General features: G+C 31.8%; 51 protein-coding genes and 1 rRNA gene (2 of these 52 only partly in view). 27 read left to right on the forward strand and 25 right to left on the reverse strand.

Annotated features, from left to right (window positions below):
- Positions 1–490 (reverse strand): 16S ribosomal RNA (locus ACKTTR_RS12815) (it extends 1,034 nt beyond the left edge of the window).
- Positions 491–1,444: 954 nt separating this feature from the next.
- Here ACKTTR_RS12815 and thrS point away from each other — a divergent pair.
- The 6 genes from thrS (at position 1,445) to ACKTTR_RS12845 (ending at position 6,525) form a co-directional block, all read left to right on the forward strand.
- Entirely contained in the window at positions 1,445–3,391 is a 1,947-nt protein-coding gene (gene thrS / locus ACKTTR_RS12820) for a threonine--tRNA ligase (RefSeq protein WP_408028216.1), read from the forward strand.
- 75 nt (positions 3,392–3,466) lie between these two features.
- On the forward strand, positions 3,467–3,985 hold the full coding sequence (infC, locus tag ACKTTR_RS12825; RefSeq protein ID WP_262706669.1) for a translation initiation factor IF-3: 519 nt from the start codon (positions 3,467–3,469) through the stop codon (positions 3,983–3,985).
- 44 nt (positions 3,986–4,029) lie between these two features.
- Positions 4,030–4,227, forward strand: coding sequence for a 50S ribosomal protein L35 (gene rpmI, locus ACKTTR_RS12830; protein ID WP_047790515.1), 198 nt, complete (start codon positions 4,030–4,032; stop codon positions 4,225–4,227).
- Positions 4,228–4,320: 93 nt separating this feature from the next.
- The gene (rplT, locus tag ACKTTR_RS12835; RefSeq protein ID WP_099215432.1) at positions 4,321–4,665 is read left to right on the forward strand and encodes a 50S ribosomal protein L20; all 345 of its coding nucleotides are present in this window, start codon (positions 4,321–4,323) and stop codon (positions 4,663–4,665) included.
- A gap of 95 nt (positions 4,666–4,760) precedes the next feature.
- Positions 4,761–5,345, forward strand: a complete 585-nt coding sequence (locus ACKTTR_RS12840) for a tRNA (guanine-N1)-methyltransferase (protein ID WP_408028217.1) — start codon at positions 4,761–4,763, stop codon at positions 5,343–5,345.
- A gap of 145 nt (positions 5,346–5,490) precedes the next feature.
- Positions 5,491–6,525, forward strand: a complete 1,035-nt coding sequence (locus tag ACKTTR_RS12845; RefSeq protein ID WP_408028218.1) for an XAC2610-related protein — start codon at positions 5,491–5,493, stop codon at positions 6,523–6,525.
- Between the two features lie 178 nt (positions 6,526–6,703).
- Here ACKTTR_RS12845 and ACKTTR_RS12850 read toward each other — a convergent pair whose 3' ends face one another.
- Positions 6,704–8,380: a formate--tetrahydrofolate ligase gene (locus ACKTTR_RS12850; protein WP_408028219.1), complete on the reverse strand. Its 1,677-nt coding sequence runs from the start codon at positions 8,378–8,380 to the stop codon at positions 6,704–6,706.
- Positions 8,381–8,588: 208 nt separating this feature from the next.
- Here ACKTTR_RS12850 and secDF point away from each other — a divergent pair, with 208 nt between their 5' ends.
- From secDF to ACKTTR_RS12870, 4 genes are all read left to right on the forward strand, one after another.
- Positions 8,589–11,567 carry a protein translocase subunit SecDF gene (secDF, locus tag ACKTTR_RS12855; RefSeq protein ID WP_408028220.1) on the forward strand — a complete coding sequence of 993 codons (2,979 nt, stop codon included), beginning with the start codon at positions 8,589–8,591 and terminating at the stop codon, positions 11,565–11,567.
- An 87-nt stretch (positions 11,568–11,654) separates the two neighbouring features.
- A complete protein-coding gene (locus ACKTTR_RS12860; RefSeq protein WP_408028221.1) occupies positions 11,655–12,773 on the forward strand; it encodes an adenylate kinase in 1,119 nt (372 codons plus the stop codon).
- A 72-nt stretch (positions 12,774–12,845) separates the two neighbouring features.
- A complete protein-coding gene (obgE, locus tag ACKTTR_RS12865) occupies positions 12,846–13,835 on the forward strand; it encodes a GTPase ObgE (RefSeq protein WP_408028222.1) in 990 nt (329 codons plus the stop codon).
- A 165-nt stretch (positions 13,836–14,000) separates the two neighbouring features.
- Entirely contained in the window at positions 14,001–14,288 is a 288-nt protein-coding gene (locus ACKTTR_RS12870) for a ubiquitin-like protein (RefSeq protein ID WP_408028223.1), read from the forward strand.
- A 178-nt stretch (positions 14,289–14,466) separates the two neighbouring features.
- Here the strand turns inward: ACKTTR_RS12870 and ACKTTR_RS12875 are convergent, their stop codons facing one another.
- The 4 genes from ACKTTR_RS12875 to surE are packed head-to-tail and all read right to left on the reverse strand — an operon-like array spanning position 14,467 to position 17,196.
- Positions 14,467–15,021: a C40 family peptidase gene (locus ACKTTR_RS12875; protein ID WP_408028224.1), complete on the reverse strand. Its 555-nt coding sequence runs from the start codon at positions 15,019–15,021 to the stop codon at positions 14,467–14,469.
- Positions 15,022–15,028: 7 nt separating this feature from the next.
- Positions 15,029–16,141, reverse strand: coding sequence for a lipid-A-disaccharide synthase (gene lpxB / locus ACKTTR_RS12880; protein WP_408028225.1), 1,113 nt, complete (start codon positions 16,139–16,141; stop codon positions 15,029–15,031).
- A gap of 9 nt (positions 16,142–16,150) precedes the next feature.
- Positions 16,151–16,438, reverse strand: coding sequence for a hypothetical protein (locus ACKTTR_RS12885; RefSeq protein ID WP_408028226.1), 288 nt, complete (start codon positions 16,436–16,438; stop codon positions 16,151–16,153).
- Positions 16,426–17,196: a 5'/3'-nucleotidase SurE gene (gene surE, locus ACKTTR_RS12890; RefSeq protein ID WP_408028227.1), complete on the reverse strand. Its 771-nt coding sequence runs from the start codon at positions 17,194–17,196 to the stop codon at positions 16,426–16,428. The genes ACKTTR_RS12885 and surE overlap by 13 nt, the downstream gene beginning before the upstream one ends.
- A gap of 115 nt (positions 17,197–17,311) precedes the next feature.
- Here surE and ACKTTR_RS12895 point away from each other — a divergent pair, with 115 nt between their 5' ends.
- The 3 genes from ACKTTR_RS12895 (at position 17,312) to ACKTTR_RS12905 (ending at position 20,679) form a co-directional block, all read left to right on the forward strand.
- Positions 17,312–17,824, forward strand: a complete 513-nt coding sequence (locus ACKTTR_RS12895; protein ID WP_408028228.1) for a hypothetical protein — start codon at positions 17,312–17,314, stop codon at positions 17,822–17,824.
- A 78-nt stretch (positions 17,825–17,902) separates the two neighbouring features.
- The gene (locus tag ACKTTR_RS12900; protein WP_408028229.1) at positions 17,903–20,023 is read left to right on the forward strand and encodes a carboxy terminal-processing peptidase; all 2,121 of its coding nucleotides are present in this window, start codon (positions 17,903–17,905) and stop codon (positions 20,021–20,023) included.
- A gap of 320 nt (positions 20,024–20,343) precedes the next feature.
- Entirely contained in the window at positions 20,344–20,679 is a 336-nt protein-coding gene (locus ACKTTR_RS12905; RefSeq protein WP_408028230.1) for an HD domain-containing protein, read from the forward strand.
- Here ACKTTR_RS12905 and ACKTTR_RS12910 read toward each other — a convergent pair.
- A complete protein-coding gene (locus ACKTTR_RS12910; protein WP_408028231.1) occupies positions 20,674–21,468 on the reverse strand; it encodes a DUF2797 domain-containing protein in 795 nt (264 codons plus the stop codon). The two genes, ACKTTR_RS12905 and ACKTTR_RS12910, sit on opposite strands and share 6 nt — an antisense overlap.
- A 66-nt stretch (positions 21,469–21,534) precedes the next feature.
- Between ACKTTR_RS12910 and ACKTTR_RS12915 the strand changes: the two genes are divergently transcribed.
- Positions 21,535–23,043, forward strand: coding sequence for a GH3 auxin-responsive promoter family protein (locus ACKTTR_RS12915; protein ID WP_408028232.1), 1,509 nt, complete (start codon positions 21,535–21,537; stop codon positions 23,041–23,043).
- Between the two features lie 4 nt (positions 23,044–23,047).
- Here the strand turns inward: ACKTTR_RS12915 and ACKTTR_RS12920 are convergent, their stop codons facing one another.
- The 4 genes from ACKTTR_RS12920 to ACKTTR_RS12935 are packed head-to-tail and all read right to left on the reverse strand — an operon-like array spanning position 23,048 to position 26,750.
- Positions 23,048–23,518, reverse strand: a complete 471-nt coding sequence (locus ACKTTR_RS12920; RefSeq protein WP_408028233.1) for a hypothetical protein — start codon at positions 23,516–23,518, stop codon at positions 23,048–23,050.
- Between the two features lie 36 nt (positions 23,519–23,554).
- On the reverse strand, positions 23,555–24,808 hold the full coding sequence (locus ACKTTR_RS12925) for a tetratricopeptide repeat protein (RefSeq protein WP_408028234.1): 1,254 nt from the start codon (positions 24,806–24,808) through the stop codon (positions 23,555–23,557).
- A 50-nt stretch (positions 24,809–24,858) separates the two neighbouring features.
- Positions 24,859–26,385, reverse strand: coding sequence for an energy transducer TonB (locus tag ACKTTR_RS12930; RefSeq protein WP_408028235.1), 1,527 nt, complete (start codon positions 26,383–26,385; stop codon positions 24,859–24,861).
- Positions 26,382–26,750: a BlaI/MecI/CopY family transcriptional regulator gene (locus tag ACKTTR_RS12935; RefSeq protein WP_408028236.1), complete on the reverse strand. Its 369-nt coding sequence runs from the start codon at positions 26,748–26,750 to the stop codon at positions 26,382–26,384. The genes ACKTTR_RS12930 and ACKTTR_RS12935 overlap by 4 nt, the downstream gene beginning before the upstream one ends.
- 119 nt (positions 26,751–26,869) lie before the next feature.
- Between ACKTTR_RS12935 and ACKTTR_RS12940 the strand changes: the two genes are divergently transcribed.
- From ACKTTR_RS12940 to ACKTTR_RS12960, 5 genes are all read left to right on the forward strand, one after another.
- The gene (locus ACKTTR_RS12940; RefSeq protein ID WP_408028237.1) at positions 26,870–27,370 is read left to right on the forward strand and encodes a DUF456 domain-containing protein; all 501 of its coding nucleotides are present in this window, start codon (positions 26,870–26,872) and stop codon (positions 27,368–27,370) included.
- Positions 27,371–27,825: 455 nt separating this feature from the next.
- Complete coding sequence (lysS, locus tag ACKTTR_RS12945) at positions 27,826–29,523, forward strand: lysine--tRNA ligase (protein ID WP_408028238.1); 1,698 nt, start codon at positions 27,826–27,828, stop codon at positions 29,521–29,523.
- A 134-nt stretch (positions 29,524–29,657) separates the two neighbouring features.
- Positions 29,658–29,993 carry a lipocalin/fatty-acid binding family protein gene (locus ACKTTR_RS12950; RefSeq protein ID WP_408028239.1) on the forward strand — a complete coding sequence of 112 codons (336 nt, stop codon included), beginning with the start codon at positions 29,658–29,660 and terminating at the stop codon, positions 29,991–29,993.
- Positions 29,994–30,125: 132 nt separating this feature from the next.
- Positions 30,126–30,257 carry a hypothetical protein gene (locus ACKTTR_RS12955; protein ID WP_408028240.1) on the forward strand — a complete coding sequence of 44 codons (132 nt, stop codon included), beginning with the start codon at positions 30,126–30,128 and terminating at the stop codon, positions 30,255–30,257.
- Between the two features lie 539 nt (positions 30,258–30,796).
- The gene (locus ACKTTR_RS12960; RefSeq protein ID WP_408028241.1) at positions 30,797–32,824 is read left to right on the forward strand and encodes a ComEC/Rec2 family competence protein; all 2,028 of its coding nucleotides are present in this window, start codon (positions 30,797–30,799) and stop codon (positions 32,822–32,824) included.
- Positions 32,825–32,827: 3 nt separating this feature from the next.
- Here the strand turns inward: ACKTTR_RS12960 and ACKTTR_RS12965 are convergent, their stop codons facing one another.
- The 4 genes from ACKTTR_RS12965 to ACKTTR_RS12980 form a co-directional block, all read right to left on the reverse strand.
- Entirely contained in the window at positions 32,828–33,346 is a 519-nt protein-coding gene (locus ACKTTR_RS12965) for a thioredoxin family protein (RefSeq protein ID WP_408028242.1), read from the reverse strand.
- Between the two features lie 98 nt (positions 33,347–33,444).
- Positions 33,445–35,199 (reverse strand): peptide MFS transporter, encoded by a 1,755-nt coding sequence (locus ACKTTR_RS12970; protein ID WP_408028243.1) that lies wholly within the window; start codon positions 35,197–35,199, stop codon positions 33,445–33,447.
- Positions 35,200–35,267: 68 nt separating this feature from the next.
- Positions 35,268–36,659 (reverse strand): peptide MFS transporter, encoded by a 1,392-nt coding sequence (locus tag ACKTTR_RS12975; RefSeq protein WP_408028244.1) that lies wholly within the window; start codon positions 36,657–36,659, stop codon positions 35,268–35,270.
- A gap of 3 nt (positions 36,660–36,662) precedes the next feature.
- Positions 36,663–38,810: a S9 family peptidase gene (locus ACKTTR_RS12980; RefSeq protein WP_408028245.1), complete on the reverse strand. Its 2,148-nt coding sequence runs from the start codon at positions 38,808–38,810 to the stop codon at positions 36,663–36,665.
- A gap of 142 nt (positions 38,811–38,952) precedes the next feature.
- Here ACKTTR_RS12980 and ACKTTR_RS12985 point away from each other — a divergent pair, with 142 nt between their 5' ends.
- The 3 genes from ACKTTR_RS12985 to ACKTTR_RS12995 are packed head-to-tail and all read left to right on the forward strand — an operon-like array spanning position 38,953 to position 42,820.
- Positions 38,953–40,686 carry a hydroxymethylglutaryl-CoA reductase, degradative gene (locus ACKTTR_RS12985; RefSeq protein ID WP_408028246.1) on the forward strand — a complete coding sequence of 578 codons (1,734 nt, stop codon included), beginning with the start codon at positions 38,953–38,955 and terminating at the stop codon, positions 40,684–40,686.
- A complete protein-coding gene (locus tag ACKTTR_RS12990) occupies positions 40,686–41,612 on the forward strand; it encodes a GYDIA family GHMP kinase (RefSeq protein ID WP_408028247.1) in 927 nt (308 codons plus the stop codon). Before ACKTTR_RS12985 ends, ACKTTR_RS12990 begins: the two co-directional genes overlap by 1 nt.
- Entirely contained in the window at positions 41,612–42,820 is a 1,209-nt protein-coding gene (locus ACKTTR_RS12995) for a BaiN/RdsA family NAD(P)/FAD-dependent oxidoreductase (protein ID WP_408028248.1), read from the forward strand. The genes ACKTTR_RS12990 and ACKTTR_RS12995 overlap by 1 nt, the downstream gene beginning before the upstream one ends.
- Positions 42,821–42,875: 55 nt before the next feature.
- On the opposite strand, the gene ACKTTR_RS13000 is transcribed toward ACKTTR_RS12995, so the two are convergent.
- Positions 42,876–43,178 (reverse strand): hypothetical protein, encoded by a 303-nt coding sequence (locus ACKTTR_RS13000; RefSeq protein WP_115901716.1) that lies wholly within the window; start codon positions 43,176–43,178, stop codon positions 42,876–42,878.
- Positions 43,179–43,199: 21 nt separating this feature from the next.
- Entirely contained in the window at positions 43,200–43,430 is a 231-nt protein-coding gene (locus ACKTTR_RS13005) for a hypothetical protein (protein ID WP_274639682.1), read from the reverse strand.
- 78 nt (positions 43,431–43,508) lie between these two features.
- Between ACKTTR_RS13005 and ACKTTR_RS13010 the strand changes: the two genes are divergently transcribed.
- The 5 genes from ACKTTR_RS13010 to ACKTTR_RS13030 are packed head-to-tail and all read left to right on the forward strand — an operon-like array spanning position 43,509 to position 47,889.
- Positions 43,509–44,594, forward strand: a complete 1,086-nt coding sequence (locus ACKTTR_RS13010; protein WP_408028249.1) for a diphosphomevalonate/mevalonate 3,5-bisphosphate decarboxylase family protein — start codon at positions 43,509–43,511, stop codon at positions 44,592–44,594.
- A 13-nt stretch (positions 44,595–44,607) separates the two neighbouring features.
- A complete protein-coding gene (locus tag ACKTTR_RS13015) occupies positions 44,608–45,102 on the forward strand; it encodes a toxin-antitoxin system YwqK family antitoxin (RefSeq protein ID WP_408028250.1) in 495 nt (164 codons plus the stop codon).
- Between the two features lie 51 nt (positions 45,103–45,153).
- A complete protein-coding gene (locus tag ACKTTR_RS13020) occupies positions 45,154–46,080 on the forward strand; it encodes a mevalonate kinase family protein (protein WP_408028251.1) in 927 nt (308 codons plus the stop codon).
- 9 nt (positions 46,081–46,089) lie between these two features.
- The gene (locus tag ACKTTR_RS13025) at positions 46,090–47,007 is read left to right on the forward strand and encodes a geranylgeranylglycerol-phosphate geranylgeranyltransferase (protein ID WP_408028252.1); all 918 of its coding nucleotides are present in this window, start codon (positions 46,090–46,092) and stop codon (positions 47,005–47,007) included.
- A gap of 45 nt (positions 47,008–47,052) precedes the next feature.
- Positions 47,053–47,889, forward strand: a complete 837-nt coding sequence (locus ACKTTR_RS13030) for a pseudouridine synthase (RefSeq protein ID WP_408028253.1) — start codon at positions 47,053–47,055, stop codon at positions 47,887–47,889.
- 35 nt (positions 47,890–47,924) lie between these two features.
- Here ACKTTR_RS13030 and ACKTTR_RS13035 read toward each other — a convergent pair whose 3' ends face one another.
- The 8 genes from ACKTTR_RS13035 to ACKTTR_RS13070 all read right to left on the reverse strand — a co-directional run.
- The gene (locus ACKTTR_RS13035) at positions 47,925–48,290 is read right to left on the reverse strand and encodes a heavy-metal-associated domain-containing protein (protein ID WP_408028254.1); all 366 of its coding nucleotides are present in this window, start codon (positions 48,288–48,290) and stop codon (positions 47,925–47,927) included.
- 30 nt (positions 48,291–48,320) lie between these two features.
- Positions 48,321–50,558 (reverse strand): TonB-dependent receptor, encoded by a 2,238-nt coding sequence (locus tag ACKTTR_RS13040; RefSeq protein WP_408028255.1) that lies wholly within the window; start codon positions 50,556–50,558, stop codon positions 48,321–48,323.
- 59 nt (positions 50,559–50,617) lie between these two features.
- Positions 50,618–51,028, reverse strand: coding sequence for an HYC_CC_PP family protein (locus tag ACKTTR_RS13045; RefSeq protein WP_408028256.1), 411 nt, complete (start codon positions 51,026–51,028; stop codon positions 50,618–50,620).
- A 97-nt stretch (positions 51,029–51,125) separates the two neighbouring features.
- Entirely contained in the window at positions 51,126–51,815 is a 690-nt protein-coding gene (locus tag ACKTTR_RS13050; RefSeq protein ID WP_408028257.1) for a hypothetical protein, read from the reverse strand.
- A gap of 28 nt (positions 51,816–51,843) precedes the next feature.
- Positions 51,844–52,599: a hypothetical protein gene (locus tag ACKTTR_RS13055; protein ID WP_408028258.1), complete on the reverse strand. Its 756-nt coding sequence runs from the start codon at positions 52,597–52,599 to the stop codon at positions 51,844–51,846.
- Complete coding sequence (locus tag ACKTTR_RS13060) at positions 52,593–55,904, reverse strand: toxin VasX (RefSeq protein WP_408028259.1); 3,312 nt, start codon at positions 55,902–55,904, stop codon at positions 52,593–52,595. The genes ACKTTR_RS13055 and ACKTTR_RS13060 overlap by 7 nt, the downstream gene beginning before the upstream one ends.
- A 10-nt stretch (positions 55,905–55,914) precedes the next feature.
- Complete coding sequence (locus tag ACKTTR_RS13065; protein ID WP_408028260.1) at positions 55,915–56,631, reverse strand: PAAR domain-containing protein; 717 nt, start codon at positions 56,629–56,631, stop codon at positions 55,915–55,917.
- Positions 56,632–56,652: 21 nt separating this feature from the next.
- Positions 56,653–57,671: the 3' portion of a type VI secretion system Vgr family protein gene (locus ACKTTR_RS13070; RefSeq protein WP_408028261.1), read on the reverse strand. 826 nt of this gene lie beyond the right edge of the window; the window shows 1,019 of its 1,845 coding nt (coding positions 827–1,845); its start codon lies off the right edge, out of view — the gene reads right to left on this strand; its stop codon occupies positions 56,653–56,655.

Below are 57,671 nucleotides of genomic sequence, written 5' to 3' on the forward strand. Positions count from 1 at the left end.
TACAGTACCGTCAGTTAGTTACACGTAACTAAGTTTCTTCCTGTATAAAAGCAGTTTACAACCCATAGGGCAGTCTTCCTGCACGCGGCATGGCTGGTTCAGAGTTGCCTCCATTGACCAATATTCCTCACTGCTGCCTCCCGTAGGAGTCTGGTCCGTGTCTCAGTACCAGTGTGGGGGATAATCCTCTCAGACCCCCTACCTATCGTTGCCATGGTAAGCCGTTACCTTACCATCTAGCTAATAGGACGCATAGTCATCTTGTACCGATAAATCTTTAATTAAAAAATGATGCCATTTCTCAACATTATGGAGTATTAATCTTCATTTCTAAAGGCTATCCTCCTGTACAAGGCAGATTCTATACGCGTTACGCACCCGTTCGCCGGTCGTCAGCAAAAAAGCAAGCTTTTCCCTGTTACCCCTCGACTTGCATGTGTTAAGCCTGCCGCTAGCGTTCATCCTGAGCCAGGATCAAACTCTTCATTGTATAATCTTTAATATTATAAATGTTAAGTTCCAAAAGAATTTTTAACTTCGTAGAAGTTATGGTTATTCTACTCTTTGTTTTACGCTGTCAATTTCAATATTTTCAATGAACTTGGTGAATCTCTAACAATAAGCGTTAACTCATCTTTTCAATCCAACCTTTTGTAGAAATACTAGACTCGAACTAGTGACCTTACCGTCTTCCAAAATTTCTGTGATCGTGTCGCTTTCTCAAAGCGGATGCAAAACTACAAACTCTTTTTAATCTGACAAAACTTTTTTTAAAGTTTTTTTTCGTTTGTTTCGCTACACTATTTTAATGAACTGTTTCCCTAAAAATCGGACTGCAAAGATACTCACTTTATTTCTTATTAAACAAGAAAAATTTAAACTATTTTTTAACCTTTTCTTTAAATATCTTAAACCCTATTTTAATGAACTCTTACTAACTTCTTAGCTTACCGCTTCTCCGTTTGCGGGTGCAAATATAGATACCTTTTTCTTTACAACAATGACTTTTTTTGCCTTTTTTCTAAACCTTTTTTTAACTCTTTGTCTTATACCTCTTTATACCGTAAAGTTTTTTCTAACCAATCAAAACAATACCTACCCTTTTACTCTAAACACACCTTTTAACTACTTCCCTTAACACTGAAGGGGTTTGTACATACTATATATATGGTAGCAAATCGCGTTAGGAATTAACTCAATCGTTATTACTTTATTTATTTGTTTGTTTCGTTCAATGCACAGCATTTAAAGCAAAAGATACAGCGGAAAGCCCGACTCTTTACAATGTTATTACCTAGCAATAACTAAATTGTAAAGCGAAACGCTCAACTAATAAAACCATATTCGAAATACATTATATATATATTGTAGGTAATTGCCTTTTACAATATCTTTGCGATTCAAAATTTCCACTTGTAAGGAAATTATACAAAACATATATATAATGATTAAGATTACATTACCCGACGGGAGCGTCAAAGAATTTGAAATGAATAGCACTCCAATGGATGTTGCTAAAAGTATTAGTGAAGGTTTAGCTAGAAATGTTATTTCTGCTAGTTTTAATGGAACAACTGTTGAAACTTCTACTCCTTTAACCTCAGACGGCTCGTTGGTTTTATATACATTTAATGATGTAGCTGGTAAAAAGGCTTTTTGGCATTCATCTGCTCACGTATTAGCACAAGCTATTCAAGATTTTTATCCTAATGCAAAATTAACTATTGGACCTGCTATTGAAAATGGTTTTTATTATGACGTTGATTTTGGAGATGAAACTATTTCTGAAAAAGATTTTGATAAAATAGAAAAGAAATTCTTAGAACGTGCTCGCGAAAAAGCAGAGTTTAAAATGCGTTCTATTTCCAAAGCTGATGCTTTAGCATATTACCAAGCACAAGACAACCAATATAAGGTAGAACTTATTGAAGGTTTAGAAGATGGTGACATCACTTTTTGTGACCATAGTGATTTTACCGATTTATGTCGTGGAGGTCATATTCCAAATACTGGAATTATCAAAGCTGTAAAAATCATGAATGTTGCTGGTGCTTATTGGCGTGGTGATGAAAAGAATAACCAGTTAACTCGTGTGTATGGAATTTCTTTTCCTAAACAAAAAGAGTTAAAAGAATATTTAGAATTACTTGAAGAAGCTAAAAAACGTGATCATAGAAAGCTTGGTAAAGAGTTAGAGCTTTTTACTTTTTCTCAAAAAGTGGGACAAGGTTTACCTTTATGGTTACCAAAAGGTGCTGCTTTACGTGGTCGTTTAGAAGATTTCTTAAAAGCTGCTCAAAAGAAAGCAGGATACGAAATGGTAATGACTCCACATATTGGGCAGAAAGAACTATATGTAACTTCTGGGCACTATGCAAAATATGGTGAAGATAGTTTTCAACCTATTACTACCCCAAAAGAAGACGAGGAGTTTTTATTGAAACCTATGAACTGTCCGCATCATTGTGAAGTATATAATCACAAACCATATTCATATAAAGATTTACCTAAACGTTTTGCTGAATTTGGTACCGTATATAGATATGAACAGAGTGGTGAATTACATGGTTTAACTCGTGTTCGTGGTTTTACTCAAGATGATGCACACATTTTCTGTACACCTGAACAATTAGATGAAGAGTTTAAAAATGTAATTGACTTAGTACTATATGTATTTGGGTCTTTAGGTTTTGAAGATTTTACTGCTCAGGTATCTATTAGAGACATGGAGAACCTTGATAAATATATTGGTTCAGTTGAAAACTGGGAAAAAGCTGAACAAGCAATTATTAATGCAGCGGAAGATAAAGGTTTAGATTATGTTGTTGAAGAAGGTGAAGCTGCCTTCTATGGTCCGAAGTTAGACTTCATGGTAAAGGATGCTTTAGGTAGAAGTTGGCAATTAGGAACTATTCAAGTAGATTATAACTTACCAGAACGTTTTGATTTACATTATAAAGGTGCCGATAACCAATTACACCGCCCAGTAATGATTCACCGTGCACCGTTTGGCTCTATGGAGCGTTTCATTGCGGTTCTGCTAGAGCATACAGGAGGTAATTTCCCTCTTTGGCTAACTCCTGAACAAGTTATTGTACTGCCAATCAGTGAGAAATATCAAAAATATACCGAAAAAGTTTTAACTTTGTTAGAAAATTCCGAAATTCGCGCCCTCGTTGATAACCGTAACGAGAAGACAGGAAGAAAGATACGTGATGCAGAAGTTAGCAAAATACCTTTTATGGTTATTGTTGGTGAACAAGAAGAAAAAGATGGCACAGTATCTGTAAGAAAACATGGTGAAGGTGATTTAGGAACATTTACTATAGAAGAGTTCATTTCTCTAATACAGAAAGAAGTTAGTAAAACATTAGTTCCTTTTGGAAGTTAAAAAAAATAGATAGTAATTTAAAATTTATAAGTCATAGCAATTAGAAGAAAAGGCGGTAGAAGACCCGCGAGAGTAATTAAAGAAGATCAACATAGAATTAATGAAAAAATTAGACATGTTGATGAAGTTCGTCTTGTAGGCGATAACGTGGAAGTTGGTGTATATCCATTAGCTAAAGCTAAAGAGATTGCACGAGAGTTAGAATTAGATTTAGTTGAAATTTCACCTAAAGCTGTTCCTCCTGTTTGTAAAGTTATTGATTACAAAAAGTTCTTATATGAGCAAAAGAAACGTGAAAAAGCTTTAAAAGCTAAAGCTACTAAAGTTACCGTTAAGGAAATTCGTTTCGGACCTCAAACTGACGAACATGATTACGAATTCAAAAAGAAGCATGCAATTAAGTTCTTACAAGATGGAGCTAAATTAAAAGCTTTTGTATTCTTCAAAGGGCGTTCGATTGTATTTAAAGAACAAGGACAAATTTTACTATTAAAATTAGCTCAAGAATTAGAAGAATACGGTAAGGTAGAACAAATGCCGAAGCTAGAAGGAAAACGTATGATTATGTTTATTGCTCCAAAAAAGAGCAAATAATATATACAACAATAATATAAGCAAGATAAAACTAAAAAACAAAGATGCCTAAAATTAAAACAAAATCTAGTGCTAAGAAACGTTTCAAGTTAACTGGTACTGGAAAAATCAAAAGAAAGCACGCGTTTAAAAGCCACATTTTAACAAAGAAGTCTAAAAAACGTAAGCTTGCATTAACACATGCTACATTAGTACATAAGTCTGATGAAGCAAACATTAAGCAACAATTAGTTTTAAAATAATTGTTAGCACAGGGAATTTAATTATTAACCATGGAGTTAGGCTCATTAAAGAACTTTTAAGTAAGTCGCCTACTACAAAAACACATTTGAATTATGCCAAGATCAGTAAATTCAGTAGCTTCAAGAAATAGAAGAAAAAAAATCTTGAAGCAAGCAAAAGGTTACTTTGGGCGTCGTAAAAACGTTTACACAGTAGCAAAGAATGCGGTTGAAAAAGGAATGTTATATGCATACCGTGACCGTAAAAACAACAAGAGAAACTTCCGTTCATTATGGATTCAACGTATTAACGCTGGAGCTCGTCAGTACGGAATGTCTTACTCACAGTTTATGGGGAAAGTAAAAGCTAATAATATTGAGTTAAACCGTAAGGTTTTAGCTGATTTAGCTATGAACAACCCAGAAGCTTTTAAGGCCATTGTAGAAAAAGTAAAATAAGTTTCATAACCTTGCTTATACTAAAAACCCAAACCTTAACGTTTGGGTTTTTTTAAACCACCCATATTCATCAATTGAACTAAAATATCAATCCTATGAAATTTTTTAAAATAGTATTCATCTTTATCTTTACTCAAAGTATTATTGCTCAAACCAGTTCTCCTGATCAACCTAATACAGTTGAAAACCAATTTAAAGAGCTTTATAAAAAATCAAACAACTATCAAATTTACAAGGTTGTAAAAAAGAACGAATACATAAGGCTACAGAATAGTATTTTAGATAGTATAAAAGTTATTAAAACAGATGCTGCTGCTAAACAGGTAAAAATAGATGAGCAGCAAAAAAGTATTACTGAATTACAAACTAAGATAGATACACTAAACAAGGATTTAGCTACTTCTATTGATAAGGAAGATGCTATTGCTTTTATCGGGATTCCTTTAAACAAATCTACCTACAACTCTATAGTATGGGGTATTATTTTTGTTTTACTTGCTGGGTTAGCTTTCTTTATCTACAGGTTTAAAAACAGCAATGTGGTTACTAAAGAAACAAAAAGTTTGTTAACTGAAACCGAAGAAGAGTTTGAGCAGTACAAGAGAAAATCTATTGAGAAAGAGCAAAAACTACGTAGACAGTTACAAGACGAAATTAACAAACAACGTGGTGTAAGTTAAGCTGCCTACACCTACAATTTTTATAACTCATAAAAAAGCAACCTTAATAAGGTTGCTTTTTTTGTTTGATTATTAATCTTATTCTAAATAAATTCGTTATACATATAATACTCGTTACTTAAACGAATATTTAATACAAAAAAATATGAAAAGAAATTTATCACTTCTACTTGTTTTAACATTCTTAAATGTATTCAGTCAGACCAAATACGAAATCAAGGGCTTTTCAGAAAAATATAGAGGTCTATTAACTATAGAAAAAGGCTATGAAAAAGACGTTTTTAAAAAAGGAACTATTACTGTCTTTGATTCTAAAACAAAAGTAATAGAGATTCATTCCGATGAATTAACTTTTGAATTAGAAAAAAATGAGCATGTTAAAACAAATATATTAAACCTTCCTTACGGAAAACAGAGCATTTTAATCTATAAAGATTTTAATTTTGATGGCATTAAAGACTTAGCTATCATGGATGGACAGTTCAGCTGTTATCATGGACCATCTTTTAGAATATATCTCGAAATTAACAACAAACTAACATTTAGCCCTAAATTTACTCAATTAGCACAAGAATATTGTGGTATGTTTCAAACGAATGATAAAACAAAAACTATCCACACTATAACTAAAAGTGGTTGTTGCTGGCATCAATATTCAACTTTTAAAGTAGTTAACAACATTCCCTCTCCTACTCTAACCATAGAAGAAGACGCTGGATTTGCTCCTTTTTATGCAACTACTACAACAGAATGGAACGGGAATAAAAAGAACAAAAAAACTACTAAAACACTAGATTTAGAGTATGATGGTCTTTCTGAAATACTATCATTTAACCTTATTAAAAACCAAAAGCGAGTAGTTCTATTTAGCATGAATGGTCTAGCACTTAATTACGCTTTGATTAAACCTAATGATACTGTTGAATTTTCATTTCCTATTGAAATGATGGAAGAAGGTTCTAATTTTAAGCTCAATAAAACAAAAAATACACTAACCTTTAAAAACAAAAATGCTACTTATCAAATCTATCAAACTAGCAAAGAAGGTAAAGTTAATGCGATTGGTATACTTGTCACGATAAATGGCAGAAATTACGACTTAAAAGGAGTTTTAAATTCTATAGAAGGAGACTTAGAAACTCTAAAGGACATAAAACTAAACAACCTTATCAGCGAATAGGTTTTAATTTCTAATAGTTTTAACAAAAAATCCCGAGTTCATTACTCGGGATTATATTTTACGCTAAAAACTGTTGTAATCAATTGGATGAACAATTTTATTTTAAAGTAAAAACTATAAGATCTATTGATTCACAACATTCTTTTCTACTCAAAAATTCTGAGTATAATTCTATTATTTATGACAACCCTGAAATTACTCCGTTATTGTCAATCGTCATATTTTCAGATGCAGGTGTTGCTGGTAACCCAGGCATGCGCATCATTTTTCCTAAAATTGGAATTATAAATTGTGCTCCTGCGGCAATTTCAATTTCTCTAACATTTACTGTAAATCCTTCTGGTCTTCCTATCAATTTATCGTTATCGGAAAATGATTTTTGTGTCTTAGCCATACACACAGCAAAATCATTAAATCCTAAACGGTCAATTCTTCGTAAATTTAACTCAGCCTTTTTATCATAGGTTACAGCATCTGCTCCGTAAATTTCTTTAGCTATTTTTTCTATTTTCTCTTTTACAGGACTTTTCCAATCATACAAGGGCTTGTATTGTGTAGCTTTATTTTCAACTACATCAACTACAGCTTTGGCTAAGTTTTTAGTTCCTTCTCCTCCTTTTGCCCATCCTTCAGAAACAACAGCTTGTACACCTAAATTCTTGCAAGCGTCAATAACAAACTGTACTTCTTCATCAGAATCAGATATAAAAGAGTTAATTGCTACTACAGGCTCAATATTGAATTTTCTAATATTTTCAATATGCTTTTCTAAATTTTTAAATCCGTTTTGTACACGCTCTAAGCTTGGGGTATTATATTCCTCTTTTGAAGAACCTCCATGATGACGTAGAGCTCTAATTGTAGCAACGAGTACCACACATTTAGGATTTAATCCTGCATATTGTGATTTTATGTTCAAGAATTTTTCGGCTCCTAAATCGGCTCCAAAACCAGCTTCTGTTACTACATAATTTGATAAAGACAATCCCATTTTTGTAGCAATAATTGTATTCGTTCCTTGTGCAATATTTGCAAAAGGTCCTCCATGAATTATCGCTGGATTTTCTTCTAAGGTTTGTACTAAATTTGGTTTTACCGCATCTTTCAACAAAATTGCCATTGCATCTTGCGCTTTTAGATCACGTGCAAAAACTGGCTTTTTGTCAAAAGTAAATCCGATAAAAATATTTCCTAAACGTTCTTTTAAATCATTAAAAGAAGTGGCCATACAAAGAATAGCCATTACTTCTGATGCTGGTGTAATGTTGAATCCATCTTCACGTGGTATTCCATTTGCTGTTCCTCCTAAACCAATTGTAATTTGACGTAACGAACGATCGTTCATATCAATTACACGTTTCCATAAAATGGTACGTGGATCGATATTTAAATTGTTAGTTCTGCTTTGTAAATTGTTATCTATTAAAGCTGACAGTAAATTATTAGCTTTCTCAATAGCGTTAAAATCTCCCGTAAAATGTAAATTAATGTCTTCCATAGGAACAACTTGTGAGTAACCACCACCAGCAGCACCTCCTTTGATTCCAAAAACAGGACCTAATGAAGGTTCTCTTAACACCACTGTTGCTTGTTTACCTACTTTATTCAACCCTTCTGTTAGACCTATAGAAACAGTAGTTTTTCCTTCTCCGGCCGGTGTTGGAGTTAATGCTGTTACCAACACTAGATTGTTTTCTTTTATTTTGTTTTCATCTATTAAATTTAAGGGTAATTTAGCTTTATATTTTCCATACATTTCTAAATCATCTTCCCTTACCTGTAACTTATTAGCTATATGCTTTATATGTTGTAATTCTTTTGCTTGAGCAATCTCGATATCGGTTAAATGCGCCATGGCAAATTGTTTAAAATTTTAAGTTATTTGTTGTACTAAAAAAGCAGGTAAATATACATAATATAATCCCCACAAAAACTGACATTTGTTAGCAAATATTCCTTAATTATTATCTAAAGACATAAATATGGTAAAAGAATTGGCTTTTCTTTTAATGAAACGCTATATTTGCACGTTTTTAAAATGAAGTCGATTTAAATTATTTACAATGCAAAACAAAGGATTAATTAAATTATTTGCTATACTTTTTGGTTTAGTAAGTATTTATCAATTATCGTTTACGTTCTTTGCCAATAAGGTAGAAGATAGTGCGAAACAGTATGCTAAGGCTAATGTTAGTGATAACAATGGTAGAGCTTTGGCTAGATATGAAAGAAAATACTTAGATAGCGTAGCTAACAAAGAGGTAGTAGATTTGTGGTTTACACAATACACTTACAACGACATCAGAAACAAGGAGATGAACCTTGGTCTTGATTTAAAAGGGGGTATTAATGCAATTTTACAGGTATCAGTAAAAGATATCTTAATCGGATTATCTGACGATTCTCAAAACACAACTTTTAAGCAAGCATTAACGAATGCTGATGAAGCTCAAAAAGACAGTCAGGAGAATTACTTAGATTTATTCTACAAAGAGTTCGAAAAATTAAGTAACGGTAGCATTAAGTTAAGCGACCCAAGCATTTTTGGAACAAAAGCTTTACGTGATAAAATAGACTTCAACAAAACAAACGAGCAGGTTAAATCGACTTTACAAGAAGAAATCAACACTTCTATCAACACTGCTTTTGAAGTATTACGTAGCCGTATTGACAAATTTGGAGTTGTACAACCAAACATTCAACGTATTGGAAACTCTGGTAGAATTCAAGTAGAATTACCAGGTGCCAAAGATATTGATCGTGTAGAGAAGTTATTACAGAGTACTGCTGAATTACAGTTCTGGGAAGTACACACAAATGCAGATGTTCAAAACTTTTTCTTTACAGCTAACGCTAAAGTTGCTGAAATGTTAAAAGATGATTCTGCTACTGAACAAGTTAAAGATACTGCTAAAGCAGATAATGATATTGATGATTTATTAGGTGAATCTGCTGATTCAACAAAAGTTGAAACTCAAAAGAATTTATTTACTTATTTATATCCTAATGTAGCTCAAAGTCCGCAACAAGTAAGTTCTTTAGTTGCTCAAGCTAGAGTTCAGGATACAGCAAAAGTAAATAGTTTCTTACATAACAAAGAGGTAAGAGCTTTATTACCTAACAACTTAAAGTACACTAAGTTTTTATGGGACTACAAGTCTCAAGCTGGTGCTGATGGAACTGAGATTATTGGTTTATACGCTATCAAGTCTAACAGAAAAGACAAAGCACCTATTGATGGTGATGTGATTGCTGATGCCAAACAAGAATACGACCAGCTAAGTAAGCCTGTTGTATCTATGTTAATGAATGGTTCAGGAACTAAACAATGGGCAAAAATGACTAGCGAAAATGTTGGTAAGTTCGTTGCTGTAGTTTTAGACAACTATGTTTATACAGCTCCTGTAGTAAATGGAGCCATTACAGGTGGTAGTACTCAAATTTCTGGAGGCACAATGACTGTAAATGAAGCTCAAGATATTGCAACGGTATTAAAAGCTGGTAAGTTACCTGCTCCTGCTCGTATTATCCAAGCACAAGTTGTTGGTCCATCTTTAGGTAAAGAATCTATCGATGCAAGTATGTGGTCTTTTGGTTTAGCTATTATTTTAGTTTTAGTTTGGATGTTCTTATACTACGGAAGAGCTGGTATTTATGCAAATATAGCCTTAGTAGTTAACATTTTATTCATCTATGGTTGGTTAGCTTCTTTTGGAGCCGTTTTAACGTTGCCTGGTATTGCTGGTATTATTTTAACCATTGGTATGTCGGTTGATGCAAACGTAATTATCTTTGAAAGAATTAAAGAAGCTTTAAGTGGAGGTAAAAATTTAGGAGAAGCAGTAGAAGAAGGTTTTAGTTTTAAAGGTGCTTTATCGGCAATTATTGATGCTAACATTACTACGTTCTTAACAGGTGTTATCTTATTTATTTTTGGTACAGGACCAATTAAAGGTTTTGCTTACACTTTAATGTTAGGTATTGGGACTTCATTATTTACAGCTATTTTTATTACTCGTTTATTTATTGACGGAGCAGTTGCAAAAGGAACTAATTTAACTTTCAATACTGGGTTCTCTAAAAACTGGTTTAACAATATTTCTATTGAATTTTTACAAAAACGTAAAATCGCGTATATCATTTCAGGTTTCTTTATCACTGTTGGTTTAATTTCTATTTTTACTGTAGGGTTGAAGCAAGGGGTTGACTTTAAAGGAGGTCGTTCTTACGTAGTTCGTTTTGACGAAGCTATGAAAGGTAACGAAGTAGCTGAACAATTAAAAGATGTATTTGGTACAGCTCCAGAAGTAAAAACTTATGGTTCTGATCATCAATTAAAAATTACCACTGCCTTCAAAATTGATGAAGAAGGTACTGATGTAGACGAGCAAGTACAAAATGCTCTATACAATGGTTTAAAACCATATCTAGGTGATACTTCTTATGAAAACTTCAAACCAGGTTTTGAAAAAGCAGGGAACGGAATTATGAGCTATATGAAAGTAGAACCTACTATTGCTGATGATATTAAGCAAGCTGCTTTATGGGCGGTATTAGGATCGTTAATCGTAGTATTCTTATATATCTTATTACGTTTTAGAAAAATGGCATACTCTATCGGTGCGGTAGTTGCTGTTTTCCATGATGTTTTAGTTGTATTAGGTGTATTCTCTTTACTATACAAATTTATGCCATTTGATATGGAAATTGGTCAATCGTTTATCGCTGCTATATTAACAGTAGTAGGATACTCATTGAACGATACCGTGGTAATTTTTGATAGAATTAGAGAGTTTACAGAAAGTAAGAACTCAGTTACTGCTAGCTTAGTAAACAAAGCATTAAACAGTACATTAGGAAGAACTATCAATACCTCTTTAACAACATTACTAGTAATGTTAGCTATCTTCTTCTTTGGAGGGGACAGTATTAAAGGATTTATGTTCGCATTAATCATAGGTGTGGTAGTAGGTACTTACTCTTCTTTATTTGTTGCAACGCCAATTATGTTTGACGTTTCTAAAAAAGAAGAAAATAAGTAACTCAAATAAAAACATACATAAAACCGTTTTGAAGTTTATTCAAAACGGTTTTTTCATTTAATATCAAGCAACTATCTTTGCATTCTGATGAAAATTACAAAACTCCACGATTTATACTTTAAAGAATTTATTTCAGGTGATGAAATATCTAAAATTGTTAACTCATTAGCTGAGCAAGTAAGAAAAGATTTACCTTCTGATGAAGTTCCTATTTTCATAGGAATTTTAAACGGGTGCTTTGTTTTTACTGCCGATTTTTTACGTGAATATAAAGGAAACTGTGAAATTAGTTTTGTTAAATTGTCTTCTTATCAAGGCACTTCTTCAACAGAAAATGTAAAGAGCTTAATTGGTCTTAATGAAGATTTATCTGGTCGTACCGTTATTATTTTAGAAGATATTATTGATACTGGTACAACTCTTCAAGAGATTTATGAAATCTTTAAAACGAAAAATTTAAAAGAACTAAAAATAGTAACACTTTTTTACAAACCTGATGTTTACCGTAAAGAGCTACATATAGATTATATCGGAAAAGGTATTGAAGATAAATTTATCGTAGGTTACGGATTAGATTACAAAGGCTATGGTAGAAATTTGCCTGCTATTTATCAATTAACAACACCACCAAAAATGAAAAACATCGTATTATTCGGCCCTCCAGGTGCAGGAAAAGGTACTCAAGCAGAAGTTTTAAAAGAAAAATACAATTTAGTACACATTTCAACAGGAGATGTATTCCGATTTAATATTAAAAATAAAACTGAATTAGGATTATTAGCAAAAACATATATTGATGCCGGAGATTTAGTTCCTGATGAAGTTACCATTAATATGTTAAAAGAAGAGGTTAACAAAAATGCTGATTCAGCAGGTTTTATTTTTGATGGTTTTCCTCGTACAGAATCACAAGCTAAAGCTTTAGATACTTTTTTAGCTGAAAAAGGTGAACGCATTAACGGAATGGTTGCTCTAGAAGTGCCAGAAGACTTATTAGTTGAACGTATCTTAGAAAGAGGGAAAACTAGTGGTCGTTCTGATGATATGGATGAAAGTAAAATCCGTAATCGTTTTAATGAATACAACACTAAAACAGCTGTTTTAAAAGACTATTACCAAACGCAAAACAACTACTACGGAGTAAACGGAGTTGGTTCTATTGAAGAAATTACACAACGTTTATCAGACGTATTTGATACACTATAACAAACACTTGTTTAATTGTTAAAGCAATAACAATTATCGCTTTTTAACGATTCAACAAATAAATAACAAACAATGACTGAAGGAAATTTTGTCGACTATATTAAAATCTACGCATCATCAGGTAAAGGTGGTCGTGGATCTGCACACTTACATCGCGAAAAATACATTGCGAAAGGTGGACCTGATGGTGGTGACGGTGGTCGAGGTGGTCACATTATATTGCGTGGCGATAAAAATATGTGGACACTTTTCCATTTAAAATTTAAACGTCATTTTAGAGCTGAACACGGAGGTGATGGAAGTAGCAGTAGAAGTACTGGACATGATGGTGCTGATGTTATCATTCCTGTTCCATTGGGAACTATTATCCGTGATGCTGATACTGACGAAATTTTATATGAAGTTATTGAAGACGAACAAGAAATCATCTTATTAGAAGGTGGTAAAGGTGGTCGTGGTAACTGGCATTTTAAATCTCCTACCAATCAAACTCCTCGTTATGCACAACCAGGTATTGATGGACAGGAAGGTTGGTACCGTATTGAATTAAAAGTTTTAGCAGATGTTGGTTTAGTTGGTTTCCCTAATGCTGGAAAATCTACTTTATTATCAGTAATTACAGCTGCAAAACCTAAAATTGCTGATTACGCTTTTACTACCCTAAAACCTAACTTAGGGATTGTAGAATATCGTAATCATCAAAGTTTTGTAATGGCTGATATTCCTGGAATTATTGAAGGGGCTGCTGAAGGAAAAGGTTTAGGGCATCACTTTTTACGTCATATAGAACGTAACTCTACCCTACTCTTTTTAATTCCTGCGGATAGCGAGGATATAAAAAAGGAATATGAAATCTTGCTAAATGAACTTCGTAAACACAATCCTGAATTATTGGATAAAGATCGTTTGTTAGCCATTTCAAAATCGGATATGTTAGATGATGAACTTAAAGAAGAAATCAAACAAGATTTACCAGAAGGTATTGAAGCCTTATTTATTTCTTCTGTAGCTCAACAAGGCTTAATGGAATTAAAAGATAAATTGTGGCAAATGTTGAATTAATTATTCAACTAAATAGTATTAAAAAAGCAATCTCAAATGAGATTGTTTTTTTTATTATCTCTTAATAACTTCATGCAAGATAGATTGTATAAAACCTGATTATTTTTATTTACTACTCTCTAAAATAAACTATATATTAGTCCATAATTTTAAATAAAAACTGTAATGAAAAAACTATTTACCACACTACTTTTTTTAGCCATTTCTTTTAATGCTTTCTCGATGCAAATTTTCGTCAAAACTTTAACAGGTAAAACATACACTATAGAAGTTGAATCTAGTGATACTATTGAGAATGTTAAATTGAAACTTCAAGATAAAAGTGGTGTGCCTCCTGAATGTATGAGAATTATTTACGCAGGAAAACAACTTGAGGATGGGAGAACTTTAAGCGATTATAATGTTGTAAAAGAAACTACACTACACATGGTTCTTAGAAGTAGCGATTGTTAATAACAATAATTACTTTCAATAAAAAAGGCTGTTTTGAAAAACAGCCTTTTTTATTTTCCTTAAATAGAATATTGATTCAATATTTCATTTTCAGTGACTTTTTTCATTACAAATAAGGTTAAGTTATAGATTTTAAGATATTATTAATATAACTATAAAAAACTTACAATTATTTTATCTACAACACTCGCTTTGCTTTAATAAAAGCTCGTTTCCAATAATTTTCATGTAGTGAAGTAACAATAACACCTTGCGATGTAGTAGAATGAATAAAACGAATATCTCCATTATCTACCGACGTTACTAACCCAACGTGATTTACCCTACCTCTTTTTCTTGAAGTTTTAAAAAATAGTAAGTCTCCTCTTTGAACTTCTCGTAACGAAATATTCTCTCCCTGTACATACATTTGATGTGATGTTCGTGCAATGGGTACATTTCGTTGTTTAAACGACGTGAAAATTAATCCTGAACAGTCCATTCCTCTTTTCGTCATCCCTCCAAAACGATACGGAACACCTTTGTAAGTAACGGCAGTCCATACAATCTTATCTGCAACAGTTACTTCCTCTTTTTCTGTTAATGTTCCATTTGTTTTAGTACTAACAACTTCTACTTCTTTAGGAGTTACCGGTGGAACTCTTTTTTGATAAGTAGTACTAACGTTTTTAGATGATCCACAAGAAATCATTAAAAATGATATTGCACATATGAAGAAGATTCTTTTTATCATGCTTTTTTTATTTTTTTAATTCAGCAACAATCAACTTTGCTGTTTTTTCAGAAGCTCCTTTCCCTCCTAACTTTTGTTCCAAATCAAAGTATGACAAAAACAATTGCTGACGATGTTCTGATTCTAAAATACGTGTTAATTCGTGCTTCAAGTTTTCTTGGGTAAAATCATTTTGTATCAATTCTTTTACCACTTCTCTATCCATTATTAAATTCACTAATGATATGTATCTTAAAGTAATAATTCTTTTAGCTATTTGATATGATATATTACTTCCTTTATAACACACTACTTGAGGAACTTTGAACAAAGCTGTTTCTAAAGTGGCTGTTCCTGAAGCCACTAAAGCTGCATGTGAAATGCTTAATAAATCATAGGTTTTATTATTGATGAATTTTACATTCGTATCTCCAATGATTTCTTTATAAAACTCATACGATTGACTCGGTGCACCAGCCACTACAAATTGATATTTAGGAAAATCCTTCACTAAGGAAAGCATTATCGATAACATTTTTGTTATTTCTTGCTTCCTACTTCCGGGTAATAATGCTATAACCTCTTTATGTCCTAAATCATGTTCTTTTCTAAACTTTTCTATAGAGACTTGCTCTCTTCCTGCAATTCCATCAATTAAAGGATGCCCCACAAAACGAACATTATAATCATACTTTTTGTAAAACTCTTTTTCAAACGGGAGAATTACAAACATTTGATCGATGTCTCGTTTAATATCTTTTACTCTCCCTGCTCTACTTGCCCAAACTTGAGGTGAAATATAATAGTTAGTTCTAAAACCTTGCTTTTTTGCCCACTTAGCTATGCGAAGGTTAAAACCTGAGTTATCAATAAAAATTATTACATCTGGATTGAACTGAGCAATATCTTTTTTACAAAAAGAAATCATTCCTAAAATCTTTCGTAAATTCATCAATACCTCAACAAAACCCATAAAAGCACGTTCTTTATAATGCTTAACAAGTGTACCGCCAACTTCTTGCATTAGGTCACCTCCCCAAAAACGAATATCTGCTTTCGGATCTTCCTTTAACAAGGCCTTCATCAAATTAGCTCCGTGCAAATCACCCGAAGCTTCACCTACAAGAATGTAATATTTCATGTATTAAAATTAGAAAAACTTTAAATATGCTGTTAATAAAGCTACAGCAATTGTAGTTATTAATACTCCTCTAGCTCTATAATCTTGTTTTTTCTTTAAAAACACCCAAAAAACAAATAAGTTAGGTATTGCTGCTAGAGCTATTACAGATCCTAACACCCCACCTTCTCTTATTTTAGTAATAGTTTCTGAAATACTAAGTTCTGAAATGTACTCTAAATAAATAAAAAAGCCACAAGTTGTTGCCAACAACGAGACTATAATTCCTATTAATATTTCTTTTTTTATATGTCCCATGTATGTAATTTTTGAATTGCGTGATGCGCTGTCATATCAAATTGAACAGGCACTACTGATATAAAACCATTTTCTAATGCCCAAATATCAGTATCTTGTCCTTTATCTCTATTAATAAACTCTCCAGAAAGCCAATAATACTCTTTTCCAAATGGGCTTTTACGTTTATCAAACGTTTCTTTCCAATAACCATTCGCTTGTCTACATATACGAACTCCTTTAATTTCGTCTTCTTTTAACTTCGGAATGTTTACATTTAAAATTACTCCATCAGGTAATCCGTTTAATAAAACATTTAACGCTATTTTTTCTATAAACTTACGTGCAGCTCTAAAATCAGCATGCCAATCAAAATCTAACAATGAAAAGCCTATTGCAGGAATCCCTTCAATACCAGCTTCAACAGCGGCGCTCATGGTTCCTGAATAAATTACATTAATTGATGAATTTGCTCCATGATTAATTCCTGAAACACATAAATCAGGTGTACGATTTAAAATTTCATTTTTTGCCATTTTAACACAATCTGCTGGTGTACCAGAACAACTGTACTCAATTTGCGGACCTTCATCAATGGTAATAGGATTACAATGTAACACATTATTCACCGTAATAGCATGTCCCATTCCACTCTGTGGGCTATCAGGAGCCACCACTACTACATCCCCTATTTTGTTCATAATTTCGATCAACATACGAATACCAGGAGCTGTAATTCCGTCATCATTTGTAACTAAAATCAAAGGTTTATCTTGCATAGTAAGTAAGTTTTACAACAAATGTAATATAAAAAATGGATTCTATTTTTAACATTTTGTAAAGACAGATTGGTTCATTTTATGTGTAAAATTGTGGTAATCAAACCCAAGCATTATGGTACGGATTATTGTTTATGTAACTATTTTTATAATTTCTTCATTTTTTTCAATTATTTCAGCACAAAACAACCCCAAAACACCATGTAATGAAATAGGTTACACTCAATTTGATTTTTGGGTCGGAAATTGGAATGTTTATAACTCTGAAGGAAAATTAATTGGTCATAATAACGTTATAAAAATGTCTAATGCTTGTGCTATTCAAGAAAATTGGGATTCAAAAACATCTAAAAGCAAAGGGACTAGTTACAATTATTACAATAAAAAAGATAATACTTGGAATCAGGTTTGGATTGATAACACTGGTTTTTCATTAGTTTTAAAAGGTAGTTTTAAAGATAATTCTATGACTTTAAAAAGTGATCTTATAGAAAATGATAAAGGCAATTATTATAACCAAATTACTTGGACAAAAAACAAAGATGGTTCTGTAACTCAAGTTTGGAATTTTCTCAACGAAGACCATAAAAAGATTAAAGAAGTTTTTAGAGGCATTTATAAAAAGTAATAAAACTAAAAAATTGGCATTATTTTAGTAGCTTAGCAACACAACGACTCAACACAAATTAAAAAGACAGAAGGTTTTATGAAGACGAAGTTTATTATACCATTTTTAGCAATCACACTTTTATTTTCTAACTCTGTTAGTTCAAATACTGTTCCTAATAACGATCCAGAAAAAGATCGTGTAATTGTTTACGTTTTAAAAAATATTTTAAGTCGATACCATTACGTTCAAAAAAATTTAAACGACGATTTTTCTGAACATGTATATAATACATTTATCGATGGACTTGATCCTAGTAAACGTTATTTTACTCAAGAAGATTTAAAAGAATTTTCTCAATATAAATATCAAATCGACAATCAACTAAGAGAATCTAACATTGATTTTTATAAGTTAGTATATCAGCGTTTTCTAGAAAAAATGGAGTCGGGTAAAAAGACCTATCGTTCTTTATTAAAACAACCTTTCAATTATAAAAAGAAGGAAACTATTGATATTGATTATGACAAAGTTCCGTATGCTAAAAACGAAACCGAATTAATCAACTACTGGAGAAAACAATTAAAGTTATCGATTTTAAGTAACATTGAAGATGCTGAAAACCAACAAAACGAAAAAGCTAAAAAAGATAAAAGTTTTAAAAAGAAAAGCTTTAAAGAACTAGAGACTGAAGCAAGAAAGAAAGTCCTAAAAAATATGGACGATTTATACATGCGTATTGGTGAGCTTGAGAACTCTGATTGGTATTCTACATTTTTAAATAGTGTAGTGAGTGGCTTTGACCCACACACAACCTACATGTCTCCACGAATTAAAACACGTTTCGATCAAGAAATGTCTGGTAAACTAGAAGGTATTGGAGCTCGTTTACAGAAAAAAGGAATTTACACACATATTGTTGAATTAATTTCTGGAGGTCCTGCATGGAAACAAGGTGAATTAGAAGCTGACGATATTATTTTAAAAGTTGCACAAGGTGATGAAGAGCCTTTAGATATTGTTGGAATGCGTTTAGATGACGCTATAAAATTTATCAAAGGAAAAAAAGGAACAGAGGTACGTTTAACTGTAAAGAAAAAAATTGATGGTTCTATTAAAGTAATCCCAATTATTAGAGATGTAGTTGAGCTTGAAGAAACTTTTGTAAAGTCTAGTATAGTTGAAAAAAATGGTAAAAAATACGGAATCATCAATCTTCCAAGATTTTACATAGATTTTAATGATTTAAGCCGTAGAGATGCTGCTAAAGACATGGAAAAGGAGATTGAACGTTTAAAAGAAGAAGATGTTCAAGGTTTAATTGTTGATTTACGTGATAACGGTGGTGGATCATTAAAAACAGCTATTGAAATTGGTGGTTTATTCATCAACAAAGGGCCAATTGTTCAAGTAAAATACCGTGGTGAAGATCCTTTAGTAAAGGTTGATACTGATCCAAAAATTCAATGGGAAGGACCTTTGGTAGTAATGGTTAATGAATTTTCTGCTTCAGCTTCTGAAATTTTTGCTGCTGCAATGCAAGACTATAAGCGTGGTGTTATTATTGGTGGTAAACAAACTTATGGTAAAGGAACTGTGCAAAATGTATTACCTATAAACCGTTTTTATGAACAATACCCTAACGATTTAGGTGCTTTAAAAATGACCATTCAAAAATTCTATAGAATCAATGGTGGGTCTACTCAAATAGAAGGAGTTTATTCTGATATTTCTTTACCTACCAGGTATAGTTATATGGATTTTGGAGAACGTGATTTAGATGGTGCTTTACCTTGGGATAAGGTACAACAAGCAAAATATACTGCTACGAATTCATATAGTAACTTTGCTGATGTAGTATACAACAGTAAGCAACGTGTAGTGAATAACGAAAAATTTAATAGAATAAACGACTATGCTAAATGGTTAAAGAAAAACCAAGAAGAAAGAGTTTATTCTTTAAACTACGAAGCCTTTAAAGAAGAAAGCAAAGCTAAAACTAAAGAAGGAGAACAGTTTAAAGACATTTTTAAATTTGATTCTCATCTAACTTTTGTGTCTCCTAAATATGAGTTAAACTTATTTAAAAAGGATACTGTTTTAGAAGAAAAAAGAGTTGCATGGCATAAAAATCTTCAAAAAGACATTTATGTAAATGAAGCATTAAACGTTCTTAGCGAATTGAAAATGAACAATAATCATGTAGCTGTAAAACATTAAAAAAAGGGTTCAAATGAACCCTTTTTCTTTTTACTTCTTTTTATGCTAAAAAATACTTTTTTAAATCTGCTAGCCAACTATTCAAACAATAACAGCTTCAATATTTTATTATGGCAAGAAATAGAAGAGCATTATACTAGTAAAAAAGACATTATCATACATTAGAACATCTTGAAAATTTACTTTTTCAATTAACTCCTATAAAAACCAAAATAAGTCATTGGAACACAATTTTATTCACGCTGTTTTATCATGATATTATCTATAATTCTTTAAAAAATAACAATGAAGAAAAAAGTGCAGAGTTAGCTGCTAAAAGAATGAAACAACTTTCAGTTCCTAAAGAAATTATAGAAAATTGTTTTTCTCAGGTTTTAGCCACTAAATCTCATGAAACATCTGAAAATTCAGACACCAACTACTTTATAGATGCTGATTTATCGATCTTGGGTCAAAGCGGGGAAGTATATACTAAGTATTATAAAAATGTTCGAAAAGAATACGCAGTCTATCCTAATATAGTCTATAACTCAGGACGCAAAAAAGCTTTACAGCATTTTTTAACTATGGAAAATATATTCAAAACAGAATACTTTTATCAAAAGTTCGAGGAAACGGCACGAAAAAATATTCAGAAAGAAATTGAACTATTATAATAGCTCGATTTTAACTACCAATCCTTCATTAGAACGAACATTAAACACTATTTGGTCCTCAAAAATTAAGTACTGTCCTTTAATTCCTACCAATTTACCTGTATACGTTTCTTCTTTCTCTAAATTCAAACTTTTAGGCTTTTTAGGGAACTTTTCAACAGGAAATTTAATATTAGTTTCAGTGTTATTAGCTATATAATATTCTTTAGCTTCATCAGGAATAAACTCTTGTAACCGCTCACGCCACTCAACCAAATTTTCATCTTTAATATCGTTCTTCAACATGGTTCTCCAGTTCGTTTTATCAGCTACATGCTCTTTTAAAGCTACCTCGGTAATTCCTGCTAAATAACGATTCGGCACCTCTACAATTTCAATAGCTTCATGCGCTCCTTGATCAATCCAACGCGTTGGTACCTGTTGCTTTCTTGTTACTCCTACTTTTACATTACTTGAATTTGCCAAATACACTATATGAGGTTGTAACTGCACTTTTTTCTCATATTCTAAGTCTCTATCTTCTTCTCCTAAATGCGCTTTACTTAATTCAGGACGCATAATCCAATCTCCTGCAGTTGGGATTTCAAAAAAGCATTTTTTACAAAACCCTTGACGGTATATTTTCTTTTCTAAATGGCAATTTAAACACTCATAAGTAACAAAACTCAACCTCAATTCCTTATTCAATAACTGATTCATATTCAAAAAATCAGCTCCCATATCTAAATAGTATTGAACTGTATTTAAATTTTCGGTAGGCATTTTTTTTAAAACTCCTTGGTATTGCATGTCTTAAATTTTGTTACATTTAGCTTCACAAAATTACAGTAAAAAAATTGAATTAAGAGTTAATCTATGACGTTTCCATTTATAAATTCAATCATTTCTTGGTTCTTAAAAAAGCGTAAACATCAAGTAGAGCTATTTTTAAAATACCCTATTGATGTTCAAAATGAGCTATTACTAAAACTTATAAGTGCCGCTAAGAATACTGAGTTCGGGAAACAACAAAATTTCTCTTCAATTAAAAGTTATACTGACTTTGCCAACAATGTTCCCATTCAACGTTATGAAAGCATTGAACCACTTATTGAACGTTGTAGAAAAGGAGAACAGAATTTATTTTGGCCTACACCTATACGTTGGTTTGCCAAATCAAGTGGTACTACCAATGCAAAAAGTAAGTTTATTCCTGTAAGTGATGAAGCTATTGAATACTGTCATTTCAAAGCAGGAAAAGACATGTTGTGTTTATATATTAATAATAATGAAAACGCTAAACTTTTCACTGGTAAAGGACTCCGTTTAGGAGGAAGTTCTGCTGTATACGAAGACAACAATACTTACTTTGGTGATTTATCTGCTATCATTATTGAAAATATGCCTTTTTGGGCAGATTTTAGCTCTGCTCCAAGACAAGAAACAGCATTAATGAGTGAATGGGAAACAAAAATGGAAGCTATTATTAACGAAACCATTCATGAAAATATTACAAGCTTAGTTGGTGTTCCTTCATGGATGTTGGTTTTATTAAATAGAGTATTAGAAAAAACAGGGAAGGATAATATTTTAGAAGTTTGGCCTAATCTGGAGGTTTATTTTCATGGTGGAATAAACTTCAACCCATACAGAGAACAGTATAAAAAACTCATTCCAAGAGACGATTTTAAATATTATGAAACCTATAATGCATCAGAAGGTTTTTTCGCCATTCAAGACCGAAATGATTCTGATGAAATGCTATTAATGTTAGACTACGGAATTTTTTATGAGTTTATTCCAATGAGTGAATACAATGGAGAAAACTCTAAGGCTATCCCTCTTTCTGAAGTAAAAAAAGATGTTAATTATGCCATTGTTATTACCACAAACGGCGGCTTATGGCGTTATTTGATAGGAGATACTGTTAAGTTTACCTCAACCGATCCCTATCGTATAAAAATTACTGGACGTACTAAACACCATATTAACGTTTTTGGTGAAGAGTTAATTATTGAAAATGCTGAAGATGCTTTAAAAGTAGCAAGTGATAAAAGTAACTGTGAAATTAAAGAGTATACTGTTGGCCCTATTTTTATGAATGGTAAAGAAAATGGAGCTCATGAATGGATTATTGAGTTTAAAAAGCCCCCTAAAGATCTTGTCTTTTTTACTGAAGAGTTAGACAATGCTTTAAAAAATTGTAATTCTGACTATGAGGCTAAACGTTATAATAATATGACTTTAGCAATGCCTAAAATACATCAAGCCCGTAAAGGTTTGTTTTATGATTGGATGAAAGAAAAAGGAAAGTTAGGTGGACAACATAAAATTCCTCGTTTGTCTAATAGTCGTGATTTTGTTGAGGAGCTTTTGAAGCTATAATTTACTATTCTGTTTTAATCTTAATAGGTAGTTGGTATTTTGTTACTACAGGAATTCCCCTTTTTGTGGCTGGGTTAATGATTGGTAATTTTTCTAATGTTAGTTTTATAATACTATCTAATTCTGGTAATTGACTAGTAACTATGTCAGAGGCTGTAACTTTTCCTAAAACAAACTTTCCATCCTTATTAATTAAAACATCAATTAACACCTCTTCATCTAGGCTATTTTTAGTCACAAAATTATATTGTTGTAAACTCTCTGTTATTCTTTTATGAATTTCTTCTCTAAAACAATTAATTCTTGCTTCATTAAGTAAGTTTTTACACTTACCAAAAGATGGAAACTCATCTACTTTTGTAAAATCTACAATAGTATCTACAGCCTTTCCATTATCTTTTTTTGAATATGAAAAGAAGTCGCAAGAAGAACATAGTAAAGCACAAAGTAAAAAAGCTACATAGCGAAAACTCATCTTATTGATTTTAAGATGAATATACAAAATTAAATACTATTGTAAAATCTCTCCTTGTAAGAAATAGTGCTTTTTAATTTCTTTTAATCTTTCTTTTGCATGTTTTGTTAATACAGAATCTTTTCTTTTAAAACGATTTACATAATTTTTATAATGTTTGTAAGCTATTCTTTTATCCTTGTAATAATCTTCACTAGTTTTAGCTAGTTGATACAAGGCTTTATAGTTTTTCCTATTCTCTTCAAAAGCTCTTTTATAAGACTTTACCTCTTCTTTAGGGTTACCCAATTCTTTATATACTCTAGCTAGTTGGTAATACTCAATATCTCTTGGTTCTTTACCTGTAAAAGTTGCCACCATATAATCTAGCTGTGCTTTATAAAACTTTTTCTTTTCAAAATTGATATCACCTAAATAGGTATACGCTTTAAAATCTGACCTATCAATTCTTATAGCTTTATTAAAGTACTTTTTTGCTTCGTCATATTTCTTTAGATTAAAATAACAACGTCCTAACATTTTTTGTGTGTAGTGTTCGTTAGGCTCTAGAGTATCTATTCTTTGTAAATATTGAATGGCTTCAGTGAACTTCTCTTCTCTATATAATTTGTTAATTTTCAACTTATTTAAGTTGATATGATTTGGATTGACTACCAAACCTCTATTTACAAAAATGTTTGCGGAATCTTTATCTCTTAATAAAGTATAAGCTAATGCTAAGTGGTGAATAGATTTAATGTGAGTTGTATCATTTTTATAAGCCTCTAAAAAACTATTAATTTTTAGATTTCTCTTTTTCAACATTCCATAAGCAATTCCCAATCGGTAATGGTAATTTGCATTTGTACTATCTTGCTTAATAATGTTTTTAAAAGTATCTATTGCTTTCGCTGGTTGCTTTGTTTGTGCATACAATTTTCCGAGTTGATACTGAATAAGTAAGTTTTCAGCATCTTTAGTTACAATACCTTCATAAACATCAATAGCTTTTTGTAGTTTTTTCTCTTTTTTATATGCTTTTGCTAACCTTACTTTTACCGAATAATCATCTTTTAACTCCAATGCCTTTTCATAATATAAAGAGGCCTTTTTATAATTATCTATTGAGGCATAAATCGATGCTACTTTTGAAATTGACTGAAAAGTAGTATCTAACTCATGTAACTTTGTCAATGCTGTTTGATAGCGTCCTATATTCACCAGACTATCAATAGTTTTAAAAGTCGAAACTTGTGCTTCGACTTTTAAAATTCCTATTACAAAAACAATAAGTAAAATTTTATTTCTCACGTTTCTATTTTTGGTTTTTTCATTGGTTCTTTATGACCAACGTAATTAATTTATTCTACGTTAAATGTGATGGGTAATACAAACCCAGTCGCAACAATTTTTCCATCTTTTTCTCCTGGCTGCATTTGCGGCAATTTTTGTGCCAATTCTTCTACATGTAGTTTTAATGTAGGGTGTGGTGCTCTTACTTTAATATCTGTAACATTACCTTTTTTATCTATTTTAAACCTAACATAAAGCCTTTTCTTACCTGAGTCTAAACCTAATCCATTTGCTATAGATGTATCAAAATTCTCTTGTACAAATTCCTGTAAACTTCTATTAAAACAAGTTTTATCGCCTTCTACACATCCAGGAAAAGTTGGTACTTTATCCATCATAGAGAAAGGAACCTCCTCTGAGTCTTGGTAATTAGTTTTTTCTTGATTTTCATTTTTTCCCATAAAGTCAAAAGCAACCATTTTTCTACCATTTTCAGCTTCAAAAACTCTAATGTTTAATTGAGGCATTCCTTCTTTATTAAATCCATTTAATAAAGCTAAATATTCTCCTTTTTCTTCTTCTGTCAATTCATCTATAGAGTATTCTTTAGTATTTGGAAGTTCTTTTCCTAAAAATAAATCAAGATATTTACTTTGGTAACCAGTAGAAGGCTTTTTTACAATTTTACCATCCTCACTTTTATACACTGTTACAGGCTGTTTTTCAACCTTATTCATTTTAACTTCTTCACTTGAACAAGCTGTATATAATATCATGCTTCCTAGTAGTGGAATTAATAGTAAATACTTTAATTGTCTTACTTTTTTTGATTGTGTTTTCGTCATCATAATAATTCGTTTTTTGATTAATGAATGTTTGTAAAATTGATTAATGAATGAAATATGCTCGACTTGAAAAATATCAGCGAGTAAATGGTTTATATAGTTTTCTTTTTTATCTGATTTGCTGGCTACAGCATCTGAAATATATTCATGAACTAGTGAAATACGATTTTGATACACATACACCATCGGATTAAACCACATTACTATTTTTAAAAACTCAAAAAATAATAAATCTATCGTGTGTTTTTCTTCGCTATGTACTAACTCATGCTGAATAATTTTTTCTCTTTTTTGAGAAGGAATATCATTTCCTAAAAAAATATAGTTGAAAAATGAAAAAGCTTTGGTTTCCTTTGGAAGTAATATCAATTTATAATTGTCCTTTCGGGTAGTTCCGTATCGTAAAACTAATCGTATAATACGCTCTAATTTTACTGAAAACACAATAAGAAACAATATACATCCACTCCAAAACAATACATCTAAATAATTAATGGATTGATACCAAACTGCTGCTTCAATAACTTTTTGAGGTGATAACACTACCTCTGGTAACAAAGTGTAATATTCTTGAGGAACAGCTTTTTGAACTGTCGAAATTTTAAACAAAGGCAATACAAAAGAAAGCAATGCTGTACTTAACAAGTACCATCTATTTTTGTTGAAAAAAGTTTCTTTGCTTAAAAAGAAATCGTACACCGCTACAAAAAGAACTTGAAATAATACAACTTGAATAATATAGTTTATCATGACTTTTTATTTTTATTCACCTCTTTTAAAATACTCTCTAGCTCTTGAATATCCATTTTGTTCTCTTTCATAAAAAATGATACCATGCTTTTAAATGAGCCTCCAAAATAACCGTTCATTAACTTGTGTAAACTCTCATTACTATACTCTGACTTTTCCACCAATGGATAGTAAACATATCCCCTACCTTTTGATTCATGACCAACAAACTCCTTAGTCTCCAAAATCCTTATAATTGTTGAAACAGTATTATATGCTGGTTTTGGCTCAGGTAATTCAGTTATTACTTCTTTTACTGAAGCTTTTTTTAACTGCCATAATACCTGCATTATTTGCTCTTCTGCTTTTGTTAATTGTTTACTCATGATATCTTTTTGTAAAATGTTCCGAAACAAATATAACTAAAAAATTAGTTTAAACTAATTTTTTAGTTAATGAATATGTAACAAAGCTTTTATATCTTCGTCTTATCAATAAAAAGTTAATGGATATATTTTTAGTAATACTCGGATTTATTTTTGCTTGTTTAGGAATTATTGGTTCATTTTTACCAGTATTACCTGGTCCAATTACTAGCTGGGTAGGTTTGTTATTATTACATTTAACAAAAGTAGTTCCTCAAAATTGGACATTTTTAGGAATCACTTTAGCTATTGCTGTCATTATATTTTTTCTTGATTACTTCATCCCTGCTATGGGAACTAAACGTTTTGGGGGCACAAAATATGGAGTATATGGTACTACTATCGGATTAATTATTGGGTTGATCTCCCCTATTCCTTTTGGAATTTTAATTGGTGCTTTTACTGGAGCCTTAGTTGGTGAATTAATTTATGATAGCAAAGACACTAATAGAGCTATTAAAGCTTCTTTTGGTGCCTTTTTAGGTTTTTTAGCTTCAGCAACCATTAAATTTTCAATTTCCATGGTATTCCTAGTGTTATTTATTGTTAAGTTTTTTGAGCACAGCAATTCTTTCTTTTAAAAGCTAGTAAACTATATCTAGGTTTTACTTCTAATCATGAGATTCCACTTCTCACCCTTGTTTGGGATGATGGACATTCATGTTTTAAAAAAGTTAGTAAATACACTTAGCCCCGATTGTAGCAATTGTTTGAGCTCTTCCGATACTTCGGGAAGCGAGTGCGGAAAGCGGGAAATAGCTTCAAAATAAACGTAAATAAAATGCAAAAAAAAAGCAACCCATCTAAGGGAAGCTTTCCATTGGTTAACAAAACCATGATACTATTTAAAGTATCTAACAACACAACTAAATGCTGTCCTTTTAAAATTAGACAGCCTGCAAATATACATTCTTTTTAGAAACTCACAAATAAAAAATAACTTTTTTATAAAATCTATGCTATACTACCGTTGTCTAATTTTGTAATTGATTGTATCTTTGCACCTTTAAATTAAAATTACTTAAAAATTAAGTCAATGCAATTATCAGAACAAGAAGTTGTACGTAGAGAAAAACTATCAAAATTACGTGAATTGGGTATCAATCCATACCCAGCAGATTTATTTCCATTAGATACGAATTCCAAACAGATTAAACAGGAGTTTAAGGAAGGTAAGAAGGTAGTGATTGCTGGTAGGTTAATGTCTCGTCGTATTCAAGGAAAAGCTTCTTTTGCTGAATTGCAAGATAGTGAAGGACGTATTCAAGTATATTTTAACAGAGATGAAATTTGTACAGGTGAAGACAAAACTTTGTACAACGAAGTATATAAAAAGTTATTAGATATAGGTGATTTTGTAGGTATTGAAGGAGAGTTGTTTAAAACTCAAGTTGGAGAAATCACTGTAATGGTTAAAGATTTCAAATTATTAAGTAAATCTTTAAAACCATTACCATTACCAAAAGTAGATGCTGAAGGAAATACCTTTGACGGATTTACAGATCCTGAGATGCGCTACCGTCAACGTTATGCTGATTTGGTAGTAAACCCACAGGTAAAAGAAGTTTTTGTAAAGCGTACTAAATTATTCAATGCGATGCGTCAGTTTTTTAACGACGCTGGTTATTTTGAAGTAGAAACACCTATTTTACAACCTATTCCAGGTGGTGCTGCGGCAAGACCATTTATTACACACCATAATGCCTTAGACATTCCCCTATATATGCGTATTGCGAATGAGTTATACTTAAAGCGTTTGATTGTTGGTGGTTTTGACGGTGTGTATGAATTTTCGAAAAACTTCCGTAACGAGGGAATGGATAGAACGCACAACCCAGAATTTACAGCTATGGAAATTTATGTAGCCTACAAAGACTACAACTGGATGATGGAGTTTACTGAAAAATTATTAGAGCACTGTGCTTTAGCTGTAAACGGAACTACCGAAGCTACGTTCGGAGAGCATAAGGTAGATTTTAAAGCTCCGTATGCACGTGTTACGATGGCTGATTCTATCAAACACTTTACTGGTTTTGACATCAACGGAAAATCAGAAGATGAAATTCGTAAAGCTGCTCAAGACATGGGTATCGAGGTAGACGACACAATGGGTAAAGGAAAGTTAATTGATGAGATTTTTGGTGAGAAATGTGAAGGAAACTACATTCAACCAACATTCATTACCGATTACCCTAAGGAAATGTCTCCATTATGTAAAGAGCACCGTGACAATCCTGAATTAACTGAGCGTTTTGAGTTAATGGTATGTGGTAAAGAAATTGCCAATGCATATTCTGAATTAAACGACCCGATAGACCAACGTGAGCGTTTTGAAGCACAATTAAAATTAGCTGAGCGTGGAGATGATGAAGCAGGAGAATTTATCGATCAAGATTTCTTACGTGCCTTAGAATATGGGATGCCTCCTACTTCTGGATTAGGAATTGGAATGGACCGTTTAATTATGTATTTAACAAACAATCCGTCAATTCAAGAAGTGTTATTCTTCCCTCAAATGAAACCAGAGAAAAAAGCTCCTTCTGTTGAATTAAACGATGACGAAAGAGCATTGCTAGCATTGATAGAAAAAGCTGAAAAAATAGGTTTAAATGAGTTAAAAGCTCAAAGTGGTTTGTCTAATAAGAAGTGGGACAAAACCATTAAAGGATTAACTAAAAACAGTCTTGCTAAAGTTGAAAAAACAGAAGAAGGTTTGTTTGTAGAAATCGTATAAGTTTTTTCTGAAACTGAATAGAATTGAAAAGCAATCTCATTTGAGGTTGCTTTTTTGTTTGGTTTTTAACTCATTTTTAATGAACTTCGTTATCAAAGGATATTTATAAGCTATAACTAATAAAAAAACTCAAATTGAATTTAGACAACAAGAAATTTGTAGCTACGGAAAATAAAAGTGGATTATCATCAAATGAAACCATTTTTCATTATTTCCAAAATGGAACTACTATTACCGGAAAATACAAAGGAGGATCGATACAAGAAGGTTTTATAATTGGGAAACAAACTCAAGATTCCGAAATTAAACTCTTATATCAGTGCTTAACAACCGAAGGGGAATTGAAAGCGGGAGAATCAACTGGTACAGTTTCAATAACACCAAATGGAAAACTAAAATTATCGTTTGATTGGAATTGGTTGAATGGATATTTATCAGGAGGAAAATCTGAGTATATAGAAATTGAATAGAATTAAAAAGCAATCTCATTTGAGGTTGCTTTTTTTGTTTGGTTTTTATCCTTATTTAGATAACTTAGCTATAAACAGATATAAGTCAATAAAACGAACTCATATCTCCAATAACGAAATGTAATTTGAAAAATGAGCGAATCAAAAGAGACAAACAAGATATTACAAAGAATTTTAGAATTACTTACCAGAAATGAAGCTCGTGTTAGCACGAATGAAATGACTGCGGAAGGTGATGAATTAATTAAGAAGGCTGAAAGATAAGCAGAAGACGCTTCTAAAAAAATACAGTCAACTTTTGATCGGATTCACGACAAACTTTTCAATTTTAATAATATGCTCATAGCTGCATTTCTTGGGTTAAGTAAATTTCCAACTGATAACACAATCTTGAGTCTTTGGATGGCAATCCTGCCTATTGCAAATTTGATTTATTTAATGTTTTTGGAATATTGGCAAATGGAAATTTATAGACACGTTGCGAAACGAATGGAATGGGAATTAGACTTAGATAAAGATGTTAAAAAATATGGAAACATGATTAAACGACAAAATTTAAGGTCTTTATTGTCAATTTTTACAACATTTGGGCTTTTTATCTTCTTGGTAATTAAAATTTTGACTTATTAAAAATAAAAACTAACAATCTATAAAGGTGGGTCTACTATATCCAAATTCAGTTAGAATTGATATTACTAGGGGCTAAACCCCAAATTAATGCATAAAAATCTGTAACTGACAGTTATTCAAGACCAATAACCAAACTTTTCAAATTCACACTTTTTTCATAACTTTAAAGAGCTATGAAAAAATTGTTAGAATACCCTCCTTTTTACTTTTTGGTGTGCCTTATTATTGGTATAACACTCCAGTTTTATACACAGATTTGGCAATATAACCTTCTTTATTTAGGCAGTTCCTTATTAGGATTTTTAATTATTCTCTATTTTTTAAAAAGATTACAAAAACGAAAAATATTTAGCGTAGTTAGCTTACTCCTTTTTGTTTTTATTGGGGTTAGCTCTACATATATTCGTAATCCGAAGAATTATACGAATTATTATGCATTTCATTTGACTAACACCTCCTCTTCTATAGTCACTATACAAAAAGTATTAAAACCAGGTAATTACTATACAAAATACTTAGCTGAAGTTTCTCGAGTTGATTCTATCAAAACAAATGGATATATTCTTCTAAACATTAAAAAAGATAGTGCGCAAACTTTACTAAAGGTTAGTAATCGAGTATTTATCAAAACTCCTTTTAAAGAATTAATTCCACCTTTAAATCCACATCAATTTGATTACAAGCAGTATTTAGCAAAACAGTATGTTTATCATCAAGTGTTTTTAAGCAAGCAAGAATTTAAACAGCTTAGCAACTCAAATTTTTCTTTAGTTGGTTTATCGGCTAGCATCAGAGAAAAAGTACAAACTTCCTTAAAAAAGTATCATTTTTCAAACGATGAATTTACTGTAATTAATGCTTTATTACTCGGTCAGCGTCAAGAAATATCTAAAGAGCTATTAGAAAGCTATACCAATGCTGGCGCAATTCATATTTTAGCTATTTCAGGATTACATATTGGTATTTTATTGTTATTACTCTCCTATGTATTCAAACCTTTGGAAAAACTTTCTAAAGGAATGATTATTAAAGCCATTTGTATAATCTTATTTCTGTGGTCATTTGCTTTTATTGCTGGATTATCAGCCTCTGTAGTTAGAGCTGTAACCATGTTCACTTTTGTCGCAGTTGGACAATCATTCAAACGAAAAAAGATTATTGAGTATTCTTTAATCAGTTCTATGTTCTTCTTACTTTTAATAAAACCAATGTTTTTATTTGATGTTGGTTTTCAACTGAGTTATCTGGCTGTTTTTGGTATTGTCTGGGTACAACCATTACTCTACAACCTCTGGAAACCTAAACTTTGGTTGCTAGATAAAGGTTGGGGTTTATTTACAGTTTCAATAGCTGCACAAGCAGGTATTTTACCTATTAGTTTATATTACTTCCATCAATTTCCAGGCTTATTTATTCTATCAAATCTAATTATTATTCCTTTTTTAGGGAGCATATTGCTCTTTGGAATCATTATTATCTTACTAGCTACATTGAACATCCTTCCTCAATTTATAGCTAATATTTATGGAATTATTATTTCTATAATGAACTATTTTGTTAATTGGGTTGCGCATCAAGAAGATTTTTTATTCAAAGAAATTTCCATGTCTTTTTGGGAGATGATAGCTTGGTATATTTTTATTGTCTTCTCATATAAAGTTTATATCCAAAAAACCTTAAAAAGCATCCTTTCTTTACTGACTTCAATTATAGTCTTACAAGGAGTTTATTTTTATCAGAAGTATCAAATTAGTAACAAAAATGAGTTTATTGTATTTCATAAAAGCCGTCACTCAATTTACGGAAAGAGAAACGGTAAGGAATTATCAATTATTGGTTCTTTGAATAAAAGTATTTTACACCAACAAAAATTAATACAATCGTATAGAATTGGAGAACATACTTCTTCTAAAATTATTGACTCTACCTTTAATGTTTTCTCATATAAAAGCAAGCAAATTTTAATTGTAGATAGTTTAGGGATTTATCAAATAGATGGACTTAAAAAGCCTATAATTCTATTAAAAAACAGTCCGAGAATCAATTTAAACAGACTTATTGCGACACTAAATCCTCAAAAAATTATTGCTGATGGAAGTAATTATAAATCATATATTACCAGATGGAAAGAAACTTGTTATAAACAAAAAACACCATTTTGGTATACTGGTCAAAATGGTGCTTATATTTTAAAAGAATAGACTTTACATGGCGCTTTTAAAGTTTTTCTCAAACTCTGACCAAGGCATATTTTTATAATTATCCTTATTAAAATATGCTAATATTTTTTCAAACTTTTTTTCTTCTAAATATCCAGGTACGTTTTGTAATAACTGTCTTTCTGTATTAAAAAAAGCTGTTGAAGGATAACTTAACTGTCCTTTCATAATAGCTGCAGCTAACTGATGATATCCTCTTCTTCCTTGAGCTTGGTACTTAAACGTTTTCCCTTGAAACGTAATATCATGTTTTGTTTCTCCGTTTAACTTTACTGGATAATAATGAGTATTGATATACTCAATAATTACTTTGTTTTTATATGTTGTTTTATCCATTTTTTTACACCAACCACACCAGTCAGTATAAATGTCTACTAAAATTGGCTTTGGCTCTTTCTCGCTCATTTCCATCGCTTGTTCAAAGCTTAACCAGTTTACTTTATCTTGCGCCTTTACTCCAAGTGAAATAAAGGTTAAAACTGCTACTAATATTATTTTTTTCATACTCCTTAAGTCTCAATAAGTGTTCCAAATTTACAAAAAAACCTGCCAACATTTAAAATTGACAGGTTGTAAAATATTGTTTTAACGTTTATTTAGAGTTATTTAACTCCGTGCATTAATTTTTTTAGAAGTGGGTGTAACAATAAAGAAACCACTCCTAATACAAACGGTATAATAGTAAATATCAAGAAGAAGCCTGATAAGCTATACTCCTGCGTAATTTTTTCAATATCACCTCCAATATAATGAGCTAATTTATTACCTATTGCAATGGCTAAATAATAAACTCCAAACATAAATGCAATCATACGAGTTGGAATTAACTTACTTAAGTATGACAATCCCATTGGCGATAAACAAAGCTCTCCTAATGTATGAAATAAATATGCTAATACTAGCCAAATCATACTTAAACTTGCTCCTTCTGCACCAGCAGCTACATTTCTCGCTCCAAATGCAAGAAAACCAAAACCTAAAGCTAACAATGCTAATCCTAAGAAATATTTTACAGATGCTGGAGGATTATAGCTACTATCCCACCATTTGGTAAATAACGGAGCGAAAATAATAATGAATAACGAATTTAATATCGCAAACCAAGTTACTGGCACCTCTGTATTAGGATCATTGAACTCTACATAAAGCTTATACAAAACAATAGCCCAAACAATTAAGAAGCTTGTTCCTAATATAATATTTGCTAAACCTATTTTTTTAAACGTCTTTTTAAATAAACTAATCAACACATAGGTAATTATACCTAATGGTACAACCGTCACCAATAAATCTACTACTTTAAATACTGTTCCTGCAGTACCTTCCAAAATTCTATTTGTAAAATCTCTAGTATAAATTGGAAGTGATCCAGCTGCTTGTTCAAATGCAGCCCAGAAAAATATGGTAAATAGAGAGAAAATAGAAAAAGCTATCATTCTGTCTCTTTCTATTTTTGTGTACCTAGGAATTCTAACAATTAACAATACGATAAAACTTATTGCTGCTAATAGTGCAAAGAACAAAGAATCACTCATTCCTGCAACCGTAAAGTTTAACGTTTGTATGTTTCCTATTTTACTTAAAGGATCATTGAAAATGAATATTAATGCTGATACGGTAAAAACTGCTATTAAAGCATAGTCTACGATTGAAAAAGGGTTTCTTTTTTCAGCATCAACATCAACTGTTTCCTCTGCATTTTTCACATCTTTCTTTGCCGGCTTATCACCTAAGCTTCCAAAAAGAGGTTGAGCAAAATAAAATTGCAACATACCTAACAACATAAAGATACCAGCTAAACCGAATCCCCATGACCATCCTATTTTTTCTCCAACCCAACCACAAAGCATTATTCCAATAAAAGCTCCGGCATTTACTCCCATATAAAAAATGTTGTAAGCACCATCTTTTTTATCATCTTTCCCTGCATACATTTTTGAAATAATCGAAGTCATGTTAGGTTTAAAGAAACCATTCCCTACAATTAGTAAAGCAATTCCTATATATAAAAAAGTAGGAGTTTCAACAGCCATTGCTGCGTGTCCTAATGTCATTAGCAATGCACCAATAACTACTGCCATTCGATAACCTATTTTATTATCGGCTAACCACCCTCCTAACAAAGGTGTTAGGTAAACGAATAAAGCGTATGTTCCTAAAAGAGATAATGCTGCTGATGTACTCCACCCCCACCCAGGGTTGCTACCTGTTATAGCTCCTGTTAAAAAGATAACTAAAATGGCACGCATTCCATAATAAGAAAAACGCTCCCACATTTCTGTAAAAAACAAAACGAACAACCCTGCTGGATGCCCTAAAACTTTGTCTTTAAATAAATTTTCGATATCTGTACTCATTCTTTTTAATATATAGTTTATAATAGAAGAAGCCTTGGTAGTAATTTCATACTACCAAGGCTTATTTTTTAATTATTATCTGCTAATTCAAATCCTTCTGCTTCCTCGTGCTTTAAATCTCTTTCATTATCTTCTGCTCCATGTGTTAAAGCTTCTAATTTTCTTCTAAACAATAACATTAACAACCCAAAAGCAACACAAAAAACTGCAATTCCTGTAAAAATGGTAAACTCACCTAAACTTTCTGAAGCTTCTCCTAAAAGTCCTGCTACTTTATTACCAAAACCAGTCATAGCAAAATATACTCCCATCATTAAAGATGCATATTTTACTGGCGCTAATTTCGTTATGTAAGATAATGCTACTGGTGAAATACATAATTCTCCTACTGTATGGAATAAATATGCTAATACTAACCAATACATTGCTGAAGTTCCTTCACTTTGGAATTGAGCAGAAGCTCCTGTCATAAAGAAAAAACCTGCTCCCATGATTATTAATCCCATTATCATTTTGAACAAACCTGTAGATAACTTTCCTTCTAGTTTTCTTTTAGCCCAATACGCTGCTACAGAAGTTCCTAAAACAATTATAAAAAATGCATTTAAAGACTGGAACCATGATGCTGGAACTTCAAAGTTACCTAACATTCTACTTGTTTTTTCAGAAGCATAAATATTCATCAATCCTCCTGCTTGCTCAAAAGCTCCCCAGAAAATAATTACTAATAAAAACGAAATTAAAAGTACTACTACTCTATCCTTTTCAATTTTAGTCAATGGTTTATTCATTATCTCTTTATCCTCTTCATTTTTAGAACCTCCTAAGTAATCTCCTACTCCTATCAAGTGTTTTTGACCTAAAACATATTGTAATAAACCTAGTGCCATTCCAATTCCTGCTAAACCAAATCCATAGTGCCATCCATAAGTTTCTCCAACATAACCAACTATCAAAGCGGATAAAAATGCTCCAACATTAATACCTATATAAAAAATTGTAAATCCTTTATCTCTACGAATATCTCCTTGTTTATATAAACCTCCAACCATTGTTGAGATATTTGGCTTTAACATACCTACACCAGCGATAATTAAACCTAACCCAGTGTAAAAAGCCCACATTTGTTCTATAGCTAAAACACTGTGTCCTGCTACTAATAAAATACCTCCGTATAAAACAGATTTTTTTTGCCCTAAAACTTTATCAGCAATCCATCCGCCTGGTATTGACATTAAGTAAACTAACATCGTGTAAGTCCCATACAATGATAAAGCATCACCGTTAGACCATCCTAATCCTGCATTTTCATCTGTAGTTTGCGCTACTAAATAAAGTACCAAAATTGCTCTCATTCCATAGTACGAAAAACGCTCCCACATTTCCGTAAAAAACAGCACATATAATCCTGCTGGATGTCCAAATAGTTCTTTTCGCTTGATAGGTGTTGAATTTGCCATATTTTATAGGTTGTTTTTAATAAAGTTAGTCATTTTGGTATACAAGTGTAAACGAGTGTTTCCTCCATAAATACCATGATTCTTATCTGGATACATTCCCCACTCAAATTGCTTATTTGCTTGAATTAAAGCTTCAGCCATTCTATAAGCATTTTGTACATGTACATTATCATCACCTGTTCCGTGAATTAATAAATACTTTCCTTTTAATAATTCTGGATAATTCAATGGTGAGTTATCATCATATCCTGTTGGGTTTTCTTCTGGCGTACGCATATAACGCTCTGTATAAATTGTGTCATAAAAACGCCATGTAGTAACTGGTGCTACTGCAATTGCTGCAGCAAAAACATCATTCCCTTTTAATAAACAGTTTGTACTCATATGACCTCCAAAAGACCATCCCCAAATACCAATTCTATTCGCGTCAACATAAGGTAGTTTTGCTAACTCTTTAGCCACAGAAATTTGGTCTTCAGTTTCATACTTTACTAAATTCATGTAAGTAACTTTCTTAAAGTCACGACCTTTAAAACCTGTACCTCTACCATCTACACAAACAACTATGTAACCATTTTGTGCTAACATTTGGTGCCAATAATCATTTGAACCATTCCAACTATTTTTTACATTTTGAGAACCTGGTCCTGAATATTGATACATTAAAACTGGGTACTTTTTATTAGCATCAAAGTTTGCAGGTTTAATAGTGTACATATTTAAGTCGTTTCCATTTACATTAATTGTAGAAAACTCTTTTTTACTTAAATTATATCCTGCAATAGTTTCTTTTAAGCCTGCATTATCTTTTATAGTCTTTAACACCTTCCCTTCATCATTTCTTAGCGTGTACACTGGTGGTGTATTTGCATCAGAAAAAGTATTGATGAAATAGTGCATGTTTTTACTAAAAGCAGCATTGTTTGTTCCTGTAGGATTACTTAATAATTTTTTGTTTTTACCATCTAAAGAAATACTATATACTCCTCTATTAATAGAACCATTTTCTACTGATTGATAGTAAATAGTTTTCTTATCAGCATTGTATCCGTAGTAAGAAGTAACTTCCCAATTTCCTTTAGTTACCTGATTTAACAACTTACCGTCCTTGTCATAGTGATAAATATGGTTGTATCCATCTTTTTCACTTGTCCATATAAAGCTGTTATCATCTAAAAAAGTTAAATCATCAGTAATATCTACATACGCCTTATCTGTTTCGTTTAAAACGATAGAGCTATTAAAAGTAGTTGCATCAACAAAATACATTTTTAAATCATTTTGATGACGGTTCAATGTTCTAACTGCTAAAATATTTGGATTGTTAGTCCAGTTAATTCTTGGAATGTATTCATAGTCTCCAACTCTAATTTCTGCAGTTTTGTTCGTTTCTAATGAAAATATACGTAAGGCTACTTTTGCATTTTCTTCACCAGCCTTTGGGTATTTGAACACATGCTGTGTTGGGTATTTTTCTTTTCCATATACGTCCATTGAAAAAGTTTTAACCTTACTTTCATCAAAACGTAAATATGCTAAGTTTTTACTGTCTTTACTCCATTCAAAAGCTTTAACAAAACCAAATTCCTCTTCATAAACCCAATCGGTAATACCGTTAATGATTTCATTCTTTTTACCACTATTAGTAATTTGAATTACCACATTGGCATCTGAGTAATCTTTAATGAATAAATTATTGTCTTTAGCGTACGCTATTTTTTTACTATCAGGAGAAAAAGTTGGTTCTTGAATATCTGTACCAATTAAATCTAACGACTTTTTTGCTATGTCATACACATAATATGTACCTAAATATGAATGACGGAAAATTTGTTTGAAGTTAGTTCCTAGAATTAATTTGGTCTCATCATTATTAAAGCTGTATGATTGAAAATATTTCAATCCTGCTAAATCTTTACTATCAACTATAGTTGCAACTTTTTCTAAAGTTTCATAACTATACTTATCTACAGTAGAACTTCCATTCTCATAATTTAATAGCGAATAAAAATCTCCATTCATAGAATTTAAAGAGTTCATATAATCGGCTCTAAACGTGCCTTTTCGCCATATATCCTCTAAAGAAATATCTTTTTTTTGAGCTTGTACTAGCGAAGATATCCCTATAAACAATAGTAATAATTTCTTCATGTTAAGTTGTTGTTTATCTAAAAAGTTTGCCAAGTTTACGGAAAAATAGCCAAAAATCCGCTCAAAAAAATCATAAAAACCAAATAACACAACCATTTTAACATGATTCACGTATCTTTGAGCCATCAAAAATGAATTGAGAATGTCTAAAACGATCTCTGGTTTTTCTAAACTTACCAAAGAAGAAAAAATAGACTGGTTGGCAAAAACTTACTTTAACAATCAACCAGAAATTATACAAACTATTACGCAATATTGGAATGTAGATGACAAGCTACAACAATTGCATGATGATTTTATTGAAAATACCATTTCTAACTTTTATATGCCTTACGGTATTGCTCCTAATTTTATTATTAATGGACGCAGTTATGTAATACCAATGGTAGTTGAAGAAAGCTCTGTTGTTGCTGCTGCTTCTTTAGTTGCTAAGTTTTGGAGTACTCGTGGAGGATTTAAAACAGAAGTAATTTCTACTACCAAAATTGGTCAGGTACATTTTATGTATGCTGGTGACAAAAAACAGTTAGAAACCTATTTCAACCAACAAAAGACAGAATTATATGCAGCTACCGCATCCATTACCAAAAACATGGAAAAACGTGGTGGTGGAATTTTAGATATTCAACTAGTTGACAAAACTGATAAGCTTGCTAACTACTATCAATTACATGTTACGTTTGAAACAAAAGATAGTATGGGGGCTAACTTTATTAATTCTTGTTTAGAGGCTATTGCTAAAGCTTTTAGAAAAGACGATATTGAGATTGTAATGAGCATCCTTTCTAACTATGTACCTGAATGTTTAGTTAGAGCTGAAGTAAGCTGTAAAGTAGAGGAACTAGGTGGTAAGAATCCTGAGAAGTTTGCTCAAAAATTTGAACAAGCTGTTAAAATAGCTGAAATAGAACCTTACCGTGCAGTAACCCATAATAAAGGAATTATGAACGGAATTGATGCTGTTGTATTAGCTACTGGTAATGACTTTAGAGCAATTGAAGCTGGAGCACATGCATATGCTTCAAAAGATGGACAATATAAAAGCCTAACACACTGTGAAGTAAAAGACGATATTTTTAGGTTTTGGATTGAAATCCCTTTAGCATTGGGAACTGTTGGTGGTTTAACTGCCTTACACCCAATGGCTAAATTATCGTTAGACATGATGCAAAAACCAAGCGCACGCACCTTAATGCAAATTATTGCTGCTGCTGGTTTAGCTCAAAATTTTGCAGCTTTGCGTGCTTTAACAACCAAAGGAATTCAACATGGGCATATGAAAATGCACTTGATGAACATCTTAAATCAGCACAAAGCTACTAATGAAGAAAAAGAAATTGTAGCCGCCTATTTTGAAGACAGAACAGCTTCACATAGTGCTGTTGTTGAAAAGTTAAATGAGCTTCGTAAGCCAAAAGTACAATGGATAGACTTTTTAAATGAAGAAGAAGTACGTGATACTCTTGTAAATTTAAAAGCCGATGCAAAACCTTTGTTTGGTAAAATGAGCGGGCAACAAATGGTAGAACATTTAAGCTTGGTTACTCAAATTGCGAATGGAAACTGGAAGGTTGACATCTATGTTTCTGATGAGAAATCAGCTAGAAGAAAACCATTTTTAAATTCTGATAGTGAATTACAAATCGGATTTAAAGCTCCATTTTTATCTGAAGATCCAACTCCATTAAAGTTTAGTTCTATGAACGAGGCTATTACTGATTTGATTGAGCAAGTGCAGCATTTCGAAACTATTTTTAATGAAAATCCAACCCGAAAAGTAGTACATCCATTTTTTGGAGAGTTGGATTATGAGTATTGGAAAAAATTCCAAGTAAAACATTTTACACATCATTTTAAACAATTTGGGCTGGTATAATGCGACACTATTCTAACGGAAAATTATTACTGACTGGAGAATATGTTGTTTTGGATGGTGCAACATCGCTAGCTGTTCCTACCAAGTTTGGGCAAGATTTAATTATTGAACCAATTAAAGATTCACAACTTATTTGGGGAAGTTTTACACATACTGGAGAATGCTGGTTTGAAGCTTCTTTTGATTTACCAAAACTACGATTAACCTCAGCAACATTTAATTCTGATAAAGAAGGAAGCGCTGAATTTATAGCTGAAACTTTACGTGATATTTTACAAGAAGCGAAACGTTTGAATCCAGAATTTCTAACTGCTGAAAACGGTTTCGTTGTAAAGACAAACCTAACATTTCCTCAAAACTGGGGATTAGGAAGTTCTTCAACCTTAATTAATAATATAGCTACTTGGGCAAATGCAAATCCGTTTACTTTGCTTTGGAACGCTTTTTCTGGAAGTGGTTACGATATTGCTTGTGCAAAACATAACACTCCGATTCTATATAAGCTAGAAGAAAAACAACCTCATATTGAAGAAGTAAATTTCAATCCAAGTTTTTCTGAAGAATTGTTTTTTGTGCATTTAAATCAAAAACAAAATAGTAGAGAAGGAATTGCTCACTATAAAAAACATAAAGAAGAAGCTAAAGTCTTAATTCCTGAAATTGACAATTTAACTCAAGAGTTTTTAAAAACTAACACTTCTAAAAATTTAGAAAACATCATTATTGAGCATGAACAAATCATTAGTTCAATTATAAAACAAGACACTGTAAAACAAAGATTATTTTCCGACTATTTTGGTGAAGTAAAAAGCTTAGGTGCTTGGGGTGGTGATTTTATTTTAGTTACAGGAAATGAAGATACTACAAGCTATTTTCAACAAAAAGGATTCAACACTATCCTTTCATATAAAGAAATGATTTTATAATGAAAAAGGTCATTATTATTGGTGGTGGGGCTGCAGGTTATTTTACTGCAATTAATGCAAAAGAACTCAATCCTGAATTGGACATTACTATTCTTGAGAAAGGAAAAGAGGTTTTACAAAAAGTAAAAATTTCTGGTGGAGGTCGTTGCAATGTTACGCATGCTTGTTTTGAACCTAAAGAACTAACAAAATTCTACCCAAGAGGTGAAAAAGAGCTATTAGGACCTTTTCACAAATTCATGACTGGTGATACTTTTGAATGGTTTGAAAATCGCGGAGTTCCTTTAAAAATAGAAGAGGATAATCGAGTATTTCCAGAAGCGAATACATCACAAGCTATTATAGATTGTTTCCAAAACGCTGTTGATAACCTCGGAATTACGGTGTTAAAAAATCATGGTGTGAATTCTGTTTATCAACAAAATGAGAAATGGATTATCAATACAAAAAATCAAGATTTTGAAGCAGATTTCGTAGTGGTTGCTGCTGGAAGCAGTAAAAAAGTATGGGATTTATGTAAGACACTAAATCACACAATTATTGAACCCGTTCCTTCCTTATTTACTTTTAACATTAAAGACAAGCGAATTATTGATTTGGGTGGTATTTCTGTACCAAATGCAGAAGTAACACTTGTTGGAACAAACCTAGAAAATTCTGGCCCGTTATTAATTACCCACTGGGGGTTAAGTGGTCCTGCCATTTTAAAATTATCTGCTTTTGGAGCCAGAATATTAGCTGACAAGAACTATCAATACAACGTACTGGTAAATTGGTTAGGACAAGATACCGATTCAGTTTTTTCGGCATTACAAGAGTTAAAAAAATCGCAAGCTAAAAAACAAGTTAGCTTAAAATCTCCTTTTAGCGATATTCCTCGCCGATTGTGGGAGCGTTTGGTTGCGGCTTCAGAAATAAAAAACAACCAAAACTGGGCCGATTTAAGCAACAAACAGCTTCAAAACTTAGCTAACCAATTAACAAAAGGATTATTCAATGCAAATGGCCGTACTACTTTTAAAGAAGAGTTTGTTACTGCTGGTGGTGTAGATTTAAAAGAAATTAACTTTAAACGTTTTGAAAGTAAAAAACACAAAAACTTGTTTTTTGTAGGCGAAGTATTAAATATTGATGCCGTTACTGGTGGCTTCAACTTTCAAAATGCTTGGACAGGTGGTTTTATTTGTGCAAATGCTATTGTTGAATAAAAAAATCATTTCGAACAAAGGCTTAAGAATACTTTGTTCGAAATGATCTTATTTTTTAGTCTTCGTCTTCTCCTTCTTCTTCGTAGCAGTTAAAAATGATAGAGTACCCATACTCCACTGCTTCTTCATATAACTCTTTTTGTTCATCGTCTTCTACATCATCTACAGAGTCTAACGTAAAATATTCATCTTCTATTTCTACTACTTTCCAGTCTTCATTTTTGATATAAAACTTCGCTAATCGCATAGCTCCTTCAATATCTTTATAATCAATATACAAGCTTACGTAAGCTCCTATAACTTCATCGTAATGTTCAGAAGATTTTTTTGGTTTTGCTAAAGCGTTAATTAAAAACATAGATCTATTTTTTGTGTTATATTATGCTAATTCTCCTCTATGAGGTTTTAATGCATCTCTAAAGGTTTTCATATATTCCTCATCAACCACAATAAAAGCTATGGTATGCATTTCGTTTAAAGATACAAAATTTACTTCATGATAAGGCAAACTATCAATCTGAGCAAATTCTTTTAGATGGATACAGTGATGCTTTGCTGTTTCAAGACCATCTGGTCCTTTAAAATCCCAAATCAGTTTAATTTTTCTCATAAAACAAAAATACCTAATTAAAAATTCATTAGCACAAGTGTAAGCGAAATTCTATCTTTACGGCAAAATTATTATACGTTGAATACATCAGATTTTATATTTCAATTTCAAGATAAAAAAGTAGATAACTTAACAGTTACATGGCAAACACCTAGTAATATTGCTTTGGTAAAATACTGGGGAAAAAGTGAACCGCAAATTCCTAAAAATGCATCCATAAGTTTTACATTAAACAATTGCCATACCACTACAAAAATTGAATTCACAAAGACGCAACCTAAAAATCAAGCAGAATTCGAGTTGTTCTTTGAAGGAAAAAAGAAAGATGATTTTAAACCAAAAATTGCTAAGTTTTTTGAAAGAATTCAAAAATATTGCCCGTATATCTTAGAGTATAATATGGTAATTTCTTCTGAAAATTCTTTCCCTCACAGTAGTGGGATTGCCTCTTCTGCAAGTGGTATGAGTGCTATTGCTATGTGTTTAATGAATTTAGAAAAAGAATTAACCCCTAGCTTAAATGATGAATACATTAACAAAAAAGCCTCTTTTTTAGCTCGTTTAGGATCAGGGAGTGCTAGTAGAAGTATAGAGGGACCATTGGTAGTTTGGGGAAGTCATCCCGAGGTCGAAGGAAGTTCAGATTTATTTGGTGTAAAATTCCCTCATAAAGTTCATCCTATTTTTGAAGATTACCAAGATGCTATTTTATTAGTTGACAAAGGTGAAAAACAAGTTTCGAGTACAGTTGGACATAATTTAATGCACAATCATCCTTATGCTGAAAGTCGTTTTACTCAAGCTAATGAAAACTTAGAAAAACTTTCAAAAATTCTTCAAAATGGAAACATTAAGGAATTTGTTAGCCTTGTTGAAAGTGAAGCTTTAACATTACACGCAATGATGTTAACTAGTAATCCGTATTTTATTTTAATGAAACCTAATACTTTAGAAATCATTAATAAGATATGGGAATATAGACAAGAAAACAATAGTAATGTTTGTTTTACACTAGACGCAGGTGCAAATGTACATGTATTATATCCTTATTCAGAAAAGACTGAAATTGAAGCTTTTATTAAGAATATTTTAGCTGCATACTGCCAAAAAAATCATTATATTTGTGATAGTGTGGGTTTTGGCGCGAGACCTATTTTAACCTAAATTCCCAACTATTATGAGAACTTCAACATTAATAATTGCCCTTTTTATTGGTTTCATAACCAATTCAGTTACTGCACAAGATACTATTTGGTTCGATAAAAATTGGCACGAAACAACAAAAGGAGAGCATGAGTTTTATAGACCTGCTCCCAAAAGAATGAATAACGGTTTTTGGATTGTAGATTACTACAAAAACGGACAAATTCAAATGGAAGGTTTTAGTACAGTTAATATTCCTAACGAAGAAATATTTGATGGTTTAGTTCTGTACTATCATGCAAATGGAAAACCTTTTCACAGAGCTAATTACAAAAAAGGAAAACTTCACGGAATTCGAAAAGTATATTATGAATCTGGTGAGTTAAAAGAGGAAGGAAAGTATGAAGACGGTGAAAGAGAAGGTATATGGAAAACTTTTTATAAGAATGGTAAAATAGAAACAAAAGGTAAATACCGCGATAACGAAAAAGTTGGCGTTTGGAAAACTTTTTACAAAAACGTGTACTAGTTTGTAAACTAGTGGTTTTACTCGTATGTTTGCATTGTAATTAAAACACCTATGAAAGGACCCTTATTTTACGCAAAAATATTACTCTTTGGAGAATACGGAATTATTAAAGATTCTAAAGGATTGGCAATACCCTTTAGTTCTTATAAAGGAGCGTTAAAATCTGCAAAAAACTTAACTGGAGAAGCTGAGAAATCAAATCAAAGCTTAGCTAAGTTTTATACTTATTTGGCTAACTTAAATTCTGAGTTAGTTTCTTTTGATTTAGATTCTTTGAAAAGTGACATAGATAGCGGAATGTATTTCGATTCTTCAATACCTCAAGGGTATGGAGTAGGAAGTTCTGGTGCTTTAGTAGCTTCTATTTACGATAAGTACGCTAATGATAAAATTACAATTTTAGAAAATCTAACAAGAGATAAGCTTTTAACCTTAAAACAAATTTTTTCATTGATGGAATCTTTTTTCCATGGGAAAAGTTCTGGGTTAGATCCTTTAAACTCTTATCTAAGTTTACCTATCTTAATCAATTCAAAAGAACATATTGAACCAGCAGGAATCCCTTCTCAAAAAGAAGGAAAAGGAGCTGTTTTCTTATTAGATTCTGAGCAAATTGGAGAAACTGAACCTATGGTTAACATCTTTATGAATAAGATGAAGAACGAAGGTTTTAGAAAAATGATTAGTGAAGAGTTTGCAACACATACAGATGCTTGCATTGAAGACTTTTTACAAGGTAATGTTAAATCGTTGTTTGGTAACGTGAAAAAACTATCAAAAGTAGTTTTAGCTAACTTTAAACCTATGATTCCTACTGCTTTTCATAAAGTATGGGAAAAAGGTATACAAACCAACGATTACTATTTAAAGCTTTGTGGTTCTGGTGGTGGAGGTTACATCTTAGGATTTACTGAAGATTACGAAAAAGCAAAAAACAGTTTAAAAGATTATAAATTAGAATTAGTGTATCGCTTTTAAAATGCTACTATGAGTACATTTAAAAACAATACATTTTTCTTAAAAATATTTAGCCTTTTATCTGTCATAAGAGGTTATAACATTCTAGTACTAATAGCAGCCCAATATTTGGCTGCTATTTTTATTTTCTCTGATACAAAATCAGTTAAACCTGTAGTTTTTGATTGGCATTTACTCTATTTAGTTATTTCTACCGTTTGTGTAGTTGCTTCCGGGTACATCATCAATAATTTTTACGATAAAAAAGCCGATATTATTAATAGGCCTATAAAAACAGGTTTAGATTCTTACGTAAAACAGGAAACAAAACTAACTTTATATTTTACACTAAACTTTATTGGTTTTTTCTTTGGATGGTTAGTTTCATGGCGTGCAGCATTGTTTTTCTCTGTATATATTTTTGGTATTTGGTTTTACTCTCATAAACTAAAAAAATATCCGTTAATAGGATTAATAACAGCTACAGTATTAACCATACTTCCTTTTTTTGTAATTTTTGTACACTATAAAAACTTTTCAAAAGTAATTTTTATACACGCAATCTTTCTTTTTTTAGTCATTATGATTCGAGAACTTATGAAGGATTTAGAAAATATTAAAGGGGCTATTGCAAATAATTACAATACTTTTCCTGTTAAATATGGAGAACGCAATACTAAAAAGCTAATTATTTTATTAATGGTATTAACCTTAGTACCCATTGGGGTTTTATTTAACTACCCTGCTATTGAGTACATGAAATACTATTTTTATTTAGCTGCCGTTACCTTAATTTTTATTGGTTTTTACACTTGGAAATCAACAAAAAACAATCAATATCGATTGGCTCATAATATTTTAAAAATCTTATTATTAATAGGTGTTTTTAGCTTGTTGTTTATCGACAAATCTTTAATTGTAGATAAAGTGGTAGAGGTTTTAGATTAAAAACCAAATAATTACCGTAAATTTGCAGACTTTTAAAATTTAATTATGAATTCAAAAAACTCGTCGAGAGGACGACAAGCTGGACGCAACAGCAATCCTCAAGAAAAAAATCAATTCAAAAAAGATTTCAGAAAACCAAAAAGCAATAAACCTGCTCAGAAAAAAACTGAGGATACAGGAATTCGCTTAAACAAATTCATCTCTAATTCTGGTATTTGTTCTCGTAGAGAAGCTGATACTTACATTGAGCACGGAAGTGTTTCTGTAAACGGAAAATTAGTTACAGAAATGGGTTACAAAGTACAACCTACTGATGAAGTTCGTTTTGATGGAACTTTAATCTCAATGGAGCAGAAGCGTTACGTTTTATTAAACAAACCTAAAAATTACATTACTACTATGGAAGATGACCGTGGTCGTAAAACTGTAATGGAATTAGTGGGAAATGCCACTAGAGAACGTATTTACCCTGTTGGGAGGTTAGATAGAAACACTACTGGTTTATTATTATTTACTAACGACGGTGAATTAGCAAAAAAACTAACACATCCTAAACATAACGTTCGTAAACTATACCATGCTTCTTTAGATAAGAAATTAACTGTGGCTGATTTAGAAAAATTACGTGGTGATGTTATTATAGAGGGAAGGAAAGTGTTTATTGATGCTGTTTCTTATGTAGAGGGAGAAAAGAAAACTGAAGTAGGTATCGAAATTCACTCTGGTAGAAACCGTATTGTTCGTAAAATATTTGAACATTATGGATACCATGTAAAAAAATTAGATCGTGTTATTTTTGCAGGATTGACCAAAAAGAATTTACCTCGTGGTAGATGGCGTGAATTGACACAACAAGAAATTAACACATTACATATGTTATAACATAAAAATCCCGAGTATAAACTCGGGATTTTTTATTATTTCTTTGCCTTTTTATGATCTTCCTGCACCTCTTCATCACGATATTTACAACATTCATGTAAATTATCATAGGCTTCTTTAGGTGCTTTAAAATCTTTCGTATCGTGTCCTATACTTGCAATCGTTTTTTTAACTGTTTCTGTATTGGTCTTACGTTCATCAATAATTAAACTTAGTTGATGAGTATTTACATCCCACTTTGCAAACTTTACTCCTTTTGTTTTTAACGCAGCTTTTTCAATACGTTTTTTACACATCATACAAACACCATCTACCTCAAAAGATACTTTTGCATTCTTGTCCTGAGCAAATGCTGATGTACTTAATAGTAAAACTGCTGCTAATAAAAATATATTTTTCATGTCTTCTCTATTTATTGTTTGTTGAATTAGTTAATCTATTTTAAATCGTAATCCTGCATAGAAGTTACTTCCAAAAACTGGTGCATATATAATAGTAGTATCAAAATTTGCTCCAAATGGATTATCACTTCCTAATATAGGATTTTTTTGTTTGTAATTTGTAATGTTTTCAGCTCCAGCATACACTTCAAACTTTTTTGAAAACACTTTTGTTATTTGAGTGTTTAATAAGTTATAGCTATCCGAATAAATTGGTAACTGATTGTTTGTATTTGGTAATCGTTGCTCCCCTATCCAATTATAGGTTACATCAAACTTCCAACTAGCATCGTTATCTTCTGTTTTAGTTTCATAAGATACATTCGCAAAAAAACGATGTTTAGCCTGTAATGCTTTCGCTAAGTTTCCTGATCTATAATCAGTAGAAACATCATAAAACTTATACGAGAATCGAGTATTGAAATACGGAATAATATTTTGATTAACTTCTACCTGAAAACTATTAGCAATACTTTTTCCTTCTAAATTATAAAAAGATATCTCTTGCGGATTTTCCCAATCAACTACTACTTGATTTGAAAAATTTGTTTGATAAAAATCAAATGTTACATCTCCTTTTCTACCAAATAGTTTATATCCTTGTAAAAACGAAATTCCATAATTCCAAGCCACTTCTGGATCTAATCCATAAATGTTTCCTCCTGAATTTTCAATAGTAACTGTTCTTGACGAAGCAAAAAACTGTTGATTCTCCGCAAAAATATTAGCACTTCGTTTTCCTCTTCCTACAGAACCCCTAAATACTCCTCTTCCCCAAGGAACATAACGCATATGTAACCTAGGTGTTACAAAAGTCCCTAACAAATTATGATGATCTAATCGAAGTCCAGCAGTAACACTAAAATTATCAGCATTATCATAAGCATATTCGAAAAATGCTCCTATTGAGTTTTCATTTCTATCAAAATTCGAATTCATTACAGTGCTTATAAATTCATCGTATTTATCATACGTAAAACTGGCACCTGCTTTAAATTTATTACGAGTATCTCCAATAATTGAGCTAAACATAAAATTACTGTAAAAACTTTGATGCTTAATATTATACTCTCTTAATCCAAAATATGAATCTTGTTTATGATTGCTATAGGCTGCTTGAAAACCCATACTTTGAAAAGGCAAATCAGGGAAAACGTACCCTACTTTTACAGAAGTATCAAAACGTTTGGTTTCTATTTCACTTCCCCAAACTGTATTTGAACCTCTATCTTCCTCTGGTTTAAAATCAACTTCGCCTACCTGCTTTGAATCATCTAAATACCTAAAATTAATAAAACTTACCCATCCTTTTTCGGCATCAGTATATTGCCAACGATTCATCACATTTATTTGTTCTGCTAACGGATTATCTAAAAAGTTATCATTGTTCTTATCAAACTTTTCTCCTCTATAATTTCCATGTACATACAAACCAGTTTGCCATTTTTTACTCACTTTTTGATTAAAATGAGTATTCAATTCAAACCTACCTCCCATAGCTCCATAAGCATTAAGGTAAAATTTATGATTGGTTGATGGTTTTACTAGCTCAGTATTTATTTGTCCTGAAATGCTTTCAAAACCATTTATAACACTTCCTGCTCCCTTTGTTATTTGAATACTTTCAACCCAAGTTCCAGGTGTAAATGTTAACCCAAATGCTTGTGCTGCTCCTCTTATTGATGGTATATTTTCTTGTGTAATTAACAAATACGGACTTGTTAAACCTAACATTTGTATTTGTTTTGTTCCTGTTAATGCATCAGAAAAATTAACATCAATAGACGGATTGGTTTCAAAGCTTTCAGACAAATTACAACAGGCTGCTTTTAACAATTCTTCACTATTAATAGTTACCAAGTTTTGTGTTTGTAAATAAGATCGTTGAGTAGCATCCTTTTTTGCTGTAATAGCAACTTCTTCTAACGTATTGCTCTCAGTTAAATAATGATTGATTGGTTTTGTACTCTTAACAATTATTGTATCTGTTTTATAACCAACAAAACTTATTATTAATTTTCTATACTCTTTTTTATACGGAATACTAAACATTCCTTTTTTGTTGGTAGTAGTACCAACTTCCGTATTTAACCAATGGATATTAGCTCCGTAAACTCCTAAATTATCTTTAGGTCCATTTTTATCTTTTATCACTCCTTTTAACTCTTTTTGAGCAAAAAGTGATGAAGAAATCAGCAAAGAAATACTGACAATAAAAAATCTTTTCATTCTTAATTTATCATACTTAATTATATAATTCTAAACTTTTTGTAAAAGAATTATTAGTATCATATGATAAAAACCTCGTGAAGTACTTGTATATCAAAAAACAGTTTGGGTGGTATATAAAACTTGTGTGGAACAAGCCGTCTTTCTATGCCTGAAAATAATTGCTTGTAATAAGTATATGAAGTAACTGCTGTTATAACCTTTGTAAAAATTACTTTTTCAACAGGTGATTTTTGAATTTGAGTTTGTCCTTTTAAAAACTCCACATCGTCTTTACAACATGAAGGCTCTATTGTTTTGCTCTCGCAGCTATCCTCTTCTACATCATCACAACTAGCTACATTCCCTACATAAGAAATTGCAACTAAAGAATCTCCACAAAAATGTTTTTCTACATTAAAAGAAAATGTAGAAAGTAACACAACAAGTGCTAAAAGTGTAGCTATTATTTTAGAAACGAATTTCTTCATGTTTTGCAAATGTACAAAATTTTAAAACTCTGTATTTCAACAACCTTAAGCTTTTAAAGTTTTTTGTAAACAAATAGCTTCACTTAATTCGATCTTTTTACCAACCACCAATACGCTTACGCTCTGCTTGCTGTTCTTTTGTCGCCTCTGGTGTTGATATTTTACTTGGATATAAAGGTTTTGGAAACCCTTCAGCTTTTCTTCGTTCAAAGTCTTGTTGACGATAAGGATCAAAAGCATCTCCTGGAGGTAATGGGCGGTTTTTATCCATATACCAAACAGTAAATGCCCAATAGTTATTTATATTGTATTCTGTTAGTAAACCTCCAACTTTACCTTTTTTTTTACTTGATTCGAAACCTAATAAGGCACTAATTACTCCTGGACTAGAATTTATATACTTTACTTTAGCATATCCTGTACTAAAAGGAATGGTTACAGCACTTCTAAAATTTCTAGGAAGAACTACAACTCCATTCATCCTATCAAAAACTAAGTACTTAATAGGGGCTACAAAGCCATAGATAATCGTTAAAATTCCTGGAAGCCCAAAAATCGTCAGTAGTATAATTTTTGGCCAAAAATCGTCTCTTTTAAAAAAGAAAGAAATTATCGTTGGTACAACTATTAATACTATACCAACCCCCCAAGACATCCAACCTCTTGCTGTTCTCTTTTCTTTATAGAACAAATCAGTCGCTTCCTCTATAAAATATTTATTACTTTCTATACTTTTTTGCGTTGTATCTTGTGGTTTCTCTGTAATTATCTTTGATAAGTACTGCATTAAAACTATTATTTATTAAAGTATAGCACTACCATCCACCTATACGTTTACGTTCAGCTTGTTGTTCTTTTGTAGCCTCTGGTGTTGGTATTTTACTTGGATATAAAGGTTTTGGAAAACCTTCTGCTTTTCTACGTTCAAAATCCTGTTGACGGTACGGATCAAAAACTTCTCCTGGTGGCAATGGTCTATTCTTATCCATATACCAAGTAATAAAAGACATACTCTCATAATACTCTGCTCCTCCATACCCAAAAGAGTCAAAAGTTTGCCATTTATTTGGGCGAATAACTTCTAACCTAAAAGCTCCCACCATATTTTCTTCCCCTGTACTATAAGCAAACTCTACTTTTTTAAATGGCATTGTTATATTTTTTTGCCAAAAAAAGCCAGTCATAGTAATCAATCCATCTTTACGATTTAAAATATGTTCTTTTTTGGGTTTCGTTAGACCATATATCAAGAAAAAAATAGTTAATAATACTGTTACTATCAAAAAAAACCATTCAATTTCATCTCTTTTTTCTTCTAATGGAAACAGAAAAATTAATAGAAAAGCAAAAGATATTCCACCTCCTAATAAAGGCACTACTGTACCCTTCGTATGGTAATAAATAAAATTGTTATCCTTATAATCATATTTTAATAATCTATGCGAATTACTATTTACAGAATTTCTAGGCTTTACGTATATTTTCTTTTCTACCCTATGATAATACTTTTTTAGTTTTTCCGATTTTTTATAGTCTTGATGGGTTATTTTTCGGGTAAAGTCTTTTACCATGGTTTGTCTGTTTTTAATTCTTGTAACGGTGCAATCGTAACTTCTTCATTTTGGTTTAAGTCTGTAATATACAACCCTGCACTTAATGCTCTTAGCCTTATTTTAGCTCCTAAGTAACGTTCTTTTTTTTGTAACGAATATGGAAAATATAATTTTTCACTCTCGTCTACTTTTAATCGTAGAGCAAATATTGCTTCAGACTGCGAGGTTATTTTATCCTCATGTGATTTTGGCACCCAAAATTTCACCTCTAAAGCCTCTCTGTTTTCTCCATCGTAAACTTTATTCACCGTACCGACATTCATGTTTACGGGATTTCCATTTTTTACTCCTTTTGGGTAAAAGAATATATGAGTTTCTACTTGATCAGGATGGTTGAAAAATCGACTAAACACCATTTTAGCACTAAAATACGACGCTGTTTCTATTGATGATGGCATTGTTCCTCCAAACGAAGGAATCATTTTAGACTTTGAATTTATCGGTTTAAATCCTATTTCTTTACATATAATACAATCAAACAATTTGGTTTGAGCATCAATAGGATTCATAAGTGTGTCGTGATAATCATCGTCTGTTAATAGTTTTCTGTTTTCTAAAATTCTACGGGCGTAGTCCATAGGTAATTCTTTTGAGCGCTTAGGAAAGCCTTCTCCATATGAATCACTTAATAAAAAATTTTTAAAAAAGGTTTCTAATTCACTATCAGTAAGCAATGATGCTACAAGCAATAACCCTACCCCTATTGCTGCTGCTATCCACCCTACAGGTCCTGTAGAAGCAAAGACAACTCCTACAGATGCCATTGAAGATACTCCAAAAGCAACCCCAGCACCCATCATAGCAAAACCAGCATCCATATCTCCTTTATCCATTGCCTTAAAACTATCATAAAGACACCATCCTACTGTAATTATCCCTCCTACTACACCTAACGGCTTACCCCACTTTACAGCTATACGTTCTGCCAGACCCTTTTTTATTTCATTTTCAGAAGCATTTAAAAAAGCTACTCTTAAGTTAACACTAGCTTCTGTTAACTTTACAGCAGTACCCAAAGCAGATACTTTATCTTTTTTAGAACTCCCTTCGCTTGTTACTTTAACTACTGCCATGCTAAAATTATATAATTCCAACAAAGCAAATACTCCATTAAAAGCTCTACCATTAACCATCTGACTAATTTTATAGTTTTTAACAGCTCGAGTATCATCACTTACATTTTCTACTACTTTTACTTTTATTTCATAAGTTTTTTTTCTTCCACTTTTAATAGTACGATAGGTAAAGCCATCTTTACTATGACTTTCTTTTAAAATACGTAATACATCGGCACGTTTACCGGTATATTTTCCTTTTTTAACATATTCTGGATCTAACTCTACTCCTAACTCTTGTAATCGTAAATGAATATCACCATCACGAATTTCAAACATTTTTTCATCAAAAACCTCAAGGTTTTTGTTTAACTTATCTACAATAAACTTTTGTCGCTCTTCTACAGATCGGTAAAGTTTTCCATCTATTTTTTTAAACGCTGCTACTTGGCTAGCACGATACTTTAGGTTTTTTTCGTAAATTCCAGCTAAGTTTTGCGCAAAACTTTCACCTTTACTAATTACTTCTTTAATATTTAAAGGCGCTCCTAATAAAGCCAATAAAGGGTCTAAACCTTCAAATCCTTTTGCTTTACTTTTAGTTTCTTTATTTTTTGCTCGTTCAGAGTATTTTCCGTCTATAACATCATACAACCAATTCACCCATTTATCATTCTCTACATAATCCTTTTCAAGTAATAAGTGTTTATCAAACTTATAAGGGTGATAACTTAAAGGATCTATTATATTTAACATAAAATCTCTCCCCTTAACAATACGCTCTGGATGATTTCCTAAGAAATCATCTAAATAAACCTTTATGTATTTGGAGCTTGATAGAACACCTAAGTCTTCTCTATATTCTAACAAGGTTTTTCTTGCTTGTTTACGTTCCTCAACTCCTAAAATTCCTACTAATTTTTCATAATCTAAACCATAACCTATATGTCCACTATTTTTTCTATAGACTGTTCCTTTTTCAGCCATACTGTAATACTCAGAATACATGGGCCTTGGATCTAATGAATGCCTATCGTCAAAATTAAACCAACCAGGTGAACCTCCATCAAATTTTAAGATAGCTTTATCATCGTTATACACCATTTGATAACAAGTAAGTGCTAGTGTAAATAAATGTCCATACTCTTTATCTTTGGGTGCAGGTGCTTGTATTTCTTTTCTTTCTAATCTATCTAACGCCTCTTGTACCGATTCACCCGATTGTATTGCTTGAGTTAATGCTTGAAGTTTTAATGCTTTTCCACTTACAACCTCACTTATATCTGCTGCACAACCTGCCGGGTCGTGTAGTGTGATAAACATATCTTCAAAAACCTCATTATCCCCTTTTTCATCTTGTCTCTTTTCATCTGCTAATATTGAATCTAGCATGTTTTTAAGTGCACCGGCTCTAGGGTGATTACTAGGAAATGTTGCTCTTACGTTTGTAAAAGGTATAGCGTTTTCATGCTTTTCTTCTTCTCCTTTTTTTATACCACTACAATCTATCAACTTCATACGTTCTTTACGCTTATTAGCATCCGTATTCAGTTCATTATGATAATTTCTACTCCATTGTACAGGAGAGTATGCTACCCAATATTTTTTCCCTGGTTCTATTATTAATTTATACTCACTCTTATCTCCAGATGGTTTTCGAATATCTTTATAGTTTCCTTTTTCATCTTTGTTGTATGCCCATAAAACGTGTTGCAATTGCCCGCTTTCATCAACGTAAAGTTCATGATAATCGTCTTGATCTTCATCATTAATTAAATAAATATATCCTTTATTTAGAGCAGTTCGGGCTACATAAAAGTTATTGATTTGAGGCAATTCTTTTAGTGATAACACCTCTACTTCTTCTAACTCAAGGGTACTGTTTTCTTCTACATTTGTGTTCTGGGTATTAGAATTACAAGTAGCTACATTTTTACATACTGCTTTATCTTCTTGTACTAAAACACCTTTGGTTATTCTTGGATCATTATATTTAGGCCCATCTACATCTTCTTCTGTTTGGCTTTCCGAATTCTTATCAAATAAACCATAGCGTAAAAAATGTAAGCGAATACCTGGTTTTAAAGCTTCTTTTTCTGGGCTTATTACAGGCTCTGTAACACCACCTCCCGTACACTCAAAAAAATACTTAGCAACTACTTCATTATACTCTGTTAGTTGGTTTTTTTCTAAAATATCATTAGCCATTTTTGTTCTTTTAATTTTTAGATGATTCTTCTTTTTCCTTTGTAGGGTCTTCCACCTCCCAAGTAACTTCTACTTTTTTATCTTGTACCATACCTGTTAGCTCAACCACTTCTTCTTCATTTGTGGTTGTACTACCATTTTCATCTGTAGTTTCAACAGGTTTTTTTACTTTAAACGTAATACTTTCTCCTTCTGGTATATTATACACATAAGCTCTTAATGTTACTTCTTTTAACACTTTTGATTTACGTATAACTTTCTTTTCTTTTACCCATTGTAGGTTATAAATTCGCGGTTCTCCTTGCTCTTCTTCTTTTAACTTTTCTTGATTTTCTTCCGCTTCTTTTATTTTGTTATTATGAGCTAATCGATCTACAATACTAATTTTAGGAAATGGTATTTTATTTACTGGCATATTAACCGATGGAACTGGAGTAGCACTACCTACTATAATATTAGCTTCTCCTGCTGTTATTGTTCCTCCATGAGCTGTTAGGTCTCCCAAACATGCTACGGGTTTTCCGTTAATTAAAATATTAGGAAATCCTTGTGCTATGGTATCTGGTGGGCCTACACAGGTACACATACTACCTATAGTGGCCACGGGTTTTCCATTAGCTAATACATTTGCTTCTCCTTGTGCTATTGGCCCTCCAACATGAGGAGTTGTTCCACTACACATAGGACATACATGCATACTACCTACTGTTGCTACTGGTCCTGGCATATATTTTAGTTTTTAAAAAGATTACATTATATCAAACTTACCGCTTGCTCCTTGTACAACAGTCATTTGCCCTTGTACTTTTGTTTGCTGTCCTTTTAACTCGGCTGCCGCTTGACCTTCAATAGTTGTATTTTGCCCTTTAACAGTAGCTTTACTACTTGCTTCAATGGCTACATTTGCACTACTTGTAATACTAGCGTCTTTATCTGCCTGAGCTTTAATTGCTCCTTTAGATAAAATTGAAGTGTCTTTTTCTGATGCTGTTTTAATTTCTCCTTTTGCTTGTAGTTCGATATTTTCTTCAGCAATTATTTTCACATTTTTTGCAGAAAACTCCATAGTTTCAGCAGACTGAACAAACAATGACTTTTCTTTAGTATCAAAGGTTATGATACTTCCGTCTTTATCTTTTATGGTTATTTTCTCTTTATCTTTTGTATCGTCTAACTCAATAGTGTGTCCGCCACGTGTAATAATACTCTTTCTTACATTTTCTTCATCACCTCCTGCTCCATTTTTACCTGTAAACATGCTTCCCATTACAAAGGGACGGTTAGGATCGTTGTGTTCAAAACCTACCATTACTTGGTCTCCTACTTCTGGAATAAAAACAAAACCTCTATTAGTTTTAGTAAGATCACTGCTTCCTGCATCTGGAGTCATTACGCGAATAAAATCTGTTTTTGCTCCAATAGCTTCTTGCCAATAAAACTGGACTTGTACACGTCCTTTACTCTCTGGATCTTTATTACTTACCACCGTTGCTACTTGATTATTAGCTACAGCTGGTACTATGTTTTCGTTTAATGGTAAACTTTTTGTATTTGCTGGAATAGCCTCAAAAGTATTTGAATATGCTCCTCCAACATCAGCAAAGTGGCTTATTTGAGTTATAATATATTCCCCATACTGTTTTATAGTATATTCTCCTTCGTCATATTTTGCTGCGCTTACTTTTATTATAGATCCTAAGCATAGTCCTTTTCTTACTCCACTTGCTTTAAGCACATTCCCTCCTGCACTTAATCCTTGTAAACGCT

Source organism: Tenacibaculum litoreum (assembly GCF_964513915.1).
In the GTDB taxonomy this organism is placed as follows: Bacteria; Bacteroidota; Bacteroidia; order Flavobacteriales; family Flavobacteriaceae; genus Polaribacter; species Polaribacter litoreum.

Excerpts from the sequence above, each read along its gene's own strand:
- thrS (WP_408028216.1), top strand. The coding sequence starts at position 1,445 with ATGATTAAGATTACATTACCCGACGGGAGCGTCAAAGAATTTGAAATG.
- rpmI (WP_047790515.1), top strand. The coding sequence starts at position 4,030 with ATGCCTAAAATTAAAACAAAATCTAGTGCTAAGAAACGTTTCAAGTTA.
- rplT (WP_099215432.1), top strand. The coding sequence starts at position 4,321 with ATGCCAAGATCAGTAAATTCAGTAGCTTCAAGAAATAGAAGAAAAAAA.
- ACKTTR_RS12840 (WP_408028217.1), top strand. The coding sequence starts at position 4,761 with ATGAAATTTTTTAAAATAGTATTCATCTTTATCTTTACTCAAAGTATT.
- ACKTTR_RS12845 (WP_408028218.1), top strand. The coding sequence starts at position 5,491 with ATGAAAAGAAATTTATCACTTCTACTTGTTTTAACATTCTTAAATGTA.
- ACKTTR_RS12850 (WP_408028219.1), bottom strand. The coding sequence starts at position 8,380 with ATGGCGCATTTAACCGATATCGAGATTGCTCAAGCAAAAGAATTACAA.
- secDF (WP_408028220.1), top strand. The coding sequence starts at position 8,589 with ATGCAAAACAAAGGATTAATTAAATTATTTGCTATACTTTTTGGTTTA.
- ACKTTR_RS12860 (WP_408028221.1), top strand. The coding sequence starts at position 11,655 with ATGAAAATTACAAAACTCCACGATTTATACTTTAAAGAATTTATTTCA.
- obgE (WP_408028222.1), top strand. The coding sequence starts at position 12,846 with ATGACTGAAGGAAATTTTGTCGACTATATTAAAATCTACGCATCATCA.
- ACKTTR_RS12870 (WP_408028223.1), top strand. The coding sequence starts at position 14,001 with ATGAAAAAACTATTTACCACACTACTTTTTTTAGCCATTTCTTTTAAT.
- ACKTTR_RS12875 (WP_408028224.1), bottom strand. The coding sequence starts at position 15,021 with ATGATAAAAAGAATCTTCTTCATATGTGCAATATCATTTTTAATGATT.
- lpxB (WP_408028225.1), bottom strand. The coding sequence starts at position 16,141 with ATGAAATATTACATTCTTGTAGGTGAAGCTTCGGGTGATTTGCACGGA.
- ACKTTR_RS12885 (WP_408028226.1), bottom strand. The coding sequence starts at position 16,438 with ATGGGACATATAAAAAAAGAAATATTAATAGGAATTATAGTCTCGTTG.
- surE (WP_408028227.1), bottom strand. The coding sequence starts at position 17,196 with ATGCAAGATAAACCTTTGATTTTAGTTACAAATGATGACGGAATTACA.
- ACKTTR_RS12895 (WP_408028228.1), top strand. The coding sequence starts at position 17,312 with ATGGTACGGATTATTGTTTATGTAACTATTTTTATAATTTCTTCATTT.
- ACKTTR_RS12900 (WP_408028229.1), top strand. The coding sequence starts at position 17,903 with ATGAAGACGAAGTTTATTATACCATTTTTAGCAATCACACTTTTATTT.
- ACKTTR_RS12905 (WP_408028230.1), top strand. The coding sequence starts at position 20,344 with ATGAAACAACTTTCAGTTCCTAAAGAAATTATAGAAAATTGTTTTTCT.
- ACKTTR_RS12910 (WP_408028231.1), bottom strand. The coding sequence starts at position 21,468 with ATGCAATACCAAGGAGTTTTAAAAAAAATGCCTACCGAAAATTTAAAT.
- ACKTTR_RS12915 (WP_408028232.1), top strand. The coding sequence starts at position 21,535 with ATGACGTTTCCATTTATAAATTCAATCATTTCTTGGTTCTTAAAAAAG.
- ACKTTR_RS12920 (WP_408028233.1), bottom strand. The coding sequence starts at position 23,518 with ATGAGTTTTCGCTATGTAGCTTTTTTACTTTGTGCTTTACTATGTTCT.
- ACKTTR_RS12930 (WP_408028235.1), bottom strand. The coding sequence starts at position 26,385 with ATGATAAACTATATTATTCAAGTTGTATTATTTCAAGTTCTTTTTGTA.
- ACKTTR_RS12935 (WP_408028236.1), bottom strand. The coding sequence starts at position 26,750 with ATGAGTAAACAATTAACAAAAGCAGAAGAGCAAATAATGCAGGTATTA.
- ACKTTR_RS12940 (WP_408028237.1), top strand. The coding sequence starts at position 26,870 with ATGGATATATTTTTAGTAATACTCGGATTTATTTTTGCTTGTTTAGGA.
- lysS (WP_408028238.1), top strand. The coding sequence starts at position 27,826 with ATGCAATTATCAGAACAAGAAGTTGTACGTAGAGAAAAACTATCAAAA.
- ACKTTR_RS12955 (WP_408028240.1), top strand. The coding sequence starts at position 30,126 with ATGAGCGAATCAAAAGAGACAAACAAGATATTACAAAGAATTTTAGAA.
- ACKTTR_RS12960 (WP_408028241.1), top strand. The coding sequence starts at position 30,797 with ATGAAAAAATTGTTAGAATACCCTCCTTTTTACTTTTTGGTGTGCCTT.
- ACKTTR_RS12965 (WP_408028242.1), bottom strand. The coding sequence starts at position 33,346 with ATGAAAAAAATAATATTAGTAGCAGTTTTAACCTTTATTTCACTTGGA.
- ACKTTR_RS12970 (WP_408028243.1), bottom strand. The coding sequence starts at position 35,199 with ATGAGTACAGATATCGAAAATTTATTTAAAGACAAAGTTTTAGGGCAT.
- ACKTTR_RS12975 (WP_408028244.1), bottom strand. The coding sequence starts at position 36,659 with ATGGCAAATTCAACACCTATCAAGCGAAAAGAACTATTTGGACATCCA.
- ACKTTR_RS12980 (WP_408028245.1), bottom strand. The coding sequence starts at position 38,810 with ATGAAGAAATTATTACTATTGTTTATAGGGATATCTTCGCTAGTACAA.
- ACKTTR_RS12985 (WP_408028246.1), top strand. The coding sequence starts at position 38,953 with ATGTCTAAAACGATCTCTGGTTTTTCTAAACTTACCAAAGAAGAAAAA.
- ACKTTR_RS12990 (WP_408028247.1), top strand. The coding sequence starts at position 40,686 with ATGCGACACTATTCTAACGGAAAATTATTACTGACTGGAGAATATGTT.
- ACKTTR_RS12995 (WP_408028248.1), top strand. The coding sequence starts at position 41,612 with ATGAAAAAGGTCATTATTATTGGTGGTGGGGCTGCAGGTTATTTTACT.
- ACKTTR_RS13000 (WP_115901716.1), bottom strand. The coding sequence starts at position 43,178 with ATGTTTTTAATTAACGCTTTAGCAAAACCAAAAAAATCTTCTGAACAT.
- ACKTTR_RS13005 (WP_274639682.1), bottom strand. The coding sequence starts at position 43,430 with ATGAGAAAAATTAAACTGATTTGGGATTTTAAAGGACCAGATGGTCTT.
- ACKTTR_RS13015 (WP_408028250.1), top strand. The coding sequence starts at position 44,608 with ATGAGAACTTCAACATTAATAATTGCCCTTTTTATTGGTTTCATAACC.
- ACKTTR_RS13020 (WP_408028251.1), top strand. The coding sequence starts at position 45,154 with ATGAAAGGACCCTTATTTTACGCAAAAATATTACTCTTTGGAGAATAC.
- ACKTTR_RS13025 (WP_408028252.1), top strand. The coding sequence starts at position 46,090 with ATGAGTACATTTAAAAACAATACATTTTTCTTAAAAATATTTAGCCTT.
- ACKTTR_RS13030 (WP_408028253.1), top strand. The coding sequence starts at position 47,053 with ATGAATTCAAAAAACTCGTCGAGAGGACGACAAGCTGGACGCAACAGC.
- ACKTTR_RS13035 (WP_408028254.1), bottom strand. The coding sequence starts at position 48,290 with ATGAAAAATATATTTTTATTAGCAGCAGTTTTACTATTAAGTACATCA.
- ACKTTR_RS13040 (WP_408028255.1), bottom strand. The coding sequence starts at position 50,558 with ATGAAAAGATTTTTTATTGTCAGTATTTCTTTGCTGATTTCTTCATCA.
- ACKTTR_RS13045 (WP_408028256.1), bottom strand. The coding sequence starts at position 51,028 with ATGAAGAAATTCGTTTCTAAAATAATAGCTACACTTTTAGCACTTGTT.
- ACKTTR_RS13050 (WP_408028257.1), bottom strand. The coding sequence starts at position 51,815 with ATGCAGTACTTATCAAAGATAATTACAGAGAAACCACAAGATACAACG.
- ACKTTR_RS13055 (WP_408028258.1), bottom strand. The coding sequence starts at position 52,599 with ATGGTAAAAGACTTTACCCGAAAAATAACCCATCAAGACTATAAAAAA.
- ACKTTR_RS13060 (WP_408028259.1), bottom strand. The coding sequence starts at position 55,904 with ATGGCTAATGATATTTTAGAAAAAAACCAACTAACAGAGTATAATGAA.
- ACKTTR_RS13065 (WP_408028260.1), bottom strand. The coding sequence starts at position 56,631 with ATGCCAGGACCAGTAGCAACAGTAGGTAGTATGCATGTATGTCCTATG.